This is a genomic window from Gulosibacter hominis, assembly GCF_904842695.1.
Taxonomy (GTDB): Bacteria; Actinomycetota; Actinomycetes; order Actinomycetales; family Microbacteriaceae; genus Gulosibacter; species Gulosibacter hominis.
In genome coordinates this window covers 1-47,526 of sequence record NZ_CAJGWQ010000016.1, presented here as the reverse complement: position 1 = coordinate 47,526, position 47,526 = coordinate 1, and the positions used below count along the sequence as shown (strand labels likewise).

Below are 47,526 nucleotides of genomic sequence, written 5' to 3'. Positions count from 1 at the left end.
GTACGCCCGGTTACATTCCGAACCCGGTAGCTAAGTGCTTTTGCGCCGATGGTACTGCAAGGGGGACTTTGTGGGAGAGTAGGTCACTGCCGAACTTTATTTTGATGGTGGGGTGCATGATCCGTTTTGGCGGGTTGTGTGCCCCACCATTTTTTGTTTCCCAAAAACAACCCCACGAGTGTTGGTGAAGAAGCTGTCGTTTTTAAAGGCGAGCAGTTTTTTAAAAGGCGGGCAGTGCCTTTAAAGGCGGGCGGTCCTTTTCAGAAGGTGTGGCGGTTTTTAAAAGGGCGGGCAGTTTTGAAAAGCGGTAGGGGTTTCTAGGAATAGTCGGGCCGCCAAGCGCGGCGTGATGGATGACGGCCGCCGGCTCAGGCGCGCCCAGTCGGCTTCGATTAGCTCCCTACTAGACTGGTCTAAAACTTCACAGCGCACCGATAGCACGGGAAGGACACTCATGAGCAACCACTTTGACGGCGGAGACCGCCACGGTAAACGTAACGGCGGCGCAGGCCGCGACCGCAATAACTTTGGCGGAGGTTCACGCCACGGCAAGGGAGGTCCTTCAAGCTCCGGCTCTCGAGGAGGCGGCCGCCGAGACGACTATCGCTCACGCGATCGATTTGAGCGCGGCTCGAGCGAACGCCGGTACAACGACCGCGGACGCGACGGTGCGAAGAACTATCGCGATCGCGGCGATGAGCGCCGCGGTGCATCCGGTGGCTACGCACGTAACGAGTCTGGTGGCCGCAACGAGCGCGGCCACTACCGCGACAGCGACCGCCGTGCATCCGGGCGCTCAAACTGGCGCGATGACCGTGACCGCAGCCGGGGCGGTGAGCGCGACCGTAATCGTGGCGGTCACGGCGGTCAGCGGCGACGCTATGACGACGAGCGTGGCTACTCTGGGAATCGTCGGGGCGACGGTGGACAGCGTGATCTCGGTAATTGGCGCGAACGCGATGAACAGCGTCGCGACGGCGGTGACTACCGCGGCCGACCAGATCGGTCACGAAACGAGCGTGGCGAGCGGCGCCGCAACGACCGAAACAGCGACCGCAACTTCGATCGCGGCCGCAGTGGTGGCCGGGGGTACCGATCAGAATCGAAACGCGGTGGCACCGAGCCGCGGCGTGATTTCAGTTCGCGGCCACATGAGCTGCGCGCTATTCGCGAAACGCACGTTGATCCCGAGATTCCCGAAGAGATCACCGAACGCGACCTGCCGATGAAGGCACGCGTTGAGCTCAAGACTCTCAGCCACGAAAACTACGTCACAGTCGCACGTCACCTCGTGATGGCGTCGCTGCTGATCGACACCGACCCTGAACTCGCGCACGCGCACGCACTCAGCGCATCGCGTCGCGGTGGCCGGGTCGCAATGGTGCGTGAAGCGCTCGCCATCACCGCCTATCGAACGGGCGACTATGCGCTGGCACTGCGCGAACTGCGCACCTATCGACGCATCTCTGGCCGCGACGACGAAATCGCCCTCATGGTTGACTGTGAGCGCGGGCTCGGGCGTCCCGATCGTGCCATCGAACTCGGCCAATCGGTCGATCGCTCGACTCTTGATACGCAGCAACAGGTGCTGCTTGCGATCGCAATGTCGGGCGCACGCCTCGACCTCGGTGAAACCGAACTCGCTCGCGCCGAGCTCGAGATTTCGCAGCTTGACCGCACCCGCGCGTTCAGCTACTCACCGGCACTGTTCCGTGCCTACGCAGCCGTACTTGACGATCTCGGTGATAGCGAAGCCACCCTGTGGGAATCGGCTGCGGACCGAGCCGAAGCGGCCCTCCAGGCTGCCGAGCACAATGAATTTGAGACGGTGACCATCATCACCGAACGCCTCGAAACCGGTCCCGAAGAGGATGCGGCGCCACTTGCCGAAGAATCGATCGAATCGCAAATCCAGGCTGAGTATGACGAACTGATCGCGGAAGTCGAACGCGCCGCCACCGATGCTGCCGCAGCCGACGATGAAGCCGATGACGCGGAAACGGGTGCTGAGCCGGTTCGTGAGCTGGCGGGCGAAGAACCCGAGGGTGACGGTCCTGAGACCGTCGAACCTCAGACCTGCGAGCCGCAGGACACTGAACCGGAGGCTAGCGAGTCGACTGCCGTCGAGCCGATTGAGGTTGACGGGGCGGCTGACGGTGACGAGTCTGTTGCCGCTGATGAACCGGAGGCTGACGAGGCGGCCGACACTGCCGACAACGCGGCAGACGCATCCGAATCAGAAAAATCGGCATCCAAGCCGGCAACAAACACGGTGTTGGACGACGACCAGCCGTCGCTTTTTGATCTCTAAGGAGCACATCCGTCATGCGGTTGTTTGGTAATAAATCAGACGATCTTCCGGCACCGGTCGCCGCAGCCGACGCGCTGCTGGTCGACCTCGACGGCGTCGTCTATCGCGGCGCAAACGCTGTGCCGCACGCGGTCGAAGCGCTCAACGCGGCGAGCGATCGCGGAACCCGAGTGGGATACATCACCAATAATGCATCCCGCACCGATGCCGACGTGGCCGAACACCTGCGCACGCTCGGTCTGCGCACCGAAGCACAGGATGTGGTCACGAGCCCCCAGGCAGCAGTGCGGCTACTCAGCGAACAGGTGCCCACCGGTTCACTGGTGCTCGTCGTTGGGGGAGCCGGGCTTGTCGACGAGCTCGTCAAAGCCGGGTATCGAGTCACCCGCCAGGCCGCCGACGAACCCGACGCGGTGCTGCAAGGCTTCGCGCCCGACGTTAATTGGCTGCAACTTGCCGAAGCGTCGTATGCGCTGCGCCGCGATATCCCGTGGATCGCCACCAACCAAGACTGGACCATTCCGCGCGAGCAGGGCATCGCGCCCGGTAACGGTACGCTCGTTTCTGCGGTACACACAGCCACCCAGAAGATGGCGCAGGTGGCCGGTAAGCCCGAAACGGCGCTGTTCACCGCAGCCCAAGAACGGTTCGGGGTCGCGCATCCGCTCATGATTGGTGACCGGCTCGATACCGATATTCGAGGCGCAAACCGTGCCGGTATTGCATCCGCACTCGTACTCACCGGCATCGACCAGGCCAAACAATTGTTTGCATCCGGGCCAGAAGACCGGCCCGACTACATCATTCGCGATCTGCGCAGCCTCACCGAGCCCTATCCGAAAGTGGAGGTATCGGTGCAGCCAGAACTGGTCGAGGCCCGCGTGCGCAAATCGCGCGTGGTGCTCGACGGTATCAGTCTGAGAGTGCGCAGCGCGGGGAACGACGAAGTAGACCTGCTGCGAGCAGCCTGCGCGGCAATTTGGAACTCTGACAAGGTCATCTACGCGCTCGAAATCCCCGCATCACTGCTCGAAATGGACTTTTCGGTATGAGCGACGAAACCTCGCAACCCGCATCCGCCGAGTTTGCCGCGATCGAGCAGCTGCCGCTGGCAGAACGAGCCGGCGCCTACAAGCGTCGTCTCGAACAGCTCTCGCGGGCACTCGATGACGCCGACGAGCCGCTCGACATTGAGGAGTTCGAAGTGGCGGGTGACGAGCCGGGCACGGCGGGCGCCGATAACCATGCCTGAGCGGCTCGATCACGCGCTCGCGAGCCGCCGCCTGTGCCGCAGCCGCACAGCGGCGGCTCGCAGCATCGCCGCGGGCCAGGTGCACGTCAACGGTCGGCTCGCAACCAAAGCATCAATGTCGGTATCCGAGACCGACCGCATCGAGGTGACTGCCGGGCCCGGGTACGTGTCGCGGGCGGCACAAAAATTGCTGGCCGCGGCCGATAGTTTTGCGCTTGATATTTCGGGGCGTGCGGTGCTCGACCTCGGGGCATCAACGGGAGGGTTCACACAGGTGCTGCTCGAACGTGGGGCGCGCGAAGTGGTGGCGCTCGACGTTGGCCACGATCAATTGGATGCGCTGCTGCGCGCCGACACTCGAGTGACCGTGATCGAGGGCGAGAACGCCCGGTATCTCAACCAGCAGCGCCTCGATAGCTGTATCGCCGCGGCCCGGGTGGGCCGCGCGCCACTTGCCGCCAAAGACATAACGGCGGTGGTGGGCGATCTCTCGTTCATTTCGCTGCGGCATATTTTGCCGGCGGTGCGGGCCGCACTACCGAATCTTCACTGGGCAGTGCTGCTGGTAAAACCGCAGTTTGAGGTGGGGCGCCGATTTGTTCGCGGTGGCATTGTGACCGATGCTGAGGTTGCGGCCGATGCGACGGTAGATGTGGTGCGGGATGCTTGCGAGCTTGGTTTTCGGGTGCGCGGGTTCCGACAATCGCCGATCACCGGCACGCACGGGAACCACGAATACCTGCTGTGGCTGCAATTGCCAAACGACGCTCACCGAGCCCAAAACACGGCCTCTGGTGATGCGGCCAGCTTGGATGCGAGACAATCACATAACGAGATTGATATCGCGCATATCCGCGAAACAGTGGTGAAAGGGAACTCATGACCGCAACAACACCGTCGGCCGCCACGACGCGGCGGGTTTTGGTGGTCAGCCACTTCGCGCGTGAGGACGCCATTGAATCGGCGCTCAGCACCATGCAGATGCTCGACGCCGCCGGCATTATCCCGGTGATTGAGCGTGACACACCCGAGGTGCTCGGCGCTGAGGGGCGGCCGCGGCTGCCCAAATCGGCTGAGCTGCTCGATGTCGACTGCTCGATCAACCAGTGCGAGATTGTGATTGTGCTCGGCGGCGATGGCACGATTTTGCTGGCTGTTGAACTGGCCCGCGCGGCCGATGTGCCGGTGCTCGGCGTGAACCTGGGACATGTTGGCTTCCTCGCCGAGAGCGAAAAAGATGCGCTCAGCACGGTTGTTGAACGGGTGATCGACCGTGAATATGACGTTGAAGAACGATTGACCGTCGAATTTATTGCCGAAACCGAGACGGGTGAACGTTTCACCGGCTGGGCCCTCAATGAGGTCAGTGTTGAAAAAGGTAACCGTGAGCGGATGCTCGACGCCGTGATCGAGGTGGATAGCGAGCCACTTTCGAGCTTCGGTTGCGACGGCGTGCTGTTCGCCACGCCGACCGGTTCGACCGCCTACTCGTTCTCGTCGGGCGGCCCGGTGGTGTGGCCGCAGGTGGAGGCGCTGCTGCTGGTGCCGGTTTCGGCGCACGCGCTATTTGCCAGGCCGCTGGTGACCGCACCCGATTCGACGCTCGCGGTGGAGGTGTACACGCGCGACGGCTCTGACGGGATCATCTGGTGCGACGGCCGTCGCAGCCACACGGTGCCCTCGGGCACCCGGATTACCGTGACTCGGTCATCGCAGCCGGTGCGGCTGGCACGCCTGCATCAGGTGCCGTTCACCACTCGACTGGTGAAAAAATTTCAGCTGCCGATCGTGGGTTGGCGAGGTCCACGCTAGTGCTGACAGAACTCGAAATTCGTGGCCTCGGCGTAATTGACAGCGCCCAGCTGCCGCTCTCACCAGGTTTCACGGCGATCACGGGTGAAACCGGCGCCGGTAAAACCATGGTGGTGACGGCACTGGGGCTGTTGCTCGGTGGCCGAGGCTCGGCGCAGCTGGTGCGTCAGGGGGCCGACCGGGCGCGGGTCGAGGGGCGCGTGCTCATTGCCGCAGACGGTGAAATTGCCGTGCAGGTCGATGAAGCTGGCGGCGAGCTCGACACGGTGACCGGGCCCGATGGCGTGCAGCCCGAGGCTGAACTGGTGTTGGCTCGGCAACTGCTTGAAAGCGGGCGTTCGCGGGCCTGGCTTGGCGGCCAGAGCGTGCCGGCGGGCAAACTGGGTGAAATTGGTGCCCAGCTGGTAGCAGTGCACGGGCAGTCGGAACAGCTGCGGCTCGCGCAAGAGCCGGTACAGCGTGCCGTGCTGGATGCGTTCGGTGGCGATGAGCTGCTGAGTGTGCGGGATACGGTGGCTGAGATTTTTGATCGCCTCCAGCAGGTGCGTGGCGAGTTGCACGCACTACGGGATGCGGCCGAAGCTCGCGTCTCGGAACGCGAACGCCTGCAACTGCTCATCGACGAGGTTGAGCAGCTCGACCCGCAACCGGATGAGGATCGGCAGCTGCTGGCCCGTATCGAGCGGCTCGCGAATCGGGAAGAGCTGCGCGCGCTCATGGGAGAGGCGCACGAACTGCTGGCTGGAGAGGAACATCCCGGCGGCAGTGTGCGCGAACTGAGCCGCACGATCACCGCCCGTATTGAGCGGGCCCACCGTTCGGATGGTTCGCTCGACACCACCGTTGAAGCGGCGAACGATCTGGTGTTTGCAGCCGAGGATCTCGCCACGCGCCTCGCGGGTTATCTCGCCGACCTCGATGTGGAGGGCATCGGCGAGCTCGACTCGCTCAATGAGCGGCTGGCGGCAATCGAATCGCTAAAAACCCGGTATCGCATTGGCCTCGATGAGCTGCTTGACCAGTATGCGGCCGCCGGCGCGCGGCTACTCGAGCTCGCCGGTGACGATCAGCGCATCCCGCAATTGGTGGCGCAGGTGCAAGAACTTGAAAGCGAACTGGTGGCGGCTGCCGATCGTCTCAGCGGGCTGCGCCAAAAGGCAGGCGACGAGCTTGCCGCGCGAGTCACCGAAGAGCTGCACGCACTGGCGATGCCAAACGCCGAACTGTCGGTTTCGATCACCACAGACGACGAAATCCGCCGGCTGGGACAGGACCGGGTCGCGCTGCTACTGGCACCGCATCCGGGTGCCGCGCCAGCGCCACTGGCAACCAGCGCATCCGGCGGTGAACTCAGCCGCGTGATGCTGGGACTTGAGGTGGTGCTCTCAGCCGCCAACCCGGTGCCGACGCTCGTGTTTGACGAAATTGACGCCGGTGTGGGTGGGGCAGCGGCACTCGAAATCGGGGCCCGGTTGCAGCGGCTCGCCGCAACCCGGCAGGTGATTGTGGTGACCCACCTGGCGCAGGTGGCGGCGTTTGCCGACCAGCATTTGCACATCGAAAAAACCACTGACGGGCAGGTGACCACCTCGTCAATTCGGGCGCTCGATGACGAGGCGCGGGTGAATGAGATGACGCGGCTGCTGTCGGGTCTGCCCGAATCTGAATCGGGCCGCGAACACGCCAAAGAGCTGCTTCGCCGGGCTGCTGCCACGGGCCGCGACGTGGGATAGTATTAAACCCCGTGAATGACTCAGCTGCAGCCCCCGTCACGGACCACCAAAATGCTGACACCGAGGCACTCGCCCCGGTCAAGCAAATTTTTGTTACCGGTGGTGTTGTCTCTTCGCTGGGCAAGGGGCTGACTGCAGCCTCGCTCGGCAATCTTTTGACCGCCCGCGGTCTTCGCGTGGTGATGCAGAAGCTCGACCCGTACCTCAACGTCGACCCGGGCACGATGAACCCGTTCCAGCACGGTGAGGTGTTCGTCACCAACGACGGTGCCGAAACCGACCTCGACATCGGCCACTACGAGCGTTTTCTTGACGTCAACCTGAGCGCCGCCGCGAACGTCACCACCGGCCAGGTGTATTCGACGGTTATTGCGCGCGAGCGTCGCGGCGAATTTCTTGGTGACACGGTGCAGGTCATCCCGCATATCACCGATGAAATCAAGCGCCGGATGCGGTTGCAGGCCAGCGAGACCCCGCGCCCGGATGTCATCATCACCGAGGTTGGCGGCACGATCGGCGACATCGAATCGCAGCCGTTCATCGAGTCGGCGCGCCAGATTCGTCACGAGCTCGGCCGCAACAACGTGTTTTTTGTGCACGTGTCGCTGGTGCCGTTCATGGGCGCCTCCGGTGAACAAAAAACGAAGCCCACTCAGCACTCGGTTGCCGCGCTACGCTCGGCGGGTATTCAGCCCGACGCGCTGGTGCTGCGCAGCGACCGGCCGGTGACCGAATCGAACCGCGCGAAGATCGCGCTCATGTGCGATGTCGACGAGGATGCGGTGGTCAACACTCCCGACCTTGCGTCGATCTACGACATTCCGGCAACGCTGCGCGAGCAGGGGCTGGATGAGGTCATCATCCGCCAGCTCAACCTGCCAGTGCGTGAGTTTGACTATTCGAGCGGCTGGCAAAAACTGCTGGATGTGGTGCACAACCCCAAGCACACCGTCACGATTGCGCTCGTGGGCAAATACATTGACCTGCCCGACGCCTACCTCTCGGTGGGTGAGGCGCTGCGCGCCGGTGGGTTCGCGAACCAGGCCAAGGTCGAGCTGCGCTGGGTGGCGGCCGATGATTGCGCCACACCTGAGGGCGCGGCAGCACAGCTTTCGGATGTTGACGGTGTGTGCGTGCCGGGTGGTTTCGGTATTCGCGGTATTGAGGGCAAACTCGGTGCGCTGCGATACGCCCGCGAAAACAAAATTCCGCTGCTGGGGCTTTGCCTCGGCCTGCAGACGATGGTGATCGAGTATGCCCGCAATGTTGCCGGCATCGAAGACGCCTCATCCACCGAGTTTGATCCCGAAACCCCGTCGCCGGTGGTGGCCACGATGGAAGAGCAGATTGCGATTTTGGGTGACGGTGACCTGGGCGGCACGATGCGGCTGGGCACCTACCCGGCGGTGCTCACTGCCGGATCGGTGGTGGCCCAAACCTACGGCAGCACCGATGTGGAAGAACGTCACCGGCACCGCTACGAGGTGAATAATGCCTACCGCGAGCAGCTCACCGAAGCCGGTCTGCGCTTTTCGGGCACCTCTCCCGACGGCAAGCTCGTTGAATTTGTTGAGCTGCCGGCCGATGTGCATCCGTTCTATGTGGCGACCCAGGCGCATCCCGAACTAAAATCGCGACCCAACCGCGCGCATCCGCTATTTGCCGGGCTCGTGGCCGCGGCGCTCGAGCGCCAGCGGGCGAGCCGGCTCGTGGAAATCGACGACGCTGATATTGCCGAATAATCATGCAAATCGTTGAGTCGGGTGCGGTTGCCGACCAGCCCGAATCGCACCCGGTTACCGCAACCGGGATGCTGCATCACGGCTGGGTGTGGAACGTGGTGTCGGAGTCGTTTCGCTATGGCGACACCGAACTGACTCGCGAATTCATCGCGCACACGGGGGCGGTGGCGGTGCTGGCGCTCGACGAAAATGATCGCGCGCTGTTGCTGCAGCAGTACCGGCATCCGGCCCGCAGCCGCGATTGGGAGCTGCCGGCGGGGCTTTTGGATGCACCGGGTGAAGATCCGCTGGCCGCGGCACAGCGGGAACTGGCCGAAGAAGCCGATCTGCAGGCATCCGAGTGGCATTTGCTGCTTGATTTTTGGACCTCGCCCGGCGGCTCGAACGAGTCGATTCGCATCTATTTGGCTCGCGGACTGCAAGCCACTGCCGAGACGTTTAACCGGCAGGCAGAAGAGGCCGATATTCGGTTGGCGTGGATCGGGCTCGATGAGGCGATCGAACGCATTTTTGCCGGCCAGCTGCATAACCCCGCGGCCTTGCAGGCACTGTTTGCCGCCAATGAGTCGCGCCGACAAAACTGGGCGACGCTGCGGCCGGCCGACACACCGTGGGACACCCGACCCGAAGCGCAGTCGGTGCTGCCCCGAGCAATTGCCGGCGGGCAGCGAGCTTGACCGGGCAACGGCTGACGCTCGACCGCGAAATTCAGCAGTATTTGCGTCATGTCACCATCGAACGCGGGCTGTCTGATAACTCGATTGCTGCTTACCGACGCGATCTCAACCGCTACCGTGATTGGCTTGCCGAACAGCAGGTAACCGCCCTCGAGGGGGTCACACCCGCGCAGGTGCAAGAGTTCATTGCCTGGCTACGTTCCCCGCGCACTGAGAGCGGCTTGGCGCTGGCGGCGAGTTCGGTGTCACGTATCGCTTCAAGCGTGCGGGGCCTGCACCGTTTTGCGCTCGATGAGCAGCTCGTGCAAGAGGATGCGACGGCCGATATTGTGACGCCAAAATTGCCGGCGCGGCTGCCCAAAGCGCTGACGATTGCGCAGGTAGAACAGCTGCTCGAAGCCAGCGGCGGTGATGAACCCGAACAGCTGCGCAATCGGGCGCTGCTCGAGCTGCTCTATGCCACCGGCGCGCGAATCTCCGAGGCTGTGGCGCTGGATGTGGACGATGTCATCGGCCAAGACATGATCCGGGTCAGGGGCAAGGGCGATAAGCAGCGGATTGTGCCGCTGGGAAGCTATGCGCGGCAGGCGCTCGACGCCTATCTGGTACGGGCCAGGCCCCAGTTCGCGGCCGCCGGACGATCTGGCGGGGCACTGTTTTTAGGGGTGCGTGGGAAGCGGCTCAGTCGTACCGGAGCGTTTAATATCCTGCAGCAGGTGGCGCAGCGGGCGCAGCTGAGCGAACATGTGTCGCCGCATGTGCTGCGCCACTCGTTTGCGACGCATCTGATGCAGGGCGGTGCCGATGTGCGCGTGGTGCAAGAACTACTCGGACACGCCTCGGTATCGACAACGCAGATTTATACCAGGGTGACTGCGGATGCGCTGCGCGATATGTATTTGACCAGCCACCCTCGGGCACGCGGCTAGTCTTACGGCCGCGGCTGGTTTTACGGCTGCGGCTGGCCTGGGTCGGGAGTGAATTGTGGCGGCGGGGCCGGCACAATCGACTCTTCAAACTGCGCTTCGCTGCCGGAATCGGTGGCGGTCATGCTGAGCGAAAAATGCGGCTGCGACTCGGTGGTTTCACGCAGCTCAGCAACGCGGTCACAGAACCGCTGCCACTCGGCGGCAGTTACTGCACGCTCGGCGTGCACCGAGAGCCGAGGCCAGGTGCCGGTCATGGTTTCAAGCTCAAGCTGCCCGAGCGCAACCCAGCTGGGAATCGGTTGACTGTGCAATTGTTCGTAGGTCGCAATCACGTCTTGTGATTGTGAACTGACCTCGAGCTGAAATTGGGCGATGCTGTCGGGGCCAAACTGCGCTAGCCGCATCCGGGCATACTCGAGCTGGTCGACGCTGTCGACGAGCTCGGCCCACTGCTGCGCATCGCGCTGCGCGTGCACCACCTCGAGGCTCGAAGTGGGGCCGAACTCGAGCCGCACCAGTGAAACATCGCAGCCTTCACCGAACAGTTTCGCGAGCAGCTGACCGAGCTGGTCGGGGGAGTAGCTGGTGGCCAGCTTCACCACCACATGGGTGCCGAGCACCATGGTCGACGAGGGGTCTTGGTCGAGTTCGGTGATCGAATAGTTGGCGACACCGGCGGCATTCGCAAGTTCGCGATCGATGTGTTCGTGCTGTCGCTGCGTGCGCGCTCGATCGTCTTCAGCCTGGATGATATTGGGCGTTCCGACCATGACCGTGACTGTCGCGACTGCGGCGACGAGCGCGCTGAACGCGCGCGTGATCACGGAGAACGGCCAAGACATGACTGCCAGGATAATCGCTGAACGGAAACGCACTGAAACTCGGCCACGCGCTAATCCGATAGCCGAGCGGCCGGCCCGGTACCGAGAGGATGCTCTGGCAACCGATTGCGTTACGCATCCGGATGACAAATGGCAACCAGCGGCGACAGCTTCAACCACTGCTTGAAGCCCAATCGCCGACACCCTTAAAGCGACGGTGGGAACACTCTCTGACGGCGATACCATGCCAGCAACACCCCGACAGTCTGGTGAAAATCACGCACTGCCGGATAGAACGAAGCTGTAACCCGGCAAACCCGAAAAGCACAGGCCGAATCAGTACAGGAAGGGAGGGGCACCGATCGTGAAACCAGACACTGATATGCCCGAACTGCCGGGTTTGGAAGTGCCCGAAGCGCTGCTGACCGCGGGAACCGAACGCATCAACTATGCCGAGGGCAGCGAACCCGGTCAGATCCGCTCGGCCGAATCGGTATCCACACGGCTGTACAACAAATTCCCCGACCCCCAGCCGCTCGAATCGCACGGGCCGGCGCGAGTGATCGCCATGTGCAACCAGAAGGGCGGCGTCGGCAAAACCACCACCTCAATTAATCTCGCCGCCTCGCTGGCCGCCTACGGGCGACGGGTGCTGTGTGTCGACTTCGACCCGCAGGGGGCGCTCTCGGCCGGGCTCGGTATCTCCACCCACAATGTGCCGACCATTTACGACCTGCTGATCGGGCGCGAAAACAACCCGCACAACGCGATTCAACCCACCGACTTTGATGGCCTCGACGTCATCCCCGCCAATATCGACCTGTCGGCCGCCGAAGTGCACCTGGTGACCGAGGTCGCCCGCGAACAGATCCTCGCGAGCCTGCTGCGGCAGATGGCCGGCGAATACGACGTCATCATCGTCGACTGCCAGCCCTCACTGGGGCTGCTCACCGTGAACGCACTCACCGCCAGCCACGGCGTCATGATTCCGCTCGAATGCGAATATTTTGCGCTGCGCGGCGTGGCACTGCTCATCGAAACGATCGAGAAGGTGCGCTCGCGGCTCAACCCGGCACTCGAACTCGATGGCATCCTGCCAACCATGTTCGACGGCCGCACCCTGCACGCCCGCGAGGTGCTCGACCGGGTCTACGAAGTGTTCGGCGACAAGGTGTTCGACACCGTGATTGGCCGCACCGTGAAATTCCCGGATGCATCCGTTGCTGGCGTGCCAATCGTGACCTTTGCACCCAATCACCCGGCCGCACAGGCGTACCGTCAGCTCGCCCGCGAACTGGTGGCACGCGGTGCAGCAGCCTGACCTCGCGGCGCTCGCTAACGACGGCCCAACCACCGACCCGAGCGTCGAAAGCTCCGACTCATTCCAGGTTTCACTCGAAGTATTCGAGGGGCCGTTCGATCTGCTGCTGCAATTGATCGCCAAACACGAACTCGACATCACCGAGATTTCGCTCTCAAAGGTGACCGACGAGTTCATCAGCCACGTCGCCAGCCTCGAAACCGCGGGCGAGCTCGACCAGGCGAGCGAATTTATTGTGGTTGCCGCGACACTGCTCGATATGAAACTCGTGAGCCTGCTGCCACAGGGCGACTACGTCGACGCCGAGGATGTGGCGGTGCTCGAAGCCCGCGATGTGCTGTTCGCGCGGCTGCTGCAATATCGCGCCTACAAAGAAGCCGCAAAGTGGTTGCAAACAAAATTTGCTGCCGAAGAGCACCGCTATCCGCGCACCGTGCCCCTCGAACCACAGCTGCGTGAGCGCGAACCCGAGCTCGTGTTTCCGCTCAGCCTCGCCGATTTCGCCGCGCTCGCGGCAATTGTGTTCACACCGAAAGCGATCCCGACGGTGGGGCTTGACCACCTGCACGCACCGCTGGTGTCGATTCGCGAACAGGCGACAGTGCTCGTGCGGCGCTTGCGCGAAAATGGGCCGGCACCGTTTACCGAGCTGGTGGCCGATGCCGACAGCCCCGGCGTGGTTATCGCGCGGTTTTTGGCGGTGCTCGAACTGTATCGCCGAGCAGCAGTCGCGCTCACGCAGGAACAACCGCTGGGCCCCCTCACGGTGAGCTGGGAGGCCGAGCACTGGAGTGATGAAGAACTTGGCACACTGGGGGCCGACTATGAGGGATGAATCAATCGCCGAACCCGTTGGCCGCGACACTGCGCGCGGCACGGTGGCCGAATCGACGGTCGGCAACGCCGAGCGTGCGGTTGATCTCGACCGAGCGCTGGAAGCAATTTTGTTCATCAGTGATGAACCAGTGCCGCTGGTGGCGCTCGCGGCAGCAGTGTCGCAGCCGGTCGCTAGGGTGCGTGAAGCACTTGCCCGACTGTGCGCCGACTACGATGGACAAAACGGCACGACACCGCGCGGTTTTGAACTGCGAGAGGTGGGCGGCGGCTATCGCATGTATGTGCGCAGCGGCTACGAAGACATCGTGGGCGACTTTGTGGCGGTGCGGCAGCCAGCACGGCTGTCACAGGCCGCGCTCGAAACACTCACGGTGATCGCCTATCGCCAGCCGGTGACCCGATCGCAGGTTGCGCAGGTGCGCGCGGTGAACGTCGACTCGGTGGTGCGCACCCTGCTGGCGCGCGGGCTCATCACCGAAAGCGGTAATGATCCACAAACCGGTGCGATTCTGTACGAGACCACCGAGCTGCTGCTCGAACACCTCGGGATTAATTCGATAGACGAACTACCAAAAATTTCACCATTCTTGGACGACGGAAGGGACGGATTCAGTGACTGAGCGTCGTGACGACACCCAGTATTCGCAGGGCTCGGAATTTTCGAGCGCTGGCGAGGATGCCCGCGAGCTGGCACAGTTTGCCGCCGCAGTGGCCCGCGCCGAGGCTGAACGCCCCGCCGGCGGCTATCAGCTCAGCGATTTTGACGACATCCCGTTCCCACCCGATCACCGCCCCGCAAATGCGGCCCCGGCTCGTGAGCTTCCCGAGGGAGTGCGACTACAAAAAGCGCTCGCAAACGCCGGCGTTGCCAGCCGCCGCGTGTGCGAACAACTCATCACCGCGGGTCGAGTGAAAGTGAATGGCTCGGTGGTGACCGAACTCGGCACCCGCATCGACCCCGATAACGACCGCGTGGTGGTCGACGGCACCCCGGTGCAGCTCGACCAAACCAAGCGGTATCTCATCCTCAATAAGCCCGTGAAAGTCGTCTCGTCAATGCGTGACGAACACGGCCGCCGCGATCTGCGCGAATTTACCGAACAGTATTCCGAGCGGCTCTACAACGTCGGCCGTCTCGACTATGAAACGAGCGGTCTGCTCATCATCACGAACGACGGCGAGCTCGCGCATGTGCTTGCTCACCCATCGTTCGGGGTGTCAAAAACCTATGTGGCCAAGGTTGATGGGCGGATGCCGGCTGCCGCAGTGCAGCAGCTGCGTGACGGTATCGAACTTGAAGACGGATTTATTCAGGCCGATTCGGCACGGATTCTCGCTGCCGGTTCATCCGCCAAATCGACACTCGTCGAAATCACCCTGCACTCGGGCAAAAACCGTATTGTGCGCCGGATGCTCGCGCATGTGGGCTATCCGGTGCGGTCACTGGTGCGGCGCAGCTTCGGGCCGCTGCACCTGGGCACGCTTCGCCAGGGTGAGATTCGCGAACTAACCGCCGATGAGCTCGGACAACTGCTGCGCCTGAGCAGCGGCGAACCTGCCGGCAGCTCCAACAAGCAGCGCGGTGAACGTGCCGACTCGCGCGGCGGCCAGCCCGGTCGCGGTAAGCGGGCCGGTCACGGTGGCCATCCGCGCAGCAAAAGCGGCGGCACCCGCGGCGGTCATGCCCGGGGCGATCGCGGCAGCCAGCCGCGGGGCCGGCGCGGCGGTGCATCCGGTCAGCAGCGTCGCGACGGCGGCGGTAAGCACGGTGGCAACAAGCACGGTGGAGGCAAACGATGAATAGCGTTCGAGCAAAGGCGCCGGTGCGCACTCTATCCCCGGTGCTCGTAGTTGGCACGGGCCTGCTCGGCACCTCGATCGGGCTGGGGCTGCGGCGGCTCGGTGTCGACGTGATGCTGCGCGATCTCTCACCAACGGCGATGCGGCTCGCTGCCGACTACGGCGCCGGCCGCATCGCACCAGCCGATCGCGCGACCGACGCGCAGCCGGAAGACACTCCGCGGCTCGTGGTCGTGTGCGTACCTCCCGACGCGGTGGGCACGGTTGTACTCGAACAGCTGCGCAACTGGCCAGACGCCATCGTCACCGACGTTGCCAGCGTTAAAACGCTCCCGCTCGAGGTGCTGCGCGCCGGCGGCGGGGATGTGAGCCGCTATGTGGGCTCGCATCCAATGGCCGGCCGCGAAACCGGCGGGCCGCTCTCGGGCCGCGCCGACCTATTTCTCGGGCGCCCGTGGGTGATCACCAGCACCACCGAAACCACGGTCGACAGTCTGCAAGAGGTCGAGGGAATGGCGCTTGATTTGGGCGCCACCGTCGTCAACCTCACCGCTGAAGACCACGATGAATCGGTGGCGCTTATCTCGCATGTGCCGCAACTGGTGTCGAGCGTGATGGCGGCACAACTGCTCGGCGACAACCTTGATGCCGCCAATCTCGCCGGCGGGGGACTGCGCGATGTCACCCGCATCGCCGCCAGCGACCCAACCATGTGGAACCAAATTCTGGCCGCGAACGGATCGCGGGTGGCCCGCATCCTGCGCAATATCGCCGGCGATATTGGCACGCTCGCCGACGCACTCGACGATATTGAAGCCGAAGGCGCCCGGCGCGTGGTCGCCGACCAGATGCGCGCCGGTAACGAGGGTGTCGCCCGCATCCCCGGTAAACACGGCTCGCGACGCACCTACGCCTCGGTAACCGTGATGGTCGACGACCGCCCCGGTCAGCTCGCGCGGCTGTTCAACGAAATCGGCGAGGCCGATATCAACGTTGAAGAAATCATGCTCGAACACTCGCCGGGCGCAAACCTTGGCCTCGTCGAAGTGTGGGTGCTGCCCGAGGTGCGCCAGCGCCTGGTCGACGAACTCGACAGCCGTGGCTGGCGGGTAGCGCAATAACCCAAACAGCCACGCCCGCAACCGGCCCTACGAAAGAAAAATGATGCCAAACCACCTGATTGTCGCGATCGACGGCCCCTCGGGGTCGGGTAAGTCGACCGTCTCACGCGCCGCGGCACAGCAGCTCGGCTGGCATCTGCTCGACACCGGCTCGGTGTACCGGGCCCTCACCTGGTTCGCGCTCGACCACCAGGTCGACCCCGCCGACCAAGACGCAGTAGTGGCGCTACTGCCCGAGTTTTTTGCGCAGTGGCGGCTGTCGCTCGAACCCGACGAGCGCTGGGTGCGCCTCGGCGACACCGACATCACCGAGGCGATCCGCGAAACGCGCATCTCAGAGCTCGTATCGGGCGTCGCCACCAACCTGCGAGTGCGCGCCGCCGTCAACGAACGATTCCGCCAGATTTTGCACGAAGACGACGCCGCCGGAATTATTGCCGAGGGGCGCGACCTCACCACGGTGGTGGTGCCCGACGCGCCGCTGCGCATCCTCATCACCGCCAGCGAAGCCGAACGCATCCGCCGCCGGCAGGCCGAGCGTGCCGGAGACAACGCTAAGCGAGTGGCGGCCACAATTAGTGAACGGGATGCGCGCGACGCGACGGTGGCGAACTTCACCAGCGCCGCCGACGGGGTCGTCGAACTCGACACCACCAACCTGACACTTGACGCCGCGATTACGGCCGTGATCGAACTCATCCGAAAGGCACAACAATGAGCGACCAGCACAACCCGATGGCGCCGCTCGGTGACCCCGAGAGCTCGCGCGAACACACCCCCTACCAGCCCGAACTGGTTGCCGACGACCACGACATCGAGGTGCACTACGCCGAAAGCGCCGAAGACTTTGTCGAACGAGTGGCGGCGATCGATGACGATCTCGCCGACCAGCGCGCCGAAATGCTGCGGCAGGGGCTGCGCGACTACGAACTCGACGACGAAGACCTCGCCATGCTCGAAGCCGACGCGGCCGGTCAAGACGACGTCTACTATCTGCCCGCGCTGCCCGTACTGGCGGTGGTGGGGCGCCCAAACGTGGGGAAGTCGGCGCTTGTTAACCGCATCCTCGGCCGCCGTGAAGCCGTGGTTGAAGACGTGCCCGGCGTCACCCGCGACCGGGTCAGCTACCGAGCCGAGTGGGGCGGGCGCGGATTCACCGTGGTCGACACCGGCGGTTGGGAACCGGATGCAAAAGGTATCGACCGCTCGGTTGCCGAACAGGCCGAAATTGCCATCGAACTCGCCGACGCGGTGCTGTTCGTGGTGGACGCGAACGTTGGCGCCACCGCCACCGATGAACACGTGGTGCGGATGCTGCGCAAAACCGACCGCCCCGTGATTTTGGCCGCCAACAAAATCGACGACGTCGTGCAAGAACCCAACGCCGCACCGCTGTGGAGCCTCGGACTCGGCGAACCTTGGCCAACCTCGGCGCTACACGGGCGCGGTGTGGCCGACCTGCTCGACGAAGTGATGCGGGTGCTGCCGCAAGAATCTCGCGTCGCCGAACGCGAAGTGGGCGGGCCGCGCCGGGTGGCGATCGTTGGCCGACCCAACGTCGGCAAATCGAGCCTGCTCAACAAGGCCGCCGGCGAAGAACGCGTGGTCGTCAACGACCTCGCCGGCACCACCCGCGACCCGGTCGACTCGCTCGTTGAAGTGGGCGGCAAACTGTGGCGGTTCGTTGACACCGCCGGTATCCGCAAACGCGTGCACCTGCAGCAGGGCGCCGACTTCTACGCCTCACTGCGCACCGCAACCGCACTCGACAAAGCCGAAGTGGCGATCGTGGTGTTCGACGTCGCCGAACCGCTCGGCGTGCAGGATGTGCGTATCGTCGAAATGGTGCTGCAATCGGGCCGCGCACTCGTGCTCGCCTTCAACAAATGGGACCTCATCGACGACGAGCGCCGCTGGCAGCTCGAACGCGAAATCGAACAAGACCTCTCGCATGTGTCGTGGGCTCCGCGCGTGAACATTTCAGCGCGCACCGGACGCCACCTCGAAAAACTCGTGCCGGCGCTCGAAACCGCGCTCGCGTCGTGGGACACCCGCATCCCCACTGGGAAGCTCAACGCCTTCCTCACCGAACTGGCGCAAGAATTCCCGCACCCGCTGCGCGGCGGTAAACAGCCACGCATCCTGTTCGCCACGCAGGCACAGACCCGCCCGCCGACATTCGTGCTGTTCACCACCGGCTTCCTCGACCCCGGATACCGTCGATTCATCCAGCGACGCCTACGAGAAGTGTTCAGTTTTGAGGGCACACCAATCGTCGTGAACATGCGCGTGCGCGAACGTCGCCGGAAAAAATAACCCCCGCCAACCGGGTCGCTTTTGATCGCGAAAGCTGCGTGCATCGTTGACTTGGTTGGGTAAGCTGAAAGCAGGAAAAATCGCCGCTGCGGTGCACTTCGCAGTGCCACGACACCCGATGGAGGGACGATCCGATGACCGATCAGTACACCCAGGCTCAAGCCGAATGGTTTGAACGCGTTGCGGCCGCCGAGCGGGTGATTCCGCTGGTTTCAAAGCTCTACCGCGAGCACAACATTGTGACCTCGATTCACGGCCGTCGCCTCATCAACCGTTCGGCGGTAGACGTGATCAAGGCGCACCGCTACGCACGTCGCGTGCAGGGCGAGGTGGTGTCGCTCGACCTCACCATCAAGCTGCTCGAAGCGCTCTCAGAGATGAACTTCGACACCGCCTCGGTCGACCTCGGTGAGCTCGCCCGCCTCTACCGCGAACAGGGCGGCGAAGGCGACATCGCGGCGTTCCTCGCCGAGCAGCTGGCAGAGGTGAAGCCCGCCGACGTGAACGGTCAGGGTAAAGATGTGGTGCTCTACGGTTTCGGTCGTATTGGTCGTCTGCTCGCCCGCATCCTTATTGAACAGGCCGCCACCGGACCGGGCCTGCGCCTGCGCGCGATCGTGGTGCGCAAAAACGGCGACGACGACCTCGAAAAGCGTGCCGCGCTGCTGCGGCGCGACTCGGTGCACGGCCCCTTCAACGGCACCATCCAGGTCGACAACGAAAACAACACGATTCTCGCCAACGGCACGCTCATCCAGGTGATCTACTCGAGCGACCCCGCCACTGTCGACTACACCCAGTACGGCATCAACGACGCCATCCTCGTCGACAACACCGGCCGCTGGCGCGACGAGGCCGGCCTTTCGCAGCACCTGCAGTCGAAGGGTATTGCGCGCGTGCTGCTCACCGCCCCCGGTAAGGGCGACCTGCGCAACGTCGTGTTCGGTATCAACCACAACGACATCACCGACGAAGAGAAGATTCTGTCGGCCGCATCGTGCACCACCAACGGCATCACCCCCACCCTGCACGCACTCGACAAGAAGTTCGGTGTGGTGCGTGGACACGTCGAGACCGTGCACTCGTTCACCAACGACCAGAACCTCATCGACAACTACCACAAGGCCGCCCGCCGTGGCCGCGCCGCAACCCTCAACATGGTGCTCACCGAAACCGGTGCCGCCAAGGCCGTTGCGAAGGCGCTGCCCGAGTTCGCTGGCAAGCTCACCGGTAACGCCATCCGCGTTCCCACCCCGAACGTTTCGATGGCGGTGCTCAACCTCGAACTCGGCCGCGAGGTGACCCGCGAAGAGGTCAACGACTACCTGCGTGAGGTTTCGCTGCGCTCGAACCTGCGCCAGCAGATCGACTACGTTGAGTCGCCCGACATTGTGTCGACCGACTTTGTTGGCCACGAGCGCTGCGGCATCGTTGACGGTCTCGCGACCATCGCGAACGGCACCAGCCTCGTGCTCTACGTGTGGTACGACAACGAGTACGGCTACTCGAAGCAGGTTGTGCGCATCATCGAGCACCTCGGTGGCGTGCACCCGGCAGTGCTGCCGCACCGTCGCGACGTGCTCGAGGTGTAATCGCTGCGGTTTAGTGCCTGGCGGGCTCGGTCTTTGGATCGGGCCCGCCTTTTTGTGGGTTGTTTGGCTGTTGCCGCGGGTTTTAGGGGGTGTTGTGCGGTGCTGTTGGCGGAGAGCGTGAGTTCAGCGGAAGATTTTGAGTGCAGGATGCGCTGTGGGTCATCCTGCGGCCAGAATGTTCCGAGAACCTCCCTCGGTTTCGGTGGTGGCGGCTTGCTGGGCTGCCCGAATCACCTCGATGAGCCGGCCGCGCAGCAGCTGCGCCCGCTCGGCGTAGCTGCGCTGTAGCTGCACATACTCGGCTTTGCCCTGCGGGGTTTCGATGGCGATGGCGGGGACGCTGTAGTCGCTGACGTCGTAGGGAGATGCCTGCATATCGGTCCAGCGGATTTCGCGGGCGAGCGCAAATGTATCCAGCAGCAGGTCGCCCGGTACGAGCGGGCCGAGTTTCATGGCCCACTTGTAGAGGTCCATGTTCGCGTGCAGGCAGCCGGTCTGGTCGAGATCGCACTGGGTGGCACGGGTGGGCTGGAGCTGGTTGAGCGGTCGCGCATCCGGGGTAAAAAACCGGAACGCGTCGAAGTGAGTGCAGTTGATGTCGTGCGATTCGACCACGGCGTCGGTGCCGGCCTGGCCGAGGCGTAGCGGAATGGGGTGGCGGTGTTCGGGCTGCCGGTACACCATCGCCCACTCGTGAAGCCCGAAACAGCTGAAACGTGGTTGCCGGCCGGCGATCGCCTCGCTGAGTACGCGTATTTGCCGGGCCACGTGCCCGCGGTCGGTCAGGAACGCGGCCGCATCCACCGTCACCGACCCGTCGGTATTGGTGCGGTACCAGCGCTTGTCGGCATACTCGTCGGCGTCGTAGAGAGCGGTGCCGATGCCCGGATGCCACTTGCGCAGCACCGAGGGACGGTAAGAGTAGTAGGTGAACAGGAAGTCGTCGATGGCGTGGCGGCGCCCCGCGGCGCGCGCGCTGCGGTACTCGGCGGTGAGCGCGTCTGCCCGGTGCGCGTGCTCGGCTGCGAGTTGCTGCCACCTGGCCGAGGAGAGTCGCTGCGTCATGATGCTGCCAGTTTAGTTGTGGTGCGTGCTTTGCTGCTTGGCTGTGCTGTGCTGTGCTGTGCTGCTTGCTGTGTGCTTGCCTGCGGATTTTTGTTTCCTGGCCTCAGAATTTTGTTTCCTGGCCTCGGATTTTTGTTTCCTGAAATCAGAATTTTGGCTGCAAAACAGGGGATTTGGGTCCGGATTGAGGCGAAACAGCCGGTTTTGCAGCCAGGAAACAACTTTCTGCATCCGGATGCAGCCAGGAAACAAATCTCAGTTTTGGGATGCAGCCAGGAAACAAAATTCCGCAACGGGATGCAGCCAGGAAACAAAAATCTGAGGGGCGGTGCGGCGTGGGCGAGCTGGCGCAGTGCGCGCGGCGGTGCGGCTATGCGGCGGGTGCGTGCTGGGCTCGTGCGAGGGCAAGCTCAGCTTGTAGCCGGGCAACTTCTCTGGCGATGGCAGCGGGATTGATGAGCTCATCACGGGAGCGCAGACCATCACTGAGTACGCTGTTGTCGCTGACTTCAAGTCGCTCTAGGGGAGTGAGCGGGTTATCGAATACGCGGACGCTACCGTTGCCTGTCCAGACCTTGTACTTGGCACGCGTGATTGGGAGTAAATAATTGTGTCGAGCGTCGAGCACTTCCCATAGCTGAGTTTGCAGCTGTGCCTCTCGTTTGTACATGGCTAGTTCGTAAGGGTGGCAGTTGCATTGGGCAGAGTCGCTCGTAGCTGCGGCGTTGGTGGTCGCGAAATTAGGCGGCGAAACATCAATGCCGAGCTGTTGAGCCCAGCTGATGAGCGAGAAATTCAATAGTTCGCTGCCGCTGTGAACGTGGATGTTGCGGAAGGGGACCGGATTCGCCTCCAAAGCGCGATCAAGCAGTGGAAATAGCAGGTGTGGGGATGCGCTGGTGGTTGCTACCCGAATGCGCCAACCGGTGAGCTTGTCGTAGAGACCAAGTGAAAGGATGTGGCTGCAGCCACTTTCTGGATTGTTTCCGGCGGCAGCACACAGACGAAACATACCGGCTTCTTTGACGGGCTCGTTCTCGGCCAGGCGCTGCTGTAGAGAGTCGTTGATTTCCGGCTGTGATTGCGGTGTGCTGTTCGCTCGTGCTGCTCGGAGGTATCGATCGATCGACGCTGAGCTCATAGTGAGCAGTTCGCTGCGTACCGTGTTGTCGGCCAGTTCTCCACGCAGTTCCCCGTGGCGGTCGAGGCGGTACAAGAGCTGCGGCATCATCGCTTGGAGGCGCCGTCCGCTGGGTTGCCCCACGAGGTGCCAGAGCTGCTCGAGTGCTGTGGTGGTGCTGGTGGAATATTTTCGGCTTCCAGAGGGGCGGCCGGGAGCTGTTCGAGTTTTTGGGTTTGCAGCCTCACGAAGGCTTCGTCGGCAGTGGTCTCGTGACCAGCCAGTTTGTGCCTGGAGATGCTCAAGGATGACACCCTTTTCGATGCGGCTGGCACTCTGGTATCCGCGTGCCAGCTGTATCAGCTGTGATCGTTCTTGCGACATTGCAATTACAACTCCTCTAGGTCTTCGTCGACCACTTGAGCCATTTGCGAAGGGCTCTTATGGCGACTTTATTTCGCTGTGGTGCCCAGAACTACTTCCGAAGTGCGACATTCAAAGGGCTCATATTTCTCAGAGTGTGAAAAATGGGTAGGGTGGTGCCTAACGACACACACCGGAGTGAGCATGGTTACGGACCCCGCATCAACCGCGGCGACAGGCGAGGACGGACTCTCAGTCGAGAGCCGACTGGCCGAAATAGAACGACTTGATGAGCTGTCTGTGGCGATGCAAAAGCGCATCCTGCACGGGGAGGGGTTGCAAGAAATGCTTGCCGAGCTTGCCGAGGTGACAGCAAAGCCCGTGCTCTTTGACGACTTCACGCAGCAACTTGTTGCCTATTCGCCAGGGCCATCTCTTACCGATGCGCAGCTGCTGGAGCACTGGGAGCTTCATGCTCAGCAGCCGCACGGTGCGAAAGGTGGCATTGATTGCGTCTTTGCGCCAGTGCAGCTGCGTGATGAGCAGTGGGGCACGGTGCATCTGCTATTAGGAGCTGAGACGGCTACCGATTTCGATCAGCGGGCAGTGGAGCGGGCGGCACTGAACCTCACACTGTGGATGCTGACGCGCCGTGAATCGACCTCGCTCATCGATACGGCGCGCAGTGAGTTCATCGCTGATCTGTGGCGCGGTCGCCGCTGGAGTCACGACATGTTGTTGCAGCGTTCACGAAGTGTGGGTGCCGACCTGGAACGCCCCGTGTTGTTGGGAGTCGCGATCCGGCTTGGGGGAGAGACTGCCGGCGAACGGGCACTCCTGCAAAATGCGCTTGAACGTTTGCGTAAAAATGCAACCCAACACGACCTCAGCTGCATGGCGGCGGTCGTCGAATCAACCTGTCTCGGCATTGTTGGTATGTCGCGGCAACAGGCGGAGGCGCGAGCAGGTGAGAAGCTAGCAAACGCGGTACTCAATGCGCTCGGCGACCGGTTCGGTGACGTCACTATTTCGATCGGACTCAGCCGTGAGGGTTCGGTTGGTCGGTTGCGCAAACTACTCACCGAATCTGTGGATGCCAGCCGACACGGAGCCGAAGTGGTGCAAGTATCCGGTTTGTACCAGAGCTCCGATCTGGGCCTTCTGAGCCTGCTGAGTAACCTCGCCGAGGGGCCAGAGCTGCGACGCTACGTTGACGATGAACTCGGCGCGGTGTTGGGGTTGACTCCCGCTCAGCGAACGCCGCTACTGGAGACGCTGCAGACGTTTCTCGATTGCGGCGGCAACAAGACCGTCGCGGCAAAGCAGCTCCACATCGAACGGCGATCGCTGTACTACCGCATCGAACGGCTCGAGGCGCTGCTTGACAGTAACTTGGATGCAGCCGCCACCCGGCTGCGGCTGCAAGTGGCTCTGCAGGGGCTTGAGGTGCTGCGACGCGTCGGGGCGCCACACCAGCGCGCGTGAGCGACCGTCACCTCTATCCTTCGCAAATACTGTGGCCGAGCAGCCAAGCCCGCTGTAGTGCCCAGGCCTGTTCGATTTGTGCGATGCTGACCTCTTCATAGTCGGTGTGCGCAAGAGTTGGCACCCCCGGACCAAAATTGATCGAGGGGATGTTCAAACTCGATAGACGCGCAACATCAGTCCATCCGAGCTTGGCTCGCACCGGAAGCCCCAACTTTTTGACGAGATCTGCGACCTCGGGAGAGTACCTGCTCGGGTGTGAGGCGGCGGCCACGTCAAGCACCTCGAAATGGTCAGCATCGAAGCACATGTCACGAAGCAGCTGTTCGGCTTCCTGCGGTGATCGGCTGGGCGCAAAACGGAAATTAATATCGATCTCGGTGAGATCTGGAACCACATTGGCGGCCACCCCAGCGCTGCAGCGCACCGCCTGAATTCCTTCACGGAACTCGAGGCCATCAACGACAGGACGTTCTGGCTGGTATTCGTGCAAAAAATTCAGCAGCCGTCCGGCACGATGAATCGAGTTAATGCCTTTCCATGCTCGGGCGGTATGCGAGCGGCGTCCCCGATAGGTGGCCCGGATGGTAATCGTGCCGTTGCAACCCAGCTCAATGCATCCATTTGATGGTTCACCGAGCACTGCGAGATCGGCATACAAAAGATCACGATGGTTGCGCACCAGCCGCCCGAGGCCGTTTCGTTCCTCCTCGACCTCTTCGTGGTCGTACCAAACCCAGGTGATGTCCATCGCTGGCGTCGCGAGCTCGAGAGCGAGCGCGAGCTGCACGGCAACTCCCGATTTCATGTCGACAGTGCCGCGTCCACGTAGCATGGCTTCGCCCGTTTCGGCGTTCACTGAATCGACCACAGGGAGCAGACCATTAATGGGTACGGTGTCGAGATGTCCCGCGATGAGCACGCGAGTGTCTCGGCCGAGTTCGGTTCGCGCAACGATCGCGTCGCCATCACGCAGCACTGTGAGATGCGGGGCATGGCGGGTCAGCAGTTGCTCAATGGCATCGGCAAGCTGCGTTTCATACCCAGACTCGGACGGAATATTGCACAGCTGGCGTGCCAGTTCAACCGCTCCGCGATCGGGGGCGAGCAGGTCAGTCGTGTCACCAGCATGCTTACTGGATGCGGTCACAGATTTAACCATCAACAATCTCGATTCGTGGGTTGTCGCCTTCGGCGATGAGGCGTGCCCGCACTCCCAACGGAACCGGTTGCACCTGTTTGCCGTGACCAAACGGAAGTCCGGTGACGATGGGCACACCGAGCGGCTTCAGATACTCCTCGAGTACAAACATCACCTGCTCGGGGTCGCCACATTTTTCCCAGGTGCCAAGCCCGATACCGGCCACACCATCGAAGTAGCCCGAGCGCACCAGGGTGAGTAGCTGACCATCGAGACGCCACGGTTCTTCGCTGACGTCTTCGAGCAAAACAATTTTGCCGTCAGCATTTTGGGTTTCGGGCGGAAACAGATTCATGCCGCGAGCCTGTCGAATTAGGCTCAGGGTGCCGCCGGTGAGGGTTCCCTCAACGGTTCCACCTTGGACTGTCACCGCATCGGGGGAGGTGAGCGCAGCATTGTGATAATCACCAAAAACTGCCTCGTGGAGTTTTTCGACATTGTGCGTTGAGCGCAGCAGATCAAAAGTGGCGAACATTGGCGCAAACCAGGTGGGTACCCCCAGATGCTGCTCCCAGTATTCGTGCACGCCAGTGAGATCGCTGGAACCGATCAACGGCTTTGGCTTCGCTTTGCGCAGCTGCTCGGGGTCGAGGTAATCAACCAGCCGGAGGGTGCCGTAGCCTCCGCGCAGGCAAAAAATCGCGTCGATTGAGTCGTCGAGCCAGGCATCGGTGAGGTCTTGGGCTCGATCTTTATCGAGCCCGGCGAGGTAAGCGGCTCGAGGATGCCGGTCAAGAGCGTGCTTACCTAGAACGGGGTCCAACCCCCACGCATCCAGAATGGCAAGGGATTCATCGACAAGGTCGGGTGTGGGAGGAATCGAGGTGCTGATAAGAGCAACTCGGTCGCCACGCTGAAGCGGGCGAAGTGCAGGGTGCGAAGTCATTAGATTCCTTCCGATTCTGCGGTGATGTCGGCTGAGTCACGGGTGGGGACGACCGACAGGAACTTCCGCGTGTAGGGATGTTGTGGATTGAGCAGCACCTCGTCGACGGGGCCGTGCTCGACGATTTCGCCGCGGTACATCACCGCCACTCGATCCGCTATGTTCCAGGCAAGACCGAGATCGTGAGTGATGATGAGCGCACCGAGCCCGCGTTCGCTGCGCAACCGCAAAAAGAGCGCGAGCACGCCAGCCCTTACGGATGCATCCAAGCTCGCAACTGGTTCGTCAGCAATGAGGAACTCGGGGTTGAGCGCGAGCGCACCGGCGATGACTACTCGCTGCCGTTGCCCGCCAGAAAGCTCGAACGGGTACGAGTTGAAGAATTCTTCAGGCGGGTCAAGTTCGGCGGCGGCGAGTGCTCGCGCCACGAGTTCGCGTTCATCGCCCTTAATTCCCTGCACCCGGATGCCTTCGGCCACCTGCTCGTAAACAGTGTGGCGACTGTTGAGCGCAGCCATCGGATCTTGTAGCACGTATTGAACCTTGCGGCGGTACTCCTTGAGGTGGCGCTGCTTGGTCGGCAGCGGGTCGCCACGAAACATGACTTCGCCATCGGTGGGTTGCTGGAGACCGAGCATGGTGCGGGCGAGGGTGGTTTTTCCGGAACCCGACTGGCCGACCAAGGCAATGATTTCGCCGGGGCGACAGGTGAGGTTCACGTTGTTCACGGCGACATTATGGGTGCTGCCGCGCCCGAACTCGACCGTGAGGTTGCGCGCCGCGAGCGTGACCTGCTCGAGGGAAATGCTTTGGGTTGATAGGTCGGCCACCGATTCAATTTGTCGAACCGCTTCGGTGAGCTTTACCTCGGGACCCGCGGTTGGTGCATCCGGGGCTGTGTAGTTCGGCAGCGAGAGCCTTGAGGAGGGGTCGCCGATCAAGGGGAAAGCTGCAGCGAGTTTTGCAGTGTGCGGATGCTGCGGGTTCGTGAGCACTTCATTACTCGGGCCGTGCTCGATAAGCTCGCCCTTGTACATGACGCCGATTTCGTCACACACCGTGGCGAGCACGGTGAGATCGTGGCTGATCATGAGCAGAGTGAGGTTGCGTTCGGCCGCTTTTTCTTTGAGCAGGTCGAGCACCTGAGCCTGGACGATGACATCGAGTGCGGTCGTGGGTTCGTCGGCGATGATCACATGCGGTTCACATGCGAGCGCCATAGCAATCATGACGCGCTGTTTCTGCCCGCCAGAAAGCTGGTGGGGGAATGACTGGCCCTTTGCTGGGCTCAGATCAACCTGGCGTAGCAGCTCATCTACCCGCTCAGCGCGAAGCTTCGGGTCCTTCAGCGGCGCGAGTTCGTCTACGGCGTGCAGTTCAATCGCTTCGGCGATTTGCTCGTTGACGCGTTTCACCGGGTTGAGCGCGTGCATCGCGCCTTGGAATACCACGGCGGCCTCAGTCCAACGCACCACACGCAGCCGCCCCCAACTCATGTCGGCGACTGATTCACCGTTGAGGAGGATCTCACCCTCGATCTTCGCGTTCTTCGGCAGCAAGCGAAGGATGCTCATGGCGAGCGTTGATTTGCCACTGCCAGATTCACCGGCGAGGCCGAGCGCACCACCTTCTCGAACTGCCAGCGAGACATTTTTGACGGCATCGATTGCGCGGCGGTTCGAGCCCGCTCGTTGCTGGTAGCGGATCGTGACGTTTTTGAACTCCAGCTTGTTCACTTTGAACCGCCTCTCAGAGCAGGATTAAACACTGTTTCCATGGCGCGTCCCACCAGGGTGAACGCCAACACCGCAATCACGATGGCGATACCCGGTGAGAGTACAACCCACCAGTACCCCGCGGTTGCCGCACCCGCATCCATCGCACCCTTGAGCATTGAGCCCCACGAAACCGTACTCGGGTCGCCCAGTCCGAGGAATGACAGGGTCGACTCGGCGATCACTGCGAGTGCCACGGTGAGGGTGGTGTTTGCGAGCACAAGCGGCATGACGCCGGGGAGCACATGACGAATGAGGATATGCGGGCTGCCGGCGCCCAGGGCACGAGCACGCTCAATATATGCCTGCGTTTCGATCTGCATGGTCTGTGAGCGCACTACACGCGCCGTGCTTGCCCAACCGGTCACACCGATGGCGATGATGATGGTGGTCAACCCCGAACCGATGACCGCCGAAAGCGTGATCGCCAGCACGAGCGAGGGAATAACGAGGAAGAAGTCAATGATGCGCATGAGCACTGCCTGGGTGAACCCCTGGAAATGGCCGGCTGCCATACCAAAAATGGTGCCCACAACCATTGAAATTGCAGTGGCTGCGAAACCGACCAGCAGCGAAGCGCGCGCACCCCAGACTAGCTGAGCGAGCACATCGATCCCGCGGTTATCAGTGCCGAGCAGAAACTCGGCGCTCGGAGGCAGATTCGGTGGATTGTCTGTTCTCGCGACGCTGAGTGAGTCGGCTGGGAAAAGTAGCGGAGCTGCGAGCGCTGCGGTAATGCACAACACAATCAAGACGAGCCCGACAATGCCCGAAGTTTGCCCAGCATATTCTTTCCAAAAGCCCTGCAGGCGAGACAGATTTCGCTGTAGCGCCCCATGACGAGGGGCTGTGGATTGCAAGGTAGTCATGACGTCCTCAACCTCGGATCAATAATGCGATAGGCGATATCTGCCAGGAAATTCATCAGAATGACCACACCCGAGAACACCACGAAGGTGCCCTGCAGCAGCGGGAAGTCAGATGAACTCAAGGCTTGGAAGGTGAGGTAGCCAAGCCCCGGCCACGAAAACACGGTTTCAACTGTCACAGCCCCGCCGATGAGGCCGCCCACCGTCATGAAAATAACGGTGATAGTTGGCAGCAGCGCGTTGGGTACAGCATGACGCTTCCGCACAAGGTCTTCGCGCAGGCCCTTCGCGCGGGCGGTCAATAGATAGTCTTTGGGCAGTTCTTCCAGTAGCGAAGCACGCATAACCAGCAGGTAGTGCGCATATGACACTGCGCCCATGGCGAGGGCTGGGAGCACCAGGTGGTGTGCCACGTCGAGCGCATGGTCGATTCCGGTGAGTCTTGACCCGGGTGTGGTCATGCCGCCGGTGGGGAACCATCCGAGCATCCCGCCAAACACCATGATCAAGATCAGACCCAGCCAGAAGGTGGGCACCGACCACAGCGTGAGCGCGATGCCCATATTGGCATTATCGAAAGCGGTGCCACGTCGCCATGCAGCTCGCTGTCCAATTGCAAGGCCAATCACGATAGCGATGAGCGAGGCAGTGCCTGTGAGCAGGATAGTGGGCCAGAAACGCTCAGCAATCAATTGCGTCACGTCTTGCTTGAGCACCAGCGACGAGCCGAGGTCACCGGTGAAGAGTCCCTTGACGTAGAGGATGAACTGTTCAAAAAGCGGTGCATCCAGGCCGTGTTCGGCACGTAGGGCTGCAAGCTGCTCGGGTGTGGTGCGTCGGTCTTGCGCGAGCATCCGTACGGGGTCGCCCGGCAGGATGCGGAACGCGAAGAAGCCAACCACAACAACCAGGATCATGGAGATGGCCGCACCGCCCGCCTTGGCCAGAATGAAGCGAGGCCAAGAACTGCGTGATTTGGGTTCGTCAATGTCCGTCTGGGGACCGTCGGGCAGGTTTGCCTGTTCCGACGGTCCCGACTGGACACGATTTGTGTCACTCATGCGTTACCTTCACCGTGATTATTCGCGTTCTTCGGCTGATGCCTTCTTGCGGCGCGAGTTAAAGAACAGCAGTCCCGCGATGACTACTGCGGCTGCACCAACACCGACCCAGATACCGGTCGAGTTGCCACCGCCTGCGTCACTTCCACCGCCACCTACAGGTTGGGCCGCAGCAAGGCTCCAGGCACCGTTCTGCATCAGGATCGCGCCGCCCTCGGTGGGCTGGGCAACCATGTTTTGAATCTTGTCGCTGCGGTACGCCTGGAATGTTTCGGGGTAGAAGAAGACCGGGAAGATCGCAGCGTCTTCGATCTTGAGCTGCATCTGTTTGATCAGTTCGGCTCGCGCGTCCGGATCAGTCTCTGCAGCCTGCTGCTTATAGAGCTTGTCGAACTCTTCGTCACAGTAACCCGCGAGGCTCGTGGCACCTGAGCCATCGGCCGCTGGGCGCGAGTCGCAGGTGTTCATGCCGAACAGATAGTCGGGGTTGGGGCGCACCGTCCATCCGCTGATATAGATGTCGTAGTTGCCCATCACGGTGTCGTCGTTGTACTGACCCATCGAGGTGACGTTGAGTTCGGTGTTGATGCCGATTTCGTCGAACCATCCGGCGACGAGGTCGAGCGTCTGCTGTGCCGAAGCGTGCTCGTAGGAGTACAGGCGAAGTTTGATGGGGTTGCCATCTTTATCGGTGCGAGCGCCGTCGCTACCGCGTTCGTAACCGGCCTCATCGAGCAGCTGGTTGGCTTTGTCGAGATCGAACTCCAACAGCCCCGAAGTGCCTGGTTCTACGTAGTAGTTCGGGTACAGCGGGGGGATCAAGCCGGTGCCTGGCGCGCCGTAGCCCTTGAGCACCCGTTCGTTGAGGGTGTCGCGGTCGATGGCATGGACGAGCGCCTGACGGAATTTGACGTCCTGAAGCGCTTTGTGGCCGTCTCCCATCGGGTTGCCGTTGATGTCGGTAGCACCGGGGTTGATTTGAACGCCGCGGAAGCCGCGTCCGGAAGCTGCGACAACTTCGATCTTGTCGTTGTTTTGCAGTGCCTCATACTGGGCGGTCGTGAGGCCGCTCATCATATCGATCTCGCCAGCATTCAAGGCCTGCACTGCGGCGTCGGTGTTCTTATAGGGAACGAAATTGATTCCACCAAATGCGGGTGCGCCGCCACGATAGTGCGGGTTGGCGGTCATCTGAATGCCGCTTGAAACCGAGTAGCTGGTGACCTGGAAAGGACCAGAACCAACCACATCCTTGTCATTGGCGTAGCCGGCTGGGTCGTCAATTGCTGACCAGACATGTTCGGGAACGATTGGAATATCAGTGCCTGGGTTTGCCGACTGTGGTTCGGAGAGCTGAATTTCAACCGTATATTCATCGACGGCCTCAACGGTCTTTACTGTGCTCGCATAAGCACCGAAAGCTGAGTTCAGCGACTCATTTTCGAGAATTGCGTTAAAGGTCCATTCGACATCCTCGGAGGTGATCGTTTCGCCGTCTGACCATTTCGCACCTTCTTCGAGCTTGTAGGTCCAGGTGGTGCCATCATCGTTCGATTCCCATTCCTGGGCAATGGCGGGATGCTCGGCGTTGTCCTCAGGGCCCCAGGCCACGAGCGGTTCATATTGGATGCGGTGGATGTTCATCGCATCGGCGAGCACACCAATGAAGGGGTTGACCGAGTCAATATCAGTAGTGAGCGCAATATTGATCACCTGATCAGCGGCGGTGTCTGAACCGGTGTCGGCGGCAGCAGCGGTGGCGCTGACACCAAACCCTCCAATTGCTAGGGCGCTGCCGGCGACCCCGGCGATGATGCGTCTTGTCTGACGCCTAATCGGGTTTGACTGTGAACTGTGTGTTTCCATGAGACGCCTTCGTTTCACTTGACGTGGGGCCACATTGCCCGCACGAGGATCGAGATAGGGGAATGAATATTGAGGTCCATTGCTTGAATGTTGCTCGAGGCTATCGCGCGGTTTCGGCGGCTCTCAACGCACCGCCCGAGCATCAGAATCGATGTCCGCGAACTTCGCGGGCAAAGTTTTTGATGCCCGGGGCGAGTTACGTCAGGTACTGGCCAATAGCGTCATCCCGTGGCTACTCTCGTCGAGAGCCAGAGGCTCAACCGCATGTGCTGCTAAGCGAACCATTCAAAGGAGAAGGGCGCTCTGTAAAGCGGCGGTAGTAAGTGGGCGCGAGATCATCCGCTTCGGAGGCGCCCACACGATGACTTTGGAGGACAAAATGGTGAACAAACAACCGTTGGGTGCACGGGCTTCACGTCGAATTGCTTCTACCCTGTGCGTCGGAGCGCTACTAGTGGCTCCCGGCATTGCTTCTACAGCAGTGGCCGCTGAAATGGAACAACCACCGGTGAGTTTCACCGGAAGCGGCCCCTCGCAGCCTGAATCAACCCTTGAAGAGGGCACCTTCAATGAATACATCGGCGAAAACGGCCGAATGCTGCAATATCACTACTTCGAGAACGGTGATAACGGGACGGTCTTTTACTTTGACGGAGACCAGACAACGAATTTTCACTACCCACACGTTGATTCATCTGTCGTGCACGAGCCAGGGGTTGGTAACGGTCATGTACAGCGCATCAATGAGGAAGCCGCTGCCCGAGGTATGGACCTCATCTTCCTCGAGCATCCACACGGTGAGGACGTTCCCCTCGGCGGACCTAAACGCGTGACCGGCACCAGCTGGTGGGATTACATGGACGACTCACCGGGTGGCGAAGTCGACGAGTACGCTGAAGTCGTTCGCGAGATTATCTCCGCTTCGGGAGCACAGAACGTGCAACTGGTTGGTTACTCTGGCGGAGCAGAGTTTATGGCTCGGCACTTGCTTGTCAACGGTAACGATTGGCTCCCGCTCAACACTGCGGCCACTTTTATCGGAGGCGGTGGGTCAATTACCGGCCCGTACGAGCCTGCGAAACCTGCTGCAGGTAGAGAAAACATGTCGTATGTGTATGTCGTCGGCCTGCTCGACGGTACCGACCCCAATAAATGGTCGGCACTCGAGGCAAGCCGTAAAGCGGTGGCACAGTGGCAGTCACTTGGTTATTCCGGTGCTGAAATCATTGAACTGCCCGATACCACCCACTACAACTACAACTACCGTGGCATTGTCGCCGAACGGCTCGACCTGCTGCTCGCCAACGCATCCGATGGTTCGCAGCAGATCAACACCGAAACTACCGGGCGCTACGAGCTCACCATTGACGCCACTGGATTCGTACCTGGCGAGCAGGTGAAGGTGACTGCGACACGTGCCGGGCGAGTGTTCGAGTTCACGCCCGAATCCGGTGCCGCAGTGGGATACGACGGGTCGTTCAAGGGCACGATCAAAATTGAGGATCCGCGCTCACGGCTCATTTCCCCCGGCCGGTACCGGGTGAGTGTTTCTGTAGGGGACATCAGTACTGACCCGGTGAATGTCATCGTCAAGCGGAAGCCCTAACCATCCTGGCCGCTATTTAGACCGGAGCAATGATGCACACTCCCGACCCGTACCTCGTCGGACACGGCGACACGCGTTATCGAGTAACGCATTACGATCTCGAGCTGCACTATCAGGTTGCCGCAAACCGACTGGATGAACGCGCGCTGCTGTACATCACTATCAGTGAGCCCACCAGCCAAATTGCTCTCGATCTACATGGTTTGCATATCGGCACACTGCTGGTTGATAGCAGGCCCGCGAGGTATGTCGCAAAACCAAGCGGCGCATCCGTTGAGATTGGCCCACGTGCGGCCGGTGACTCCCTCATGCTCGAGCTACAGGTCTCGGGCAATCCTCGGCCCGTTCCTGGGATACACGGCGAAGCGGGGTGGGAAGAGCTCACCGACGGTGCGATGGTGGGCGCGCAGCCACAGGGAGCACCGAGCTGGTTCCCGTGCAATAACGATGCGGCAAACAAGGCGACTTATCGCATTCAGGTGACTACCGCATCGGAATACCATGTGGTCGCCAACGGCTCTCTTGTAGAGCGCGCCGATGTGGGCGACAACACTCGCTGGATCTACGAGATGGATCGTCCGATGTCCCCATATTTGGCGACCGTGCAAATTGGGCGATACCGAGAAGAGGGTCGATCAGCTTCTGTTCCGGTGTCAATAGTGTGCCCTGTCGGCGCCGAGGTCGGAGTCGGTACGGCTTTCGAACATCAAGCTGAGATGGTCGATTTTTTCAGTGAGCTGTATGGCCCGTATCCCTTTGCCGAATACCGCGCGGTTATTCTTGGCGACGAGATGGAGATTCCGCTCGAGGCGCAGGGGTTGAGCTCGTTTGGTTGCAACTTCATCCCTGCTACCTGGCGCAATGAACGGCTCGTGGCACACGAACTAGCGCACCAGTGGTTTGGTAACTGCGTCACGGGGCGCCAGCTGTGCGATATCTGGCTGCACGAGGGTTTTGCCTGCTATTCAGAGTGGCTGTGGTCGGAGCACAAACGCAACTGGTGTGAAAGCCCCACCGCACAGGAACGAGCGGCAGAACGGTACGCCTCACTCGATCCGATGCCGGAGGGGTCGACGCTCGCCCGTCCTGGCATGGCACACATGTTTGACGACTGGGTGTACAAGCGTGGCGCACTCACGCTGCACGCGCTGCGTGTATTGGTTGGCGACACCATGTTTTTTGCACTGCTGCGAGACTGGGTTCAAGAAAACGCGTATGGGCTAGTCACCAGCGAACAGTTCATCGAACACTGCTGCCGCTTTGCAGGTGGTCGTGGGAGTGAAATTAGCGAACTCTTTGAGGCCTGGCTGTTCGCTGCTGAGCTGCCACCCCTGCCGGTGTTGCAGTAGCCAGGGCGTGCACTGGGTAACTGTGCGTGTGCTGTGCTGCCTGGCTGTCTGGGCGTGTGCCTGGCTCGGTTACCGTCGGGCCTGCGGATTTTTGTTTCCTGGCGTCGGATTTTTGTTTCCTGGTCTCGGATTTTTGTTTCCTGAAATCAGAATTTTGGCTGCAAAACAGGGGTTTTAGGGCCGGATTGAGCCGAAACAGCCGGTTTTGCAGCCAGGAAACAAATCTCAGTTTTGGGATGCAGCCAGGAAACAAAATTCCGCAGCGGGATGCAGTCAGGAAACAAAATTCCGCGGGGGCGGTGCGGCTACGCGGCTTGAGCGATCTGCTGCAGTGCGCGGGGCAGAGGCGGCTATGCGGCGGGTGCGTGCGAGTAGCGCGCGGGCAAGCTACCCGCGGGGGATAACGAAGTCGACGAGCTCGGCGCGGCCAACTTCGAGGTCGGCCCAGCTGCCGGTGAATCGCAGCACTGAGATCGCGCTGGTGGGATATTTTTCGGCCAGCTGTGCGATGCCGCGGTGATCACTGCCTTCGGCAAGCCCTTGCACGAGCAGCGCCACACCGGGGTAGTGACCCACCACGAGCGCGCATCCGACACTGTCATCAAGCTGCTGCACCAGATGCAGAATCTCGCCGGGATGCGATTCGTAAATTTCGTCGTGATACGTCACCTCGGATGCGCGCGCCCCGCCGCGTTCGGCGCCCTCCCAGGTTTGACGCGTGCGGAGTGCGCTCGAGCACAGCACGCGATCGATGGGTTGGCCGAGCTCGGAGAGCACTTTTCCCGCGGCCGGAGCGTCGCGGAGTCCGCGGTCGTTCAACGGGCGGGCGTGGTCGGCCGCGCCGGTGTGCCACGCCGATTTCGCGTGCCGCATCACTACGAGCGTGTGCTGGTTATTGCTGCGCGCATCCCGATTGTCCATACTTCGAGGCTAGGCCGTGGCTGCTGACAAAGTGCGGGGCGGGCGCTGGGCTGCTTGGCTGGTCGCTGAGCTGGCTGCCTGTCAGGTTGTTGCTTGGTTGTTGCTCGGTTACCGTCGGGCCTGCGGATTTTTGTTTCCTGGCGTCGGATTTTTGTTTCCTGAAATCAGAATTTTGGCTGCAAAACAGGGGATTTAGGGCCGGATTGAGCCGAAACAGCCGGTTTTGCAGCCAGGAAACAAATTTCTGCATCCGGATGCAGTCAGGAAACAATTTTCAGTTTTGGGATGCAGTCAGGAAACAAAAATCTGCAGGGCTGGGCAGGGTGCAGGGGTGGGAGGGAGAGAAAAGAGGTGGGACAGGATGCTGCATCCTGTCCCACCCGGAGTTAATTAGGCCAGTGCACTGGCGCCGCGGCTAGCGCCAGTCGTCGCGGCCGCGGCGTTTGCCGTTCCAGCTGCCTCCGCGCCGATCGTTACGGCCACCGCGGTCATCGCGGAAACCGCCCTTGTCATTGCGGCGTCCACGGTCACCACCGAAGTCGCGGCGCTGTCCGCCGCCTCGGGCATCAGCTCCGCCACGGTGGTCGCCGCGACCCTTGCCATCGCGGTAAGCTCCGCGGTGCCCACGGCCGTCACGGTCGCCGCCAAAATCCCGGCTACCACGGCGATCGTCGCGGAATCCACCACGGTCACCACCGAAATCGCGACCACCACGACCGCCACCAAAACCACGATCATCGCGGCCACCACGTCGATCATCACGGAAACCGCCGCGATCACCGCGCTCGCCACCAAAGCCACGATCGCGACCACCCCGGTCACCATCCCGGCGTGGCCCGTCATCGAGCTTCAGCTCGAGCGGCCGGTGCGCCACCTCGGTGTCTTGCAGCCGCGCAATCACCTCAGGATCGAGGTCTTCCGGCAGCTCAACCAGCGAGAAATACTGCATGATGCGAATGTGGCCGATGTCATCGCGGCTGATTCCGCCCTCGTTGGCAATCGCACCCACGATCCATCCCGGCTGCACTCGGTCGCGCCGACCCACCTCGATGCGGTACTGCACGAGCCCCTCGCGCTTGGGGTCGCGGTCGTTATCGCGCTCGCGCCGGGGTTTGTTGAAGTTGTCGAGGTCGTCTTTTTCGGGGTCGAGCAGCAGGGGAGTGTCGCCCTGCGCAACCACGGCCAGCGCCGCCGCCACATCCTCGTTCGGAACATCGTGGTGTCGCACATAGTGGTCGATGATGTCGCGGAATGCTTCGATCCGCTCGGTTTGTTCGAGTGCCGCGGTAATCGCGTCGTCGAACCTGCTGAGCCGCGACTCGTTGATGTCGGCGGCCGTGGGCAGCTGCAGCTGTTCCATCGGCTGCCGGGTGTTGCGCTCAATGATGCTCAGCAGGCGCCGTTCGCGCGGGGTGACAAAACTGATCGCGGTGCCCTTGCGACCCGCGCGACCGGTGCGCCCGATGCGGTGCACATACGATTCGGGATCGGTGGGGATGTCGAAATTCACGACGTGACTGAGGCGATCAACGTCGAGGCCGCGCGCTGCCACATCGGTTGCCACCAGCACATCCACTTTGCCGCCCTTGAGGTCGTCGATGATGCGTTCGCGAGCAGCCTGCGCGAGGTCACCGTTGATGGCGGCGGCAGCCAGCCCGCGGGCGCGCAGCCGTTCGGCGAGCTGTTCGGTTTCGCTCTTGGTGCGCACGAACACGATCATCCCGTCGAATTCTTCGACTTCGAGGATGCGCGTGAGGGCATCCACTTTTCGCTGGTGGGCGATGACGAGGTAGCGCTGGGTGACGTTCGACGAGGTTTGGGTTTGCGACTTGACGGTGATTTCGGCGGCGTCGGTGAGATATTGCTCGGCGATGCGGCGAATCTGTTTCGGCATGGTTGCCGAGAACAGTGCCACCTGTTTTGAGTCGGGGGTGTCGGCGAGGATCGTTTCGACGTCTTCGGCGAACCCCATTTTGAGCATTTCGTCGGCTTCGTCGAGCACGAGATATTTGAGCTCGGTGAGGTCGAGAGTGCCGCGGCGCAGGTGGTCGATAACTCGGCCGGGCGTGCCCACCACGATGTCAACGCCGCGGCGCAGCGCCGACAGCTGCACGCCGTATGACTGGCCGCCATAAACGGGCAGTAGGCGCAGCTCGGGCATTTCGGCGGCAAAACTTTCGAATGCTTCGGCCACCTGGATTGCGAGTTCACGGGTGGGTGAGAGTACGAGCGCCTGCGGCTTGTACGCGCCGGGCTGGATGCGGCTGAGAATCGGCAGCGCGAACGCTGCGGTTTTGCCGGTGCCGGTTTGGGCGAGCCCCACCACATCGCGCCCTTCCAGCAGGGTCGGGATTGTGGCGGCCTGGATGGGGCTGGGGTGTTCGAAGCCGATGCTGGAGATTGCGTTGAGAACGGGTTCGCTGAGGCCGAGTTCGCGGAACGTGACTTCGTGTTCGCGGCTTGCTGATTCGGCGCTCGCAGCCTCGGTGCTCTCGGCCCGGGCGCTCATCGACTCGCGGCTCGCGGCCTCGTGGCCCGCTGCTTCGTTGTTCGTGGATTCGGTTGGTTGCGTCATCGCGGAGGCGACCTTTCTGCGCTGTGTCCGTGGGCACAGCTATTGCGGCAACGGTTGTTGCGCTGGTGATCATCGGGATGCGAAAGGGACGATCACCGGCACGGTCAAGCACATTCGTCGCGGACGCATCCGGCCCTTGTGGGGCCCGGTATTGAGTTTTGGCGGCAAAAATTCGCCGCGCGGCCGGTGCCACACTGGGCGCTTGGCCGTGCTCGGTTCCGGTTCTGATTACCGGGCGCGAGCTGAGCTAGTGCCACCGGTCCGGTGGCAGCGGATCTGATGCGAGGGGCGCGGGCGATTTTGATGGTTCGCCGGGCCGCATCAACCTTGCAAGCCTAGCGCAGAGGTTATGAGAGCGAAAGTGTGGCGCGGTCTTCTTGGATGGAATTTCCACCGTCGACGACGATGACCTGTCCGGTGATATACGAGGCGGCGGGGGAGGCGAGGAAGGAGATTGCGGCGCCGACTTCGGCGGGTGTTCCCGAGCGGCGCATTGGCACCTGTTTTCCGAGCTCAATTTCTTCGGCGGTGGCTGAGCCGGTGTGAATCCAGCCGGGTGCGACGGCGTTGGCGGTGAGACCCTCGGCGGCGTGGTCGGCGGCGAGTGCGCGAGTGAAGCCAACGAGCCCTGATTTTGCGGCGTGGTAGCCCACATCACCACGGAAAGCGAGCACGGGCCCCGATACTGACGCGACGTTGACGATGCGTGGGTGGGGTGAGTTCAGCAGGTGGGGGAGAGCGGCGCGGGTGACAAGGAACGCGGTGGTGAGATTGCGGGTGAGTGAGTGTTCCCAGCCGGTGCGGTCGAGATCGATTGCTGTGGCGGCTTCGCGATCGCTGAGCGGGTCGTGCTGCGAGGTCATGCCGGCATTGTTGACGAGCGCGTCGATGCGCCCGAACTTTGCCACGGTTTGCGAGATGAGGTCGGTGGCGGCGGTTTCGCTGGTGAGGTCGCCGATGAAGCTGGCGGATGCATCGGGATGAATTTGGGCGAGTTCGGCGGCCCGCTCACGGATGCGGTCGGTGGTCGCGGCGATCATGACGCGGAAGCCGGAGTCGACCAGCTGCCGGGCTGCGGCGAACCCGATGCCGTCGGCGGCTCCGGCTCCGGTGACGATGGCTACGGGCGATTCGTTGCTGCTCATGTGGTGAGTTTATGTCTTGGGCGGTCAGAGGGCGCGCGTCGTGCGGGGCCCGCCCGCGGGGCTGCCGCGGTGCGGGCGTGTCGAGTTGGCGCGCGGCGCCGCAAAATGCGCTAAGCTGTCGGAGTTGCCCGATGTTATTCGGCTAACGGTCGGATGCATTTCGGCCAACGGGATGTGGCGCAGCTTGGTAGCGCACTTGACTGGGGGTCAAGGGGTCGCAGGTTCAAATCCTGTCATCCCGACAGAAACACCCCGGTGGGTTTGACTCACCGGGGTGTTGTTGTTTCTGCGGAGTTGCGCGGCACGGGCTGAACCGCGCGGCACGGGCTGAACCGCGCGGCACGGCTCAGCGCAGTAGCGCGGCTCTAACGCAGCTGCACCGAACTAGCTGCGCGGCACCGGCGGGCCGAGCCACAGCAGCGTCACAAACAGCGCCGCCACCAACGCGACCAGCAGCAGCACCGCGAGCCACACATTGCGCAGCACCCACGCCTGCAAGTGCTCGATGAAGCCGCGCGGTGCATCCCCGCCCGGTGCCAAACGCCAGCCGCCTTCGAGCAATCCCCTGCGGTCGACGTACATTTCAAACGGCACGGTGGCAAATGGCACGATCGCCAGCAGCACGCCGGTGATGCCGAGACGTGCGGGCCATTTTTGGTTCACCCACACGAACACGGTCGAGGTGGCGTAGCTAAGAAAAATGAATCCGTGGATGCCGCCGGCAATTGGCACGATATTTGTCACGTCGAGCGCCCGCAGAATGAGTGCGGTGATCAGTCCCGCCCAGGTGAATACTTCGGCGATTGCGAAACTGCGAAACAGGATGCGCGGGCTGATTGGTTTGCTTTGTGCGGCTGTGGTCATAGTTTGGGTGTCTTTCTGATTGCTGGATGACCTAGTTGGTGGATGACTTAGTTGCTGGATGGCGACGCGGCGCGCGATGCCCGACGCAGTTTTATGGCGCCGATGAATCCGAGGGCGAGAAATATGGTGGCGATAAAAATTGCCGAGCGGGTTGCATCCGCAAAACCGTTGGTGAGTGCCTGCACGGCGGCGTCGGTGTGATCGCCGAGGCTGCTGTGCGTGCCCTGCGCCCGCAATTGCAGCAGTGTCGTGCCGGCCGATTCGCGTGTTGCGTCGGCGAGTGAGTCGGCGGCGGGCCCGGTGAATCTGGCGTCGCTGAGTGCTGATGGCAGCGTGAACGCCAGGGAAATCGACAGTGCGGCGCCGGCGAAGGCGGTTCCGAGCGCCGAGCCCACTTGGCGGACGGTGCTTTGCGTGGCTGATCCCTGGCCCGAAACTGCGACCGGAATGTCTTGCAGTACGGTGCCGGTGAGCTGTGCCGATGCGAGCCCGAGCCCGAGGCCATACACCACGAGCGGCAGAGCAATACACCAGCCGGAAGTGCTCGGGCCCACCGTCAGCGCGAGTGTGAGCGCGCCGGCAACTTCGAGCCCGAGCCCGATGAGCACGGTGCCGGGCGATCCGAACCGGGCTGCGAGGTGGCGGGCGGATGCCCCGGCGAGAAACGCCCCGAATGCCATCGCTGCGAGCACCAGGCCGGCGGTCATAACGCTGAGGCCGAGGGCATTAATCAGATACAGCGGCAGCACGAATACGATCGCAAATTCGCCGATGGCGACCATTGCGGCGGTGAGGTTGCCCCATGAGAACGTCGAATAGGTGAATAGCCCCAGATCAAGCAGTGCTTCACGCTGCACTTTTTCACGGTGCCGTTCCCACACCACAAACAGGATGAGCGCAATTGCGGCGACGGCGAACGCTACGGGAACGATCGAGATGGATGCATCCGCCGGCCACACCCAGCCGAACAGGTTGAGTTCGGTTTTTGGTTGCCACCAGCCGAGCTCCGGGCCTTCGATGATTGCGAATACGAGGGCGCCGAACCCGATGGCGCTGAGCAGTGCGCCGTCGACGTCGACGCCGGGGCGGGTTTTTTGGCCGCGGGTTTCGGGCACGCTGAACAGTGCCGCGATGAACACCAGCGCACCGATGGGAAGGTTCACGAGGAAGATCCAGTGCCAGGTGGTCCACTGGGTGAGCGCTCCGCCTGCCAGCGGGCCCACCGCTGCCGCGCCAGAGATGACGGCGCCCCACACTCCGAATGCTGCGGCCCGGTATTTGCCGCGGAATACGGCGTTCACAGTCGACAGTGTTGCTGGCATGATGCCGGCTGCGCCGACGGCTTGGATGGCGCGGGCCGCGATGAGTGTGCCGGCGGTGGTGGAGGCAGCGGCCAATGCGCTGCCGGCGACGAACACCACCAGGCCAGCAAGGAAGACGCGTTTGCGGCCGAGGCGGTCGGCGAGGTTGCCGGTTGAGAGCAGCAGTGCCGCCAGCAGCACGGCGTAGAGGCTGTTCACCCACTGGGCGTCGGTGAGGGTGAGGTTCAGGTCGCCGATGATGGCGGGGAGGGCGACCCCGACGATGGTGCCGTCGAGCACAATGAGGCCGAGCCCCACCGCGAGGACGGTGAGGCCGAGCCAGTCCCTGCTCGTGGGGGCAGGGACTTGTGCGGTGTGGGTGGTGGTCATGATTGTGTCGATTCGGTGGTTGTGAGCTCGGGGGTTTGGGCGTTGATTGCGCGGCCGAGCGCGATGAAAAAGATGATGAGGGCTGCCGAGATGGCGATGTGGCCGAGCCCGGCGATGCCGGCAATCATGGCGTTGGATTGCTGGCCCAAAACGGTGAGGCTGCCGTGCCAGATGAGCATTGCCGAGGTGATCACAACGCCGACGTTGTAGAGCCAGAAAAACCAGCCAAAAAGCTTCGGGCTGCGGGAGACGGTGAAGACTTTTTCGACCACCAGCACCACCAGCAGTACGAGGAAGCCGAGCGTCAGCAGGTGGGTGTGGGCGAGGCTGAGCTGGGTGAACTGGCCTTCGGGGAAGTTATTGATTTTGGTGAACTCACGGTAGAACACACCCGCTGCGAGCCCGGCAATCAGATAGATGAATGCGGCGTTGAAAATTTTTTTCACGGTGGGTCCTTTCAAACGGGTTCGTGCCGAGACAAAGCTCGGGCGCTGTGGCCGGATGCGGCCGGCTGCACCGGGTGATCGTGTTGTTAACTTCATCACCTACAGCGCTGCGGGGCATCGCGAACTGAGTTGAACTCGATCTCAACCGTTTGATTGATGCGCGCGCGGGCAGCGGGGCCGTGGAAAAGCCGGCGTGAATTGCGGGGAAGATTTTGACCCCAGGATGCGTTGAGCGTAATCCTGGGGCCGAAATCTTCCGAAAAACTCATCACGGCACGGCAGACAGGGTCGGTTCACCGTGGGCATGAGTGCCTTGAGTGCCTTGAGTGCACTGAGTGAGGGTGTCTGCGTATGCGGTTAGTTGTCGCCGAGCAGCTTGTTTTTTGCCCGCTGGAACTCTTCGGGTGAAATGGTGCGCGTGTAGAGCAGGGCTTGCAGGTTTTGTAGTGCCCTGGCGGTTTCGGGGTTGGAGATCGCTTGAATTTGTGCGGCGGTGATCGTCGCTGCTGCCGTTTGATCGGTGTTGCTGGCGCTGTTGAAGGCGGGAACTGCCTCGAAATGAGAGTGCGCAGGCGGGGTGCCGTAAGCATCACTGGCGAGCCGTTCGCGGCGGATGCGTTCGAGCACAGCCTTGGTGGTGGAGCCCTGGCCTCGCAGCAGATAGATGCCCCAGGCAACGAGAACGGCTGAGAGCACCAGGGCGGCAACGAAGCTGGCGGCCGGGTCGGTTGTCTCGGGTGAGGGGTTCGTTAGCTGGCTGGGAGACGAAAAGAAGCAGAGCGCGCCGATGATGCACGCGGTGATGCCGCCGCCGCGGTGGTGTGCGGCTGCCGCGAACCGTTTACGGGACAGTGGTGATTCATCGGTGCGGTGGGGTTGCCGCTGGCGGTCATTTGTGTGCGAGGGCCCTGCTGTCGTTCAGGGAGATGGCCACCAGGTTAGTAGCCGGGCCATACCAGGCCAGCTGCTTTTTCGTGGGAACTTTGTAGCCATTTCACAAATATGTGGTGGGAGAACCGGAAAAATTGGCGGCTGGCATAGCTTTGCGGGGCACGCATCTAACACCTAAGATCTATTCTGAGAGTATTCTCTGAGTCTGGCCATGATCAGCCGGAAGTTTGGTTCGTCTCTGCGTTGCTGCTTCTCGGGTTCGGTCGTGCTGTTTGCGGATTCACTGGCACGCTCTCGCCCCTCCTTGAAAAAGCAACGAGAGAACCTCTATCTCATGGCTAAAAAAGAATCGCCTGGGCTGCTGCAGTGCCGGCCGGTGCGCGTGGGATCGGCCGCGCTGGCGCTAGCGCTGGCTACGACGCTGACGCCAAGCTTCCTGCCGAGTGGTGTGGACCAGGCTGCCGCTGCTCAGATGGCCCAGACCGCTGTCGATCAGCTGGCTAAGGCTCCGGCAAACGCCACTGATCAGAACACGATCATCGACGCTGACATGATCGCCAGCGGCCGTGTCACCAAGGCTGCCAACCTTACCGACGCACACGGTGTCGGCAAGGGTCTCATCTCGGGTCACGTGTATCTGGCGACCCCGAACGGCAACCCGGGCGCTTCGTATGACAACGGCAACGTCAAGATGGACGGTGTCACGGTCTACGCACAGTTCCGTGACAAGGACGGCTCCTACTCGCCGATCTTCAGCGCGAAGACGCACACCCTCCCGGATGTCGTTGGCGGTAACGGCGGTAAGGGTACCTTCGCGTTCGGTACAGGCAAAAAGGGCATTACCTGGACCGACAAGCTCGGTCGCGAGCACACCTGGGCGGCACGCACCGACCAGAAGCACCGCATCTGGGTTGAGCCGTACACTAACAAGCGCGGCAACCGTGTTGAGATGTTCCGCCAGGCCAACGGCTGGACTCCGGGCTCCTTCAACGGTGTCGTTGATGGTCCGATGGGCTCCTTCGTTGCAGCTGACGGCAACATGCAGCTGATGGCTGCATTCATGCGCGAGGTTCCGCCGAACCACGAAACCAGCTGGATGGCTGCCAAGGGCGACAAGCTCGTTGAGGATCCAAAGGGTCCTATCAATAATGCATCTGTCCAGCTTCGTGAATCAAATGTCCTTTCTGGCCAGGTATGGCTCGAAACCGGTGGCAGCCCTGACTGGGGCTTCCCCGCAACTGGTCCGAAGCGCGACTCCGTCACTCAGGACCCGGCTGCCGATGGCTACACCGTATACGCCTCGACCCTCACCAAGGACGGTGCTGCGGCGAACGCGAAGCTGCACGAGCAGTTCAAGAACGATCCCGACAAGTTGTCCGAAGAGACCAAGAAGATGCTCGAGGCTCACCCCGAGTACATCCTCAAGACGGTCTACGGCAAGACTGACCCGTCCGGTAACTATTCGCTGCGTTTCGGTGACTACACGGACAAGAACCAGACCCGTGAGGACTTCCTCAACCCGAACCACGTGTTCGTTTGGGTTGAGAACAAGGATGGTGTCGTCCAGAACGGCTACACCGGCTTCCACACCCCGATCTTCCAGCGCTTCGACGCTGGTGGTAACTTCAAGCCAGCGGACGCCGTTCCGGCTGAAAACCAGGCCGTCACCTCGAGGGTGGAAGACCTGAACACCCCGCGCTACGGCAAGCCGGTGAACTCGATCTACAACGTCCGTCACGCACTGATGCCGTATGCTCCGGTGTCGATCAAGGCTGACTACAACGCGACCGACAAGCCGGCAGCTCCGGGCACCAAGGTGACCCCGGAGTTCAGCGGCGAACTGTCGAGCCTGCCCTCGAAGATCGAATGGCGTGACAAGAACCGCAAGGTCGTCAAGACCTGCGATCTCGATCAGTCGAAGAACGCCAAGGATCAGGTCGCGGCCTGCACCTTCGACATCCCCGCGGATGCCCAGAAGGGTGACGTCTACAACGTTGTTGTCGTATCGGGTAATAACGATGTCGCAGCATGGTCTGTCCTGGTAACTAAGGAAGCTGACGAGCTGGAGCCAGCGTATGAAGACGGCCAGGGCGCTCCTGGCACTAAGGCCCCGGTTAAGGCTCCGACCTTCAAGGACGAGAATGGCAAGGGCAAGGTCGTTGACACGCCTAAGGGCACCAAGTTCTCGACCGACAAGGACGGCGTCGAGGTCGCTGAAGACGGTTCATTGATCGTCCCGATTCCAGCGGATGCCAAGGTCGGCGATGTGATCACGGTTCCTGTGACTGTGACCTACCCTGACGGCACGATCGACAAGGTTGAAGCCAAAGTCAACGTTGTGAAGGATGACGATGGTGACGGTGTTGCACCTGACCCCGACGGTGACAACGACGGTGTAGCAGACGACCCGAGTGCACCTGAGGCTGACTCGCAGCACGTGACCTTCGGTGTCAAGATCGACGGCAACATCGTCAAGTCGGATGGCGACAACGCCACCGCTAACGAACTCCCTGAGTCGGTGCGCGATGTTGTTGTGACGCTCACCGCGGAAGACGGAACCGAGTACAAGTCGAACGACAACGGTGAAACCTGGCGCGGAGCCAAGGACTACCCGGTTGTTCAGAACTTTGGCCTGAAGGACATCCCGAAGGGCAAGTACACGGTTTCGGTCGCCGGCCTCGACGACATCAACAAGGATGAACTGAAGCTCAAGAAGGATAGCCAGCTCCGCGACGGCGCTGAGATTCAGATCACGGGCAACACGCCTAACCTCTTCGTTGAGCTCGAAACCGTCGACAGCAAGAACTACGAGCCTGCGTACGAGGGCAAGCTGGTTGTTCCTGGTGAGGAGACTAAGTCGTCGCCGACCTTCACCGATAAGGACGGTAAGGACGCGAAGGCTCCTGAGGGGTCGAAGTTCAAGATCACTGATGGCTTCACTGCTCCTGAGGGCTACGTCGTCACGATCGACGAGAACACTGGTGAGATCACCGTTACGTTCCCTGACAAGTCGAAGCTGAACAAGGACACCGTTGAGGAGTTCGATGTTCCGGTCACGGTGACCTACCCTGACGGTAGCGAAGACAAGACGGACGCGAACTTCAAGCTGGACACCGATAACGACGGTGACCCTGATGTGACGGATCCGGATGATGACGGTGACGACATCCCGGACGGTGAAGACAGCAACCCGAAGGTTCCGAACCAGAACGATCACTTCGAGCCTGGTTACGAGGATGGTTCGGGTAAGCCGGGTGAGGACGTCAAGATTGACGCTCCGACCTTCACCGATAAGGACGGTAAGGACACCAAGGCTCCTGAGGGCACCAAGTTCACTCCTGGTGAGAACACGCCTGATGGTGTGACCATCGACGAGAACACTGGTGAGATCACGGTGACCATCCCTGAGGATGCGAAGCCTGGTGACAAGATCACTGTTCCTGTCGTGGTGACTTACCCGGACGGCACCAAGGACAACGTTGACGTCACGGTTACGGTTGAGCAGCCTGACGCTCCTGACACCAAGCAGAACGAAGAGTTCGAGCCTGCGTACGAGGGCAAGCTGGTTGTTCCTGGTGAGGAGACTAAGTCGTCGCCGACCTTCACCGATAAGGACGGTAAGGACGCGAAGGCTCCTGAGGGGTCGAAGTTCAAGATCACTGATGGCTTCACTGCTCCTGAGGGCTACGTCGTCACGATCGACGAGAACACTGGTGAGATCACCGTTACGTTCCCTGACAAGTCGAAGCTGAACAAGGACACCGTTGAGGAGTTCGATGTTCCGGTCACGGTGACCTACCCTGACGGTAGCGAAGACAAGACGGACGCGAACTTCAAGCTGGACACCGATAACGACGGTGACCCTGATGTGACGGATCCGGATGATGACGGTGACGACATCCCGGACGGTGAAGACAGCAACCCGAAGGTTCCGAACCAGAACGATCACTTCGAGCCTGGTTACGAGGATGGTTCGGGTAAGCCGGGTGAGGACGTCAAGATTGACGCTCCGACCTTCACCGATAAGGACGGTAAGGACACCAAGGCTCCTGAGGGCACCAAGTTCACTCCTGGTGAGAACAC

General features: G+C 61.7%; 37 protein-coding genes, 1 tRNA gene, 1 rRNA gene and 1 pseudogene. 24 read left to right on the top strand and 16 right to left on the bottom strand.

The features are described from left to right. From rrf to xerD, 10 genes are all read left to right on the top strand, one after another. A 5S ribosomal RNA gene (gene rrf / locus JMV54_RS09340) occupies positions 1–95 on the top strand; the annotation flags it as partial. Between the two features lie 359 nt (positions 96–454). After that, complete coding sequence (locus JMV54_RS10750; protein ID WP_230972900.1) at positions 455–2,311, top strand: hypothetical protein; 1,857 nt, start codon at positions 455–457, stop codon at positions 2,309–2,311. 14 nt (positions 2,312–2,325) lie between these two features. Continuing rightward, complete coding sequence (locus JMV54_RS09330; RefSeq protein ID WP_201518641.1) at positions 2,326–3,363, top strand: HAD-IIA family hydrolase; 1,038 nt, start codon at positions 2,326–2,328, stop codon at positions 3,361–3,363. Continuing rightward, entirely contained in the window at positions 3,360–3,563 is a 204-nt protein-coding gene (locus tag JMV54_RS09325) for a hypothetical protein (RefSeq protein WP_201518640.1), read from the top strand. The genes JMV54_RS09330 and JMV54_RS09325 overlap by 4 nt, the downstream gene beginning before the upstream one ends. Next, positions 3,556–4,446: a TlyA family RNA methyltransferase gene (locus JMV54_RS09320; RefSeq protein ID WP_201518639.1), complete on the top strand. Its 891-nt coding sequence runs from the start codon at positions 3,556–3,558 to the stop codon at positions 4,444–4,446. The genes JMV54_RS09325 and JMV54_RS09320 overlap by 8 nt, the downstream gene beginning before the upstream one ends. Then, a complete protein-coding gene (locus JMV54_RS09315) occupies positions 4,443–5,375 on the top strand; it encodes an NAD kinase (RefSeq protein WP_201518638.1) in 933 nt (310 codons plus the stop codon). The genes JMV54_RS09320 and JMV54_RS09315 overlap by 4 nt, the downstream gene beginning before the upstream one ends. Beyond that, positions 5,375–7,108, top strand: a complete 1,734-nt coding sequence (recN, locus tag JMV54_RS09310) for a DNA repair protein RecN (RefSeq protein ID WP_201518637.1) — start codon at positions 5,375–5,377, stop codon at positions 7,106–7,108. Before JMV54_RS09315 ends, recN begins: the two co-directional genes overlap by 1 nt. Before the next feature lie 86 nt (positions 7,109–7,194). Further along, positions 7,195–8,850 (top strand): CTP synthase, encoded by a 1,656-nt coding sequence (locus JMV54_RS09305; RefSeq protein WP_230972902.1) that lies wholly within the window; start codon positions 7,195–7,197, stop codon positions 8,848–8,850. Positions 8,851–8,852: 2 nt separating this feature from the next. Continuing rightward, the gene (locus JMV54_RS09300) at positions 8,853–9,527 is read left to right on the top strand and encodes an NUDIX domain-containing protein (RefSeq protein ID WP_201518635.1); all 675 of its coding nucleotides are present in this window, start codon (positions 8,853–8,855) and stop codon (positions 9,525–9,527) included. Positions 9,528–9,538: 11 nt separating this feature from the next. Next, positions 9,539–10,456 carry a site-specific tyrosine recombinase XerD gene (gene xerD / locus JMV54_RS09295; RefSeq protein ID WP_201518648.1) on the top strand — a complete coding sequence of 306 codons (918 nt, stop codon included), beginning with the start codon at positions 9,539–9,541 and terminating at the stop codon, positions 10,454–10,456. Positions 10,457–10,476: 20 nt separating this feature from the next. Here xerD and JMV54_RS09290 read toward each other — a convergent pair whose 3' ends face one another. Further along, complete coding sequence (locus JMV54_RS09290) at positions 10,477–11,298, bottom strand: hypothetical protein (protein WP_201518634.1); 822 nt, start codon at positions 11,296–11,298, stop codon at positions 10,477–10,479. Positions 11,299–11,659: 361 nt separating this feature from the next. On the opposite strand from JMV54_RS09290, the gene JMV54_RS09285 reads away from it, so the two are divergent. The 8 genes and pseudogenes from JMV54_RS09285 to JMV54_RS09250 all read left to right on the top strand — a co-directional run bounded on the left by JMV54_RS09285 (position 11,660) and on the right by JMV54_RS09250 (position 20,264). Then, positions 11,660–12,598, top strand: a complete 939-nt coding sequence (locus JMV54_RS09285; protein WP_201518647.1) for an AAA family ATPase — start codon at positions 11,660–11,662, stop codon at positions 12,596–12,598. Continuing rightward, complete coding sequence (locus JMV54_RS09280; protein ID WP_201518633.1) at positions 12,585–13,433, top strand: segregation and condensation protein A; 849 nt, start codon at positions 12,585–12,587, stop codon at positions 13,431–13,433. Before JMV54_RS09285 ends, JMV54_RS09280 begins: the two co-directional genes overlap by 14 nt. Further along, on the top strand, positions 13,423–14,055 hold the full coding sequence (scpB, locus tag JMV54_RS09275; protein WP_201518632.1) for an SMC-Scp complex subunit ScpB: 633 nt from the start codon (positions 13,423–13,425) through the stop codon (positions 14,053–14,055). Before JMV54_RS09280 ends, scpB begins: the two co-directional genes overlap by 11 nt. A gap of 211 nt (positions 14,056–14,266) precedes the next feature. Continuing rightward, a pseudogene (locus JMV54_RS09270) lies at positions 14,267–14,980 on the top strand (pseudouridine synthase); the annotation flags it as partial. 251 nt (positions 14,981–15,231) lie between these two features. Beyond that, positions 15,232–16,356: a prephenate dehydrogenase gene (locus tag JMV54_RS09265; protein ID WP_201518631.1), complete on the top strand. Its 1,125-nt coding sequence runs from the start codon at positions 15,232–15,234 to the stop codon at positions 16,354–16,356. Positions 16,357–16,396: 40 nt separating this feature from the next. Further along, positions 16,397–17,074: a (d)CMP kinase gene (gene cmk, locus JMV54_RS09260; RefSeq protein WP_230972898.1), complete on the top strand. Its 678-nt coding sequence runs from the start codon at positions 16,397–16,399 to the stop codon at positions 17,072–17,074. Next, a complete protein-coding gene (der, locus tag JMV54_RS09255) occupies positions 17,071–18,672 on the top strand; it encodes a ribosome biogenesis GTPase Der (protein ID WP_230972897.1) in 1,602 nt (533 codons plus the stop codon). The genes cmk and der overlap by 4 nt, the downstream gene beginning before the upstream one ends. Positions 18,673–18,806: 134 nt before the next feature. Continuing rightward, positions 18,807–20,264 carry a glyceraldehyde-3-phosphate dehydrogenase gene (locus tag JMV54_RS09250; RefSeq protein WP_201518630.1) on the top strand — a complete coding sequence of 486 codons (1,458 nt, stop codon included), beginning with the start codon at positions 18,807–18,809 and terminating at the stop codon, positions 20,262–20,264. Between the two features lie 159 nt (positions 20,265–20,423). Here JMV54_RS09250 and JMV54_RS09245 read toward each other — a convergent pair whose 3' ends face one another. Continuing rightward, entirely contained in the window at positions 20,424–21,329 is a 906-nt protein-coding gene (locus JMV54_RS09245; RefSeq protein WP_201518629.1) for a 3-methyladenine DNA glycosylase, read from the bottom strand. 370 nt (positions 21,330–21,699) lie between these two features. Continuing rightward, positions 21,700–22,560: a hypothetical protein gene (locus JMV54_RS09240; protein WP_201518628.1), complete on the bottom strand. Its 861-nt coding sequence runs from the start codon at positions 22,558–22,560 to the stop codon at positions 21,700–21,702. Between the two features lie 456 nt (positions 22,561–23,016). Between JMV54_RS09240 and JMV54_RS09235 the strand changes: the two genes are divergently transcribed. Next, complete coding sequence (locus tag JMV54_RS09235) at positions 23,017–24,297, top strand: PucR family transcriptional regulator (RefSeq protein ID WP_230972901.1); 1,281 nt, start codon at positions 23,017–23,019, stop codon at positions 24,295–24,297. A gap of 13 nt (positions 24,298–24,310) precedes the next feature. Here the strand turns inward: JMV54_RS09235 and dapE are convergent, their stop codons facing one another. The 6 genes from dapE to JMV54_RS09205 are packed head-to-tail and all read right to left on the bottom strand — an operon-like array spanning position 24,311 to position 31,955. Then, on the bottom strand, positions 24,311–25,447 hold the full coding sequence (gene dapE, locus JMV54_RS09230) for a succinyl-diaminopimelate desuccinylase (protein WP_230972896.1): 1,137 nt from the start codon (positions 25,445–25,447) through the stop codon (positions 24,311–24,313). 4 nt (positions 25,448–25,451) lie between these two features. After that, positions 25,452–26,384: a S66 peptidase family protein gene (locus JMV54_RS09225; protein ID WP_201518625.1), complete on the bottom strand. Its 933-nt coding sequence runs from the start codon at positions 26,382–26,384 to the stop codon at positions 25,452–25,454. Continuing rightward, a complete protein-coding gene (locus JMV54_RS09220; protein ID WP_201518624.1) occupies positions 26,384–28,120 on the bottom strand; it encodes an ABC transporter ATP-binding protein in 1,737 nt (578 codons plus the stop codon). The genes JMV54_RS09225 and JMV54_RS09220 overlap by 1 nt, the downstream gene beginning before the upstream one ends. Beyond that, on the bottom strand, positions 28,117–29,028 hold the full coding sequence (locus JMV54_RS09215) for an ABC transporter permease (protein ID WP_201518623.1): 912 nt from the start codon (positions 29,026–29,028) through the stop codon (positions 28,117–28,119). The genes JMV54_RS09220 and JMV54_RS09215 overlap by 4 nt, the downstream gene beginning before the upstream one ends. Further along, positions 29,025–30,089, bottom strand: a complete 1,065-nt coding sequence (locus JMV54_RS09210; RefSeq protein WP_201518622.1) for an ABC transporter permease — start codon at positions 30,087–30,089, stop codon at positions 29,025–29,027. Before JMV54_RS09210 ends, JMV54_RS09215 begins: the two co-directional genes overlap by 4 nt. Before the next feature lie 18 nt (positions 30,090–30,107). Then, the gene (locus JMV54_RS09205; protein ID WP_201518621.1) at positions 30,108–31,955 is read right to left on the bottom strand and encodes an ABC transporter substrate-binding protein; all 1,848 of its coding nucleotides are present in this window, start codon (positions 31,953–31,955) and stop codon (positions 30,108–30,110) included. Between the two features lie 454 nt (positions 31,956–32,409). On the opposite strand from JMV54_RS09205, the gene JMV54_RS09200 reads away from it, so the two are divergent. Together JMV54_RS09200 and JMV54_RS09195 are read left to right on the top strand one after the other, a co-directional pair. Beyond that, positions 32,410–33,561 carry a hypothetical protein gene (locus JMV54_RS09200; protein WP_201518620.1) on the top strand — a complete coding sequence of 384 codons (1,152 nt, stop codon included), beginning with the start codon at positions 32,410–32,412 and terminating at the stop codon, positions 33,559–33,561. A gap of 29 nt (positions 33,562–33,590) precedes the next feature. Further along, positions 33,591–34,910, top strand: coding sequence for a M1 family metallopeptidase (locus tag JMV54_RS09195; protein WP_201518619.1), 1,320 nt, complete (start codon positions 33,591–33,593; stop codon positions 34,908–34,910). Between the two features lie 387 nt (positions 34,911–35,297). On the opposite strand, the gene JMV54_RS09190 is transcribed toward JMV54_RS09195, so the two are convergent. Further along, entirely contained in the window at positions 35,298–35,831 is a 534-nt protein-coding gene (locus JMV54_RS09190) for a SixA phosphatase family protein (protein WP_201518618.1), read from the bottom strand. A gap of 16 nt (positions 35,832–35,847) precedes the next feature. Here JMV54_RS09190 and JMV54_RS09185 point away from each other — a divergent pair, with 16 nt between their 5' ends. Further along, the gene (locus JMV54_RS09185; RefSeq protein WP_201518617.1) at positions 35,848–36,027 is read left to right on the top strand and encodes a hypothetical protein; all 180 of its coding nucleotides are present in this window, start codon (positions 35,848–35,850) and stop codon (positions 36,025–36,027) included. 219 nt (positions 36,028–36,246) lie between these two features. Here JMV54_RS09185 and JMV54_RS09180 read toward each other — a convergent pair whose 3' ends face one another. Together JMV54_RS09180 and JMV54_RS09175 are read right to left on the bottom strand one after the other, a co-directional pair. Next, positions 36,247–38,340, bottom strand: coding sequence for a DEAD/DEAH box helicase (locus tag JMV54_RS09180; RefSeq protein ID WP_201518643.1), 2,094 nt, complete (start codon positions 38,338–38,340; stop codon positions 36,247–36,249). A gap of 413 nt (positions 38,341–38,753) precedes the next feature. Continuing rightward, the gene (locus JMV54_RS09175; protein WP_201518616.1) at positions 38,754–39,551 is read right to left on the bottom strand and encodes an SDR family NAD(P)-dependent oxidoreductase; all 798 of its coding nucleotides are present in this window, start codon (positions 39,549–39,551) and stop codon (positions 38,754–38,756) included. A gap of 168 nt (positions 39,552–39,719) precedes the next feature. On the opposite strand from JMV54_RS09175, the gene JMV54_RS09170 reads away from it, so the two are divergent. Then, positions 39,720–39,793 (top strand) — tRNA-Pro (locus JMV54_RS09170). 142 nt (positions 39,794–39,935) lie between these two features. On the opposite strand, the gene JMV54_RS09165 is transcribed toward JMV54_RS09170, so the two are convergent. The 4 genes from JMV54_RS09165 to JMV54_RS09150 all read right to left on the bottom strand — a co-directional run bounded on the left by JMV54_RS09165 (position 39,936) and on the right by JMV54_RS09150 (position 43,248). Then, positions 39,936–40,415 (bottom strand): DUF3817 domain-containing protein, encoded by a 480-nt coding sequence (locus JMV54_RS09165; protein ID WP_230972895.1) that lies wholly within the window; start codon positions 40,413–40,415, stop codon positions 39,936–39,938. Positions 40,416–40,462: 47 nt separating this feature from the next. Then, positions 40,463–42,106: a DHA2 family efflux MFS transporter permease subunit gene (locus JMV54_RS09160; protein ID WP_201518615.1), complete on the bottom strand. Its 1,644-nt coding sequence runs from the start codon at positions 42,104–42,106 to the stop codon at positions 40,463–40,465. Continuing rightward, positions 42,103–42,552, bottom strand: coding sequence for a DUF2871 domain-containing protein (locus JMV54_RS09155; RefSeq protein WP_201518614.1), 450 nt, complete (start codon positions 42,550–42,552; stop codon positions 42,103–42,105). Before JMV54_RS09155 ends, JMV54_RS09160 begins: the two co-directional genes overlap by 4 nt. Before the next feature lie 357 nt (positions 42,553–42,909). After that, a complete protein-coding gene (locus JMV54_RS09150) occupies positions 42,910–43,248 on the bottom strand; it encodes a hypothetical protein (protein ID WP_201518613.1) in 339 nt (112 codons plus the stop codon). A gap of 529 nt (positions 43,249–43,777) precedes the next feature. Between JMV54_RS09150 and JMV54_RS09145 the strand changes: the two genes are divergently transcribed. Further along, positions 43,778–47,526, top strand: a 3,749-nt coding sequence (locus JMV54_RS09145) for a YPDG domain-containing protein (protein ID WP_201518612.1), incomplete at its 3' end; no start/stop codon positions are given.

What these genes read in the sequence shown, in the direction of transcription:
- JMV54_RS10750 (WP_230972900.1), top strand. Translation starts at nt 455, where the DNA reads ATGAGCAACCACTTTGACGGCGGAGACCGCCACGGTAAACGTAACGGC.
- JMV54_RS09330 (WP_201518641.1), top strand. Translation starts at nt 2,326, where the DNA reads ATGCGGTTGTTTGGTAATAAATCAGACGATCTTCCGGCACCGGTCGCC.
- JMV54_RS09325 (WP_201518640.1), top strand. Translation starts at nt 3,360, where the DNA reads ATGAGCGACGAAACCTCGCAACCCGCATCCGCCGAGTTTGCCGCGATC.
- JMV54_RS09320 (WP_201518639.1), top strand. Translation starts at nt 3,556, where the DNA reads ATGCCTGAGCGGCTCGATCACGCGCTCGCGAGCCGCCGCCTGTGCCGC.
- JMV54_RS09315 (WP_201518638.1), top strand. Translation starts at nt 4,443, where the DNA reads ATGACCGCAACAACACCGTCGGCCGCCACGACGCGGCGGGTTTTGGTG.
- JMV54_RS09300 (WP_201518635.1), top strand. Translation starts at nt 8,853, where the DNA reads ATGCAAATCGTTGAGTCGGGTGCGGTTGCCGACCAGCCCGAATCGCAC.
- JMV54_RS09290 (WP_201518634.1), bottom strand. Translation starts at nt 11,298, where the DNA reads ATGTCTTGGCCGTTCTCCGTGATCACGCGCGCGTTCAGCGCGCTCGTC.
- JMV54_RS09285 (WP_201518647.1), top strand. Translation starts at nt 11,660, where the DNA reads ATGCCCGAACTGCCGGGTTTGGAAGTGCCCGAAGCGCTGCTGACCGCG.
- scpB (WP_201518632.1), top strand. Translation starts at nt 13,423, where the DNA reads ATGAGGGATGAATCAATCGCCGAACCCGTTGGCCGCGACACTGCGCGC.
- JMV54_RS09265 (WP_201518631.1), top strand. Translation starts at nt 15,232, where the DNA reads ATGAATAGCGTTCGAGCAAAGGCGCCGGTGCGCACTCTATCCCCGGTG.
- cmk (WP_230972898.1), top strand. Translation starts at nt 16,397, where the DNA reads ATGATGCCAAACCACCTGATTGTCGCGATCGACGGCCCCTCGGGGTCG.
- der (WP_230972897.1), top strand. Translation starts at nt 17,071, where the DNA reads ATGAGCGACCAGCACAACCCGATGGCGCCGCTCGGTGACCCCGAGAGC.
- JMV54_RS09250 (WP_201518630.1), top strand. Translation starts at nt 18,807, where the DNA reads ATGACCGATCAGTACACCCAGGCTCAAGCCGAATGGTTTGAACGCGTT.
- JMV54_RS09245 (WP_201518629.1), bottom strand. Translation starts at nt 21,329, where the DNA reads ATGACGCAGCGACTCTCCTCGGCCAGGTGGCAGCAACTCGCAGCCGAG.
- JMV54_RS09240 (WP_201518628.1), bottom strand. Translation starts at nt 22,560, where the DNA reads ATGATGCCGCAGCTCTTGTACCGCCTCGACCGCCACGGGGAACTGCGT.
- JMV54_RS09235 (WP_230972901.1), top strand. Translation starts at nt 23,017, where the DNA reads ATGGTTACGGACCCCGCATCAACCGCGGCGACAGGCGAGGACGGACTC.
- JMV54_RS09225 (WP_201518625.1), bottom strand. Translation starts at nt 26,384, where the DNA reads ATGACTTCGCACCCTGCACTTCGCCCGCTTCAGCGTGGCGACCGAGTT.
- JMV54_RS09215 (WP_201518623.1), bottom strand. Translation starts at nt 29,028, where the DNA reads ATGACTACCTTGCAATCCACAGCCCCTCGTCATGGGGCGCTACAGCGA.
- JMV54_RS09210 (WP_201518622.1), bottom strand. Translation starts at nt 30,089, where the DNA reads ATGAGTGACACAAATCGTGTCCAGTCGGGACCGTCGGAACAGGCAAAC.
- JMV54_RS09205 (WP_201518621.1), bottom strand. Translation starts at nt 31,955, where the DNA reads ATGGAAACACACAGTTCACAGTCAAACCCGATTAGGCGTCAGACAAGA.
- JMV54_RS09195 (WP_201518619.1), top strand. Translation starts at nt 33,591, where the DNA reads ATGATGCACACTCCCGACCCGTACCTCGTCGGACACGGCGACACGCGT.
- JMV54_RS09190 (WP_201518618.1), bottom strand. Translation starts at nt 35,831, where the DNA reads ATGGACAATCGGGATGCGCGCAGCAATAACCAGCACACGCTCGTAGTG.
- JMV54_RS09180 (WP_201518643.1), bottom strand. Translation starts at nt 38,340, where the DNA reads ATGAGCGCCCGGGCCGAGAGCACCGAGGCTGCGAGCGCCGAATCAGCA.
- JMV54_RS09175 (WP_201518616.1), bottom strand. Translation starts at nt 39,551, where the DNA reads ATGAGCAGCAACGAATCGCCCGTAGCCATCGTCACCGGAGCCGGAGCC.
- JMV54_RS09165 (WP_230972895.1), bottom strand. Translation starts at nt 40,415, where the DNA reads ATGACCACAGCCGCACAAAGCAAACCAATCAGCCCGCGCATCCTGTTT.
- JMV54_RS09160 (WP_201518615.1), bottom strand. Translation starts at nt 42,106, where the DNA reads ATGACCACCACCCACACCGCACAAGTCCCTGCCCCCACGAGCAGGGAC.